46 protein-coding genes and 1 tRNA gene (2 of these 47 cut by a window edge) are annotated in these 57,671 nt (G+C 64.3%); 9 read left to right on the top strand and 38 right to left on the bottom strand.

What is annotated here, in order from left to right:
- From rpoB to WHZ77_RS13345, 9 genes are all read right to left on the bottom strand, one after another.
- Positions 1–1,347 carry the beginning of a DNA-directed RNA polymerase subunit beta gene (gene rpoB, locus WHZ77_RS13385; protein WP_375314081.1) on the bottom strand. Its footprint begins 2,778 nt before the window's first position, so 1,347 of the gene's 4,125 nt are visible here — the first part of the coding sequence; its start codon is at positions 1,345–1,347; its stop codon lies beyond the left edge, outside the window.
- A 480-nt stretch (positions 1,348–1,827) separates the two neighbouring features.
- Positions 1,828–2,199 carry a 50S ribosomal protein L7/L12 gene (rplL, locus tag WHZ77_RS13380; protein WP_211386663.1) on the bottom strand — a complete coding sequence of 124 codons (372 nt, stop codon included), beginning with the start codon at positions 2,197–2,199 and terminating at the stop codon, positions 1,828–1,830.
- A 54-nt stretch (positions 2,200–2,253) separates the two neighbouring features.
- Complete coding sequence (gene rplJ / locus WHZ77_RS13375; protein WP_375314080.1) at positions 2,254–2,772, bottom strand: 50S ribosomal protein L10; 519 nt, start codon at positions 2,770–2,772, stop codon at positions 2,254–2,256.
- Between the two features lie 580 nt (positions 2,773–3,352).
- Positions 3,353–4,306, bottom strand: a complete 954-nt coding sequence (locus WHZ77_RS13370) for a 2-hydroxyacid dehydrogenase (RefSeq protein ID WP_375314079.1) — start codon at positions 4,304–4,306, stop codon at positions 3,353–3,355.
- Between the two features lie 90 nt (positions 4,307–4,396).
- Positions 4,397–5,089, bottom strand: a complete 693-nt coding sequence (rplA, locus tag WHZ77_RS13365; RefSeq protein WP_375314078.1) for a 50S ribosomal protein L1 — start codon at positions 5,087–5,089, stop codon at positions 4,397–4,399.
- Positions 5,090–5,095: 6 nt separating this feature from the next.
- Positions 5,096–5,524, bottom strand: coding sequence for a 50S ribosomal protein L11 (rplK, locus tag WHZ77_RS13360; RefSeq protein ID WP_007602986.1), 429 nt, complete (start codon positions 5,522–5,524; stop codon positions 5,096–5,098).
- A 130-nt stretch (positions 5,525–5,654) separates the two neighbouring features.
- Positions 5,655–6,212, bottom strand: a complete 558-nt coding sequence (gene nusG, locus WHZ77_RS13355; RefSeq protein WP_015685389.1) for a transcription termination/antitermination protein NusG — start codon at positions 6,210–6,212, stop codon at positions 5,655–5,657.
- On the bottom strand, positions 6,212–6,403 hold the full coding sequence (gene secE, locus WHZ77_RS13350) for a preprotein translocase subunit SecE (RefSeq protein WP_007602984.1): 192 nt from the start codon (positions 6,401–6,403) through the stop codon (positions 6,212–6,214). Before secE ends, nusG begins: the two co-directional genes overlap by 1 nt.
- 341 nt (positions 6,404–6,744) lie before the next feature.
- Positions 6,745–6,820: transfer RNA gene (locus WHZ77_RS13345), tRNA-Trp, on the bottom strand.
- Between the two features lie 151 nt (positions 6,821–6,971).
- Here WHZ77_RS13345 and WHZ77_RS13340 point away from each other — a divergent pair.
- On the top strand, positions 6,972–8,195 hold the full coding sequence (locus WHZ77_RS13340) for a serine hydrolase domain-containing protein (protein ID WP_375314077.1): 1,224 nt from the start codon (positions 6,972–6,974) through the stop codon (positions 8,193–8,195).
- Positions 8,196–8,200: 5 nt separating this feature from the next.
- Here WHZ77_RS13340 and WHZ77_RS13335 read toward each other — a convergent pair whose 3' ends face one another.
- The 3 genes from WHZ77_RS13335 to WHZ77_RS13325 all read right to left on the bottom strand — a co-directional run bounded on the left by WHZ77_RS13335 (position 8,201) and on the right by WHZ77_RS13325 (position 11,827).
- A complete protein-coding gene (locus WHZ77_RS13335) occupies positions 8,201–10,168 on the bottom strand; it encodes an AI-2E family transporter (RefSeq protein WP_375314076.1) in 1,968 nt (655 codons plus the stop codon).
- Between the two features lie 123 nt (positions 10,169–10,291).
- Positions 10,292–11,059 (bottom strand): SDR family NAD(P)-dependent oxidoreductase, encoded by a 768-nt coding sequence (locus tag WHZ77_RS13330; RefSeq protein ID WP_151649639.1) that lies wholly within the window; start codon positions 11,057–11,059, stop codon positions 10,292–10,294.
- Positions 11,060–11,128: 69 nt separating this feature from the next.
- Complete coding sequence (locus WHZ77_RS13325; RefSeq protein ID WP_375314075.1) at positions 11,129–11,827, bottom strand: histidine phosphatase family protein; 699 nt, start codon at positions 11,825–11,827, stop codon at positions 11,129–11,131.
- Between the two features lie 133 nt (positions 11,828–11,960).
- Here WHZ77_RS13325 and WHZ77_RS13320 point away from each other — a divergent pair, with 133 nt between their 5' ends.
- Complete coding sequence (locus WHZ77_RS13320) at positions 11,961–12,746, top strand: SDR family NAD(P)-dependent oxidoreductase (protein ID WP_375314074.1); 786 nt, start codon at positions 11,961–11,963, stop codon at positions 12,744–12,746.
- An 821-nt stretch (positions 12,747–13,567) separates the two neighbouring features.
- Here the strand turns inward: WHZ77_RS13320 and WHZ77_RS13315 are convergent.
- Positions 13,568–14,566, bottom strand: a complete 999-nt coding sequence (locus tag WHZ77_RS13315; RefSeq protein WP_375314073.1) for a helix-turn-helix transcriptional regulator — start codon at positions 14,564–14,566, stop codon at positions 13,568–13,570.
- Positions 14,567–14,836: 270 nt separating this feature from the next.
- On the opposite strand from WHZ77_RS13315, the gene WHZ77_RS13310 reads away from it, so the two are divergent.
- The 3 genes from WHZ77_RS13310 (at position 14,837) to argE (ending at position 18,348) form a co-directional block, all read left to right on the top strand.
- Positions 14,837–16,270, top strand: a complete 1,434-nt coding sequence (locus WHZ77_RS13310; RefSeq protein WP_375314072.1) for a YadA family autotransporter adhesin — start codon at positions 14,837–14,839, stop codon at positions 16,268–16,270.
- Positions 16,271–16,424: 154 nt separating this feature from the next.
- Complete coding sequence (locus WHZ77_RS13305; RefSeq protein ID WP_375314071.1) at positions 16,425–17,042, top strand: hypothetical protein; 618 nt, start codon at positions 16,425–16,427, stop codon at positions 17,040–17,042.
- 133 nt (positions 17,043–17,175) lie between these two features.
- Positions 17,176–18,348 carry an acetylornithine deacetylase gene (argE, locus tag WHZ77_RS13300; RefSeq protein ID WP_375314070.1) on the top strand — a complete coding sequence of 391 codons (1,173 nt, stop codon included), beginning with the start codon at positions 17,176–17,178 and terminating at the stop codon, positions 18,346–18,348.
- 143 nt (positions 18,349–18,491) lie between these two features.
- Here the strand turns inward: argE and WHZ77_RS13295 are convergent, their stop codons facing one another.
- The 3 genes from WHZ77_RS13295 to WHZ77_RS13285 all read right to left on the bottom strand — a co-directional run bounded on the left by WHZ77_RS13295 (position 18,492) and on the right by WHZ77_RS13285 (position 21,289).
- Positions 18,492–18,827 (bottom strand): tetratricopeptide repeat protein, encoded by a 336-nt coding sequence (locus WHZ77_RS13295; protein WP_375314069.1) that lies wholly within the window; start codon positions 18,825–18,827, stop codon positions 18,492–18,494.
- Between the two features lie 20 nt (positions 18,828–18,847).
- Positions 18,848–19,906 (bottom strand): phosphotransferase family protein, encoded by a 1,059-nt coding sequence (locus WHZ77_RS13290; RefSeq protein ID WP_375314068.1) that lies wholly within the window; start codon positions 19,904–19,906, stop codon positions 18,848–18,850.
- Positions 19,907–20,053: 147 nt separating this feature from the next.
- Positions 20,054–21,289, bottom strand: coding sequence for an acyl-CoA dehydrogenase family protein (locus WHZ77_RS13285; protein WP_041748842.1), 1,236 nt, complete (start codon positions 21,287–21,289; stop codon positions 20,054–20,056).
- Positions 21,290–21,512: 223 nt separating this feature from the next.
- Here WHZ77_RS13285 and WHZ77_RS13280 point away from each other — a divergent pair, with 223 nt between their 5' ends.
- The gene (locus tag WHZ77_RS13280; RefSeq protein ID WP_375314067.1) at positions 21,513–22,175 is read left to right on the top strand and encodes a TetR/AcrR family transcriptional regulator; all 663 of its coding nucleotides are present in this window, start codon (positions 21,513–21,515) and stop codon (positions 22,173–22,175) included.
- 4 nt (positions 22,176–22,179) lie between these two features.
- Here the strand turns inward: WHZ77_RS13280 and WHZ77_RS13275 are convergent, their stop codons facing one another.
- The 8 genes from WHZ77_RS13275 to WHZ77_RS13240 all read right to left on the bottom strand — a co-directional run bounded on the left by WHZ77_RS13275 (position 22,180) and on the right by WHZ77_RS13240 (position 28,706).
- Positions 22,180–22,572, bottom strand: coding sequence for a RidA family protein (locus WHZ77_RS13275; RefSeq protein ID WP_375314066.1), 393 nt, complete (start codon positions 22,570–22,572; stop codon positions 22,180–22,182).
- Between the two features lie 98 nt (positions 22,573–22,670).
- The gene (locus WHZ77_RS13270; RefSeq protein ID WP_375314065.1) at positions 22,671–22,886 is read right to left on the bottom strand and encodes a hypothetical protein; all 216 of its coding nucleotides are present in this window, start codon (positions 22,884–22,886) and stop codon (positions 22,671–22,673) included.
- A gap of 156 nt (positions 22,887–23,042) precedes the next feature.
- On the bottom strand, positions 23,043–23,918 hold the full coding sequence (locus WHZ77_RS13265; RefSeq protein ID WP_375314064.1) for a 3-keto-5-aminohexanoate cleavage protein: 876 nt from the start codon (positions 23,916–23,918) through the stop codon (positions 23,043–23,045).
- Between the two features lie 4 nt (positions 23,919–23,922).
- A complete protein-coding gene (locus tag WHZ77_RS13260) occupies positions 23,923–25,152 on the bottom strand; it encodes a CaiB/BaiF CoA transferase family protein (RefSeq protein ID WP_375314063.1) in 1,230 nt (409 codons plus the stop codon).
- Between the two features lie 181 nt (positions 25,153–25,333).
- Positions 25,334–26,539 (bottom strand): MFS transporter, encoded by a 1,206-nt coding sequence (locus WHZ77_RS13255; RefSeq protein ID WP_375314062.1) that lies wholly within the window; start codon positions 26,537–26,539, stop codon positions 25,334–25,336.
- A 159-nt stretch (positions 26,540–26,698) separates the two neighbouring features.
- Positions 26,699–26,902, bottom strand: a complete 204-nt coding sequence (locus WHZ77_RS13250; protein WP_041748230.1) for a hypothetical protein — start codon at positions 26,900–26,902, stop codon at positions 26,699–26,701.
- 20 nt (positions 26,903–26,922) lie between these two features.
- A complete protein-coding gene (locus WHZ77_RS13245) occupies positions 26,923–28,257 on the bottom strand; it encodes a PQQ-dependent sugar dehydrogenase (RefSeq protein ID WP_375314061.1) in 1,335 nt (444 codons plus the stop codon).
- Positions 28,254–28,706: a DUF2231 domain-containing protein gene (locus WHZ77_RS13240; RefSeq protein ID WP_375314060.1), complete on the bottom strand. Its 453-nt coding sequence runs from the start codon at positions 28,704–28,706 to the stop codon at positions 28,254–28,256. Before WHZ77_RS13240 ends, WHZ77_RS13245 begins: the two co-directional genes overlap by 4 nt.
- A 439-nt stretch (positions 28,707–29,145) precedes the next feature.
- On the opposite strand from WHZ77_RS13240, the gene WHZ77_RS13235 reads away from it, so the two are divergent.
- Positions 29,146–31,467, top strand: a complete 2,322-nt coding sequence (locus tag WHZ77_RS13235) for a polysaccharide biosynthesis tyrosine autokinase (protein ID WP_375314059.1) — start codon at positions 29,146–29,148, stop codon at positions 31,465–31,467.
- Between the two features lie 61 nt (positions 31,468–31,528).
- Here WHZ77_RS13235 and WHZ77_RS13230 read toward each other — a convergent pair whose 3' ends face one another.
- The 9 genes from WHZ77_RS13230 to WHZ77_RS13190 form a co-directional block, all read right to left on the bottom strand.
- Positions 31,529–31,894, bottom strand: coding sequence for a helix-turn-helix domain-containing protein (locus WHZ77_RS13230; protein WP_375314058.1), 366 nt, complete (start codon positions 31,892–31,894; stop codon positions 31,529–31,531).
- Between the two features lie 211 nt (positions 31,895–32,105).
- On the bottom strand, positions 32,106–33,614 hold the full coding sequence (locus tag WHZ77_RS13225) for an undecaprenyl-phosphate glucose phosphotransferase (protein WP_375314057.1): 1,509 nt from the start codon (positions 33,612–33,614) through the stop codon (positions 32,106–32,108).
- Positions 33,615–33,721: 107 nt separating this feature from the next.
- Positions 33,722–34,762 (bottom strand): peptidylprolyl isomerase, encoded by a 1,041-nt coding sequence (locus WHZ77_RS13220; RefSeq protein WP_375314056.1) that lies wholly within the window; start codon positions 34,760–34,762, stop codon positions 33,722–33,724.
- Entirely contained in the window at positions 34,759–35,352 is a 594-nt protein-coding gene (locus tag WHZ77_RS13215; protein WP_375314055.1) for a hypothetical protein, read from the bottom strand. The genes WHZ77_RS13220 and WHZ77_RS13215 overlap by 4 nt, the downstream gene beginning before the upstream one ends.
- A 2-nt stretch (positions 35,353–35,354) precedes the next feature.
- Positions 35,355–37,154, bottom strand: coding sequence for a putative porin (locus WHZ77_RS13210; protein WP_375314054.1), 1,800 nt, complete (start codon positions 37,152–37,154; stop codon positions 35,355–35,357).
- 49 nt (positions 37,155–37,203) lie between these two features.
- Positions 37,204–37,926 (bottom strand): TonB family protein, encoded by a 723-nt coding sequence (locus tag WHZ77_RS13205; protein WP_375314053.1) that lies wholly within the window; start codon positions 37,924–37,926, stop codon positions 37,204–37,206.
- A gap of 6 nt (positions 37,927–37,932) precedes the next feature.
- Positions 37,933–38,337, bottom strand: coding sequence for a biopolymer transporter ExbD (locus tag WHZ77_RS13200; protein ID WP_211376088.1), 405 nt, complete (start codon positions 38,335–38,337; stop codon positions 37,933–37,935).
- A gap of 4 nt (positions 38,338–38,341) precedes the next feature.
- Positions 38,342–40,282 carry a DUF2341 domain-containing protein gene (locus WHZ77_RS13195; protein WP_375314052.1) on the bottom strand — a complete coding sequence of 647 codons (1,941 nt, stop codon included), beginning with the start codon at positions 40,280–40,282 and terminating at the stop codon, positions 38,342–38,344.
- The gene (locus WHZ77_RS13190) at positions 40,283–42,088 is read right to left on the bottom strand and encodes a ShlB/FhaC/HecB family hemolysin secretion/activation protein (protein WP_375314051.1); all 1,806 of its coding nucleotides are present in this window, start codon (positions 42,086–42,088) and stop codon (positions 40,283–40,285) included.
- Positions 42,089–42,396: 308 nt separating this feature from the next.
- On the opposite strand from WHZ77_RS13190, the gene WHZ77_RS13185 reads away from it, so the two are divergent.
- Both WHZ77_RS13185 and WHZ77_RS13180 read left to right on the top strand, forming a co-directional pair.
- A complete protein-coding gene (locus tag WHZ77_RS13185) occupies positions 42,397–43,056 on the top strand; it encodes an RNA polymerase sigma factor (protein WP_375314050.1) in 660 nt (219 codons plus the stop codon).
- Complete coding sequence (locus WHZ77_RS13180; protein WP_375314049.1) at positions 43,007–43,270, top strand: FecR/PupR family sigma factor regulator; 264 nt, start codon at positions 43,007–43,009, stop codon at positions 43,268–43,270. Before WHZ77_RS13185 ends, WHZ77_RS13180 begins: the two co-directional genes overlap by 50 nt.
- Before the next feature lie 49 nt (positions 43,271–43,319).
- Here the strand turns inward: WHZ77_RS13180 and WHZ77_RS13175 are convergent, their stop codons facing one another.
- The 5 genes from WHZ77_RS13175 to WHZ77_RS13155 all read right to left on the bottom strand — a co-directional run.
- Positions 43,320–44,174, bottom strand: coding sequence for a lytic transglycosylase domain-containing protein (locus WHZ77_RS13175; RefSeq protein WP_375314048.1), 855 nt, complete (start codon positions 44,172–44,174; stop codon positions 43,320–43,322).
- Positions 44,174–44,590 (bottom strand): hypothetical protein, encoded by a 417-nt coding sequence (locus tag WHZ77_RS13170; protein WP_375314047.1) that lies wholly within the window; start codon positions 44,588–44,590, stop codon positions 44,174–44,176. Before WHZ77_RS13170 ends, WHZ77_RS13175 begins: the two co-directional genes overlap by 1 nt.
- A 137-nt stretch (positions 44,591–44,727) precedes the next feature.
- Entirely contained in the window at positions 44,728–45,936 is a 1,209-nt protein-coding gene (locus WHZ77_RS13165; RefSeq protein WP_375314046.1) for a polysaccharide biosynthesis/export family protein, read from the bottom strand.
- Between the two features lie 312 nt (positions 45,937–46,248).
- Positions 46,249–46,473 (bottom strand): hypothetical protein, encoded by a 225-nt coding sequence (locus tag WHZ77_RS13160; protein ID WP_375314045.1) that lies wholly within the window; start codon positions 46,471–46,473, stop codon positions 46,249–46,251.
- A gap of 385 nt (positions 46,474–46,858) precedes the next feature.
- Positions 46,859–57,671, bottom strand: partial view of a filamentous haemagglutinin family protein gene (locus WHZ77_RS13155; RefSeq protein WP_375314044.1) — the 3' portion only. It continues 2,393 nt past the right edge of the window; only the last 10,813 of its 13,206 coding nucleotides appear in the window; its start codon lies beyond the right edge, outside the window; the stop codon is at positions 46,859–46,861.

Here is a 57,671-nt window from a genome sequence, read left to right as displayed (position 1 = left end):
GCCCTTGCCGTCGCGCAGATCCACCAGCGTCTTGATGACGGAGAGGATGTCTTCCTTGCGCAGCGTGCGCTGGGTGTCGGGCGCATCGAGGTCGAGGCGCATGTTCATCTTGACGCGGCCGACCGCGGAGAGGTCGTAACGTTCGGCGTCGAAGAACAGCGACTGGAACATCGCCTGCGCCGAATCCAGCGTCGGCGGCTCGCCCGGACGCATCACGCGGTAGATGTCGAACAGCGCGTCCTCACGCGTCATGTTCTTGTCGGCCGAGAGCGTGTTGCGGATGTAGGCGCCGACATTGACGTGGTCGATGTCGAGCAGCGGCAATTCCTTGTAGCCGTGCTCGTTGAGGGCCTTCATGGACTTGTCGGTGATCTCTTCACCGGCTTCGGCGTGGATCTCGCCGGTCTTGGGATTGACGAGGTCCTCGGCCAGATAGTTGCCGACGAGCTCCTCATCCGACAGGCGCAGCGCCTTCAGGCCCTTCTCCTGCATCTGACGCGCACCGCGCACGGTGAGCTTCTTGCCGGCCTCGAGCACGACCTTGCCGGTATCGGCGTCGATCAGATCGTTGATGGTCGAGTAGCCGCGGAAACGGTTGGCGTCGAACGGAACGCGCCAGCCTTCCTTGGTCCGCTTGTAGAGAATCTTCTTGTAGAACGTCGACAGGATCGCCTCGCCGTCGAGGCCGAGCGCGAACATCAGCGACGTCACCGGAATCTTGCGGCGACGATCGATACGCGCATAGACGATGTCCTTGGCGTCGAACTCGATGTCGAGCCAGGAACCGCGATACGGGATCACGCGGGCAGCGAACAGCAGCTTGCCCGAAGAATGGGTCTTGCCCTTGTCATGGTCGAAGAACACGCCGGGCGAACGGTGCATCTGCGAGACGATGACGCGCTCGGTGCCGTTGACGATGAAGGTGCCGTTCATCGTCATGAGCGGGATATCGCCCATGTAGACGTCCTGCTCCTTGATGTCCTTCACCGACTTCGCGCCGGTTTCCTCGTCGATATCGAACACGATGAGGCGCAGCGTCACCTTGAGGGGAGCCGCGAAGGTCATGCCGCGCTGGCGGCACTCGTCGACGTCGTATTTCGGCTGCTCGAACTCGTAACGGACGAATTCCAGCATCGAGGTGCCCGAGAAGTCGGAGATCGGGAACACGGAACGGAACACGGCCTGCAGGCCCTCGTCGAGACGCCCCCCCACGGGTTCATCGACCATCAGGAACTGGTCATAGGACGCCTTCTGAACCTCGATGAGGTTCGGCATCTCGGCGACTTCCTTGATGTGTCCGAAGAACTTGCGAACGCGTTTGCGACCGGTGAATGTCTGCTGCGCCATGGTGGCCTCTCATTTCGTCGCCCGCTCGGGGCGCGTCGTCCAGGACGCGGCTGCCACCGCTCCCCGGGTTGAATTTTTCGAACCCGTTTTGGGGACCAAAAATCCAGATTCAGGCCGTCATGTCCTGAATCTGTTCTTCAGACCTTCAAAACGCAAAACGACGCGCGGGGCGCATAGGCACGCCCGCCCGTCACAACGATCGTCTTCACGGACTGAAAAAGCCCGAAATAGCTTGCTCTCCCAACGGCTTACAGGGAAATCCCGGATCCCTGCCCACCGCGCTTTCGTGCTGCCGAACCGATATGGGGCGACAATAGTGGAGATTCGAGGGGGTAACCCTCAAATCCCCACACTTTTTCGTGTTCAGCCTGCGTCGGGACGTTCCGTCGCACGCCTTTTGCATCCGGCCCACCCTTTCGAGATGGACCAAGACCCCGGCTTCGCTGATGCTCGCCGGGATCTTTCGCCAGTAAGCTTTGCTTACTTGAGCTCGACCTTCGCGCCAGCCTTCTCGAGCTGGACCTTGATCTTCTCGGCTTCGTCCTTGTTCACGCCTTCCTTGACAGGCTTCGGCGCGCCCTCGACGAGGTCCTTTGCTTCCTTCAGGCCCAGGCCGGTGATGGCGCGGACTTCCTTGATGACTTCGATCTTCTTGTCGCCGGCGGCGGCCAGGACGACCGTGAACTCGGTCTTCTCTTCCGCCGGAGCGGCGGCAGCAGCGGCGGGACCGGCAACGGCCACTGCCGCAGCGGCGGACACGCCCCACTTTTCTTCGAGGAGCTTCGCGAGTTCGGCAGCTTCGAGCACGGTGAGGCTCGAGAGGTCGTCAACGATCTTCTGCAAGTCAGCCATTGTTCAGTTTCCTTGAATGTAAGTCTGGTTCGGGTTTGAGTTTTGCGAAGGGCGTCAGGCCGCTTCGCCCTTTGAGGCATGAGCCTGGATGACGCGCGCGAGCTTGCCCGCGGGCGCATTGGCGAGCTGAGCGAGCTTGGTCGCCGGGGCCACAAGCAGGCCGACGATCTTTGCACGCAGTTCGTCAAGCGACGGCAGCGAGGCAAGAGCCTTCACGCCATCGACATTCAGGACGGTCGTTCCCATCGAGCCGCCAATGATGACGAACTTCTCGTTCGTCTTGGCGAATTCGACGGCGACCTTTGGCGCCGCTACCGGATCGTTCGAAGTGGCGATCACGGTCGGTCCCTTCAGCATGGGACCGATGGCAACGACGTCAGTGCCTTCAAGAGCAATTTTGGCGAGACGGTTCTTCGAGACCTTCACCGAGGCGCCAGCCTGCTTCATCTGCATGCGCAGCTTCTGCATCTGGGCAACGGTCAGGCCGGAATATTGGGCAACGACCGCGACGCTCGTGGTCTTGAAGACCCCATTGAGCTGTTCGACCGCTTCCTTTTTTGCCGCTCGTTCCACAGCAAGCTCTTTCCGGTTGGCGGTCATCGCGAGAAGCGGGACCGCCGGGTTGCACCCATCGTCCCACCCAAAACCTGACCTCGGGGCAAAACCCTTCGGACACGCGCCGGGCGAGACGACAATTCAAAGCCTGCCCTCCGGGAGCCCGCTAGAGCCCACGGCGTGTCGAGGTCCGAACCAAACCCATTCCGCCACCACCTTCAGGTAGGAGGCAAAGTGAAATCCGGTCTTCACCCGTCTATGCAGGCCATACGATTAAGCCGTTGAGAAATCGAAATTTCTCGCGGGCGCCTGCAGTCTTGGACAGGACAAGGTCAGCCGGCGAACCGCCCGACCTCTGCCCGCATTCCACCAACCGACGGGTTTTCCTTCCTTTTCCGGCAAATCCTCGCGGACGTCCTGAAAAGGAATGATCTCCTGTCTTGTCGGGTTTTCGGAATGCGTGCACGAACGCGCCAGCCAAGGCCGGTACGTCCGGAAGCGGCTCTTTAACCGCTCTCGGCCCGCTTGCCAAGAGCAAAATTCACACCAGTTCCAATCCGTTGGCGGCGGGGCTTGACCCGCACCGATAAGGGCCAATTCAGGCCGATTTGACCGCGTAGGGTAGCGGCTTGCCCGCGAAGAACGCGGTCAGGTTCGCGAGCACGCAGTTCTGCATGGCGACGTGCGATTCGAGGGTGTGGCCGCCGATATGGGGGGCGAACACCACGTTGGGGAGCGCGGTCAGCGCGTCCGGGGCGTGCGGTTCCTGCTCGAACACGTCGAGACCGGCGCCAGCGATGGTCTTCTCGGTCAGGGCCGCGACCAGGGCCTTCTCGTCGATGACAGAGCCGCGGGAGATGTTGACGACATAGCCATCCGCCCCGAGTCGCCTCAGGATATCGGCATTGACGGCGTGCTGGGTGTCGGCCCCTGCCCGGACCGCTATCATCAGCACGCTGCACCAGTCGGCCAGCGCCTCCAGCGTCGGGAAATATTGATAGAGCAGATCGTACTTGCTGCGGCTGAAATAGCCGACCTCGCTCTCGAAGGCCGCGCAGCGCGCGGCAATCTTGCGGCCGATCTCGCCCATGCCGTAGACGCCGATGCGGCGGCCGGGCATGCCCGCCTGGGGCCGCATCATCGGCGATTGCTTCGAGGCCGCCCAATCGCCGCTGCGGACATATTGGTCGGCGACCAGGATCCGCCGCGTCGTCGCCAGCATCAGCGTCATCGCGATGTCGGCGACAGAGGCCGCATTGGCGCCGGGACTGTGCCCAACCGCGATATTGCGTGCGGCGGCCGCCTTCAGGTCTACACCGTCATAACCGGTGCCGTAGCAGATGATGGCGCCGAGCTTCGGAAACAGGTCCATCGCTTCGGCGCCGAGCGGCGAGCCGCCGGCGGTGAGCAACGCGCGAATGCCGCCAAGGTCTTCCGCCGGAAACACCTCCGGCGCCGGTTTGCCACCGGTGTCGAGCAGGTCGAACCGCTCGGCGAAACGCGCCATCATCGTCTTGGGAAAGCGCGAGTAGATCAGGACCTTGTCAGCCATTGTTCTTGTTTCCGGTGAGCGCCGTCGAAAATGGAAAGGGGCGGAATCGGTCGCCCGATTCCGCCCCTCGCCTCATGCAATTCTCGAACCTTAGCCCAGAATGGTGCCCGGCTCGACCTTCACGCCCGGGCCCATCGTCGAGGACACCGCAACGCGCTGGATGTAGGTGCCCTTGGAGCCGGCGGGCTTGGCCTTGGAGACCGCGTCCGCGAGCGCCTTGATGTTCTCGACCAGCTTCTCCTCGGAGAACGAGGCCTTGCCGACGCCGGCCTGCAGGATGCCGGCCTTCTCGACGCGGAACTCGACCGAGCCGCCCTTGGCACCCTTGACGGCGTTGGTGACGTCCATGGTCACGGTACCGATCTTCGGGTTCGGCATCAGGCCGCGCGGGCCGAGCACCTTACCGAGACGGCCGACCAGCGGCATCATGTCGGGGGTGGCGATGCAGCGGTCGAACTCGATCGTGCCGTTCTGCACCTTCTCGACCAGGTCCTCGGCACCGACGACGTCGGCACCCGCAGCCTTGGCCTCATCGGCCTTGGCGCCGCGGGCGAACACGCCGACGCGGAGCGTACGGCCGGTGCCGTTCGGCAGGGTCACGACACCGCGGACCATCTGGTCGGCGTGACGCGGATCGACGCCGAGATTGATCGCGACCTCGATGGTCTCGTCGAACTTCGCTTTCGCGCGTTCCTTGACCATCTTGATGGCGTCCGCGAGCGGGTAAAGCTTTTCGCGGTCAACACCTTCGCGGGCTTTGTTCAAACGCTTTCCGATTGCCATAGCCGCTTACCCCGCCACTTCCAGACCCATCGAACGGGCAGAGCCCTCGACCATCTTCATGGCCGATTCGATCGAGTCGCAATTCAGATCCTTCATCTTCTTCTCGGCGATCTCACGCACCTGCGCTTTGGTCACCGCGCCAGCCTTGTCGCGGCCCGGAGCTTTCGAACCGGACTGGATCTTGGCGGCCTGCTTGAGGAAGAAGGACATCGGGGGCGTCTTCATCTCGAACGTGAACGAACGATCGGCGTAGATCGTGATCACGACGGGAATCGGGGTGTTCTTCTCTTCCTTCTGGGTCTGGGCGTTGAACGCCTTGCAGAACTCCATGATGTTGAGACCGCGCTGACCAAGCGCGGGACCGATCGGGGGCGAGGGATTCGCCGCACCGGCCGGGACCTGAAGCTTCAGGTATCCGGTCACTTTCTTTGCCATGTATCACTCCTGTTGTGCCGGCAGGCCGGCGGTTTCAGGTTCGTGGTCTGGGTCGGATGCGGCTGGCAACCGCCCTCTCCCTCCCACGGCCTCTTCATTGCGCGAGACAGAAGCCTCACGCCTCAAACGATCAGACCTTCTCGACCTGACCGAATTCCAGCTCGACCGGCGTGGCGCGGCCGAAGATCGACACCGCGACCTTCACGCGCGAACGCGCCTCGTCGATTTCCTCGACCACTCCCGAGAACGAAGCGAACGGGCCATCGGCCACGCGCACGTTCTCGCCGATCTCGAACGACACCGACGCCTTCGGCCGCTCCACGCCCTCCTGCACCTGGTGCAGGATGCGCATGGCTTCCGATTCGGAAATCGGCATCGGCTTGTTTTCGGCGCCGAGGAAGCCCGTGACCTTCGGCGTGTTCTTGATCAGATGAAACGCCTCGTCGGTCAGCTTCATCTTCACCAGCACGTAGCCCGGGAAGAACTTGCGCTCGGCGTCGATCTTACGGCCGCGGCGCACTTCGGTGACCTTCTCGGTCGGAACCAGCACCAGCTCGAACAGCTCCTCGAGCCCGCGCTGCTTGGCCTGCTCGCGGATCGATTCGGCGACCTTCTTCTCGAAGTTCGAATAGGCGTGGACGATGTACCAGCGCTTGTCGGACGATTGGGTTGCAGCGGCTGTAGCCATCAGTGAATGCCCAAAAGGAAGGTGATGAGGACGCGGATGATCTGGTCGGCGGCGAAGAAGAAGATCGAGGCCACCGCGACCATGACGAACACCATGATGGTGGTGATCGTGGTCTCACGACGGGTCGGCCAGGTGACCTTGGCGGTCTCCGAGCGCACTTCCTGCAAGAACTTGAACGGGCTGACTGCCATCGTTTGATGTCCAACGTCCGTCGCCGGGCGCGAATGAATTTCAGGGATCCGAACAGCCGCCGTTGGCCCAGCCCTCTGTCTCGAAGGATGAGCCGGAAACCGGGCTCGATTGTTCGGGGATTTCAAAGCCGCGCCGGAGATCCGCGTCTAACGGGCCGGCTGCGAGTGCGGCGTAGATACTGCGGATGGGGCCAAAGGTCAAGGTGCGGGCGGGCCGGAATGCCCGTGGCCACCTGCCGCGGACCTGATCCCGATCAAGGGCTTACCCCGTCCCTGTCATCCATGGTCCGAGCCTTCGGCCCGGCGCCGTCCTGCCTGTCGATCCTGATTGTTGGATTAGCTGGCAGGAGTGGCAGGGCTCGAACCTGCGACCCCCGGTTTTGGAGACCGGTGCTCTACCAATTGAGCTACACTCCTACGGACCCTGCGTCGCCTTAGGATCAGGGCCGCTTTCAAGCACAGGGGGCGGCCGGATTGCAAGGGTGAAGCGCGCTGGCTTCGCTTGTTTGTGCCGCGCCTACTGGGCCACACTTCGTCCCTGATAATTAATGTGCCCCCGGGAGTGAACATGACCGCCACAGCCGCCCCTCGCGCCGCGATAGCGCCGAAAACCCCGCCTTTGCCTGAGACCAAGCCCGAGACGCTGGGCCTGTCACGCCCTCGTCTCCAGGCGATGTCGGATGCCTTCAAGCGCGAGATCGACAAGGGAACCGTCCCCGGCGTGACCGTGCTGGTGTCCCGGCGCGGCCAGGTCGGCTGGTTCGAGGCGCTCGGCAAGCAGAGCCCCACCGGGTCCGCGCCGATGGCGCTTGATTCGATCTTCCGCATCTTCTCGATGACCAAGCCGATCGTGTCGGTCGGCATCATGGCGCTGCTTGAGGACGGCCACCTGCTGCTCGGCGATCCCGTTGCAAAATTCATCCCGGAGTTCGCAGGCCAGAAGGTCGGTGTCGTCAGCGGCGGCAAGCTGGAGCTGCTTCCGCCGAAGCGGCCGATGACGGTGCAGGACCTGCTCCGCCACACCTCCGGCCTCACCTACGAGCACCAGGGCGACGGCCCCGTGCACAAGATCTACCAGGACTCGCGGGTGCGCAGCCGCAAGATCACCAATGCCGAGCACGCCGCGTTGGTGGCGAGCTTCCCGCTGGTCTGCCATCCCGGTGACGAGTTTAACTACAGCCGCTCCACCGATATCCTCGGCCGCATCATCGAGGTGGTCAGCGGCAAGTCGCTTGGCGCCTTCCTCACCGAGCGCATCCTCGCGCCCTTGCAGATGACCGAGACCGGATTCTCGACAAGTGAAGCCAACGCCAGCCGGCTCGCCGAGCCGTTCGCGGCCGATCCCTGGACCGGCGACAAGGTCGCGCTGTTCAGCGCACTGGAGCAGCCGATCATGGAGTCCGGCGGCGGTGGTCTGGTCTCAACCACAATGGACTATGCCCGCTTTGCGTTGATGCTGCGCAATGGCGGCATACTCGACGGCAACAGGATCATCGGCCGCAAGACGCTGGAGCTGATGGCGTCGGACCACCTCGGGCCGCACGTCGTGACAAATGGCACGCTGCTGTCGCCCGGCCATGGCTTTGGTCTCGGCTTCGCCGTGCGCCGCGACGCCGGCATCGCGCCCTTCCCCGGCAGCGTCGGCCAGTATTTCTGGAGCGGCATTGCGGGGACGTTCTTTTGGATCGATCCGAAGGAAGACCTGTTCACGGTGTTCATGAGCCAGGGCCCTGGCCAGCGTGACTTCACGCGGACCTTGGTGCGAAATCTGGTTTACGCGGCGGTTGAGTAGCCTTTTCAGGCACGCGCCAACACGGCAGGCTCCGCAACAGACGGCGCGGAGCCAACCTGGCCTTGTGCCATGGAGACGACGATTTGCGCCGCCTCGCGCAGCGAGGTGGCAAACAGATCGGCCTTCGCCGTCTCACGCAGCTCGTCGATGTTTGCGACGTCCTCCGCCCAGCATCCAACCATGATGGACGCATGCGGCAGCTTGCGGCGAAGCCGGCGCACCGCGTAGCGCAGATGCGCCGGGCTCGTGATGCCGACATAGCCCAGACAGACCAAGGCCACGCCTGACGTCTCGAGACGGAAGATGTTGGCGGTGGACAAGACCTCCGGTCCTTCGACACGGCTGCCGACGCCATGCGCGCGGCACAGCTGCGCGAGCATGATGGCACCGGCCTCGTCGAGCATGGTACGGCCGCCAATGCAGAGCACGGCATTTTCGCCGCGAAATGGCTCCGCAAGTTTGACTGCATCGAGCACGGGGATGTCCGGTTGGTCACTGGCCGGGGCGACGGTTTCGACGGCATCGACTGCCTCAGCATCCTCGGTGCGCTCACTCCCGACGGGACGGCCGTCATCCAGGTCGGAGAGATCGTCGACAAACTCAACCACGGTATCGCGGATGCGTACGAGCCGGATCTGGTCCAGGGCAGCGCGGTCGAGGTCCGATTGGGCCAGTTGCATGCCCTTGAGCGCGACTTCATCGTAATAGGCAGCGAGCGAGCGCTCCTTGAGAAACTGCTCGGCCTTCTCGGCGGCCTCGGTCGGATCTCCCGCCAGCATGCGCTGATAGAAAATCTCCGGAGGCGACAGTGCCGGGCGGTCGCCGAACATGACATCCAGGAAGGACAGCCGCTCGACGTGCCGGCCCAGCACGACCAGACACACAGTCAGCGGCGTTGCGAGCACGAGCCCGATCGGTCCCCACAGCGCTGTCCAGAACGTGGCCGAGACGACGACAGCCACGGGCGAAAGGCCGGTGGTGCGGCCGTACAACAGAGGTTCGACCACCTGCCCGACCAGCGGTTCGATGACGAAAAACAGCGCCGCGGTCCAGGCCAGCATCCACCAGCCGGGATCGACCGCCACGGCGAGCGCAAGCGGAAACGCCGCCGCTATGATGGAGCCGATATAGGGCACGAAGCGCAGCACGGCCGCGAGAATCCCCCACAGCGCCGCGCTGGGAATTCCGATCAGCCACAGGCCGGTGCCGATCATCACGCCGAAGCCGGTATTCAGCATGAGCTGGTTGAGGAAAAGCCGGCTGAGGCGCGCCGCGGCATCGTCGAGGGCCGCAGTGGTGCGTTGCAGATCGTGGGAGCCGGCCAGCCTGATCAAACGGTTTCGCAGATCCTCGCGCTGAATCAGGATGAAGATCACGAAGATGACGATGATTCCCGTCGTTGCCAGCGGCGATACCAGGGGCGCGATCAGCGAGCGCAGGCTCTCCAGCGCGCCGGGATCGGGCTGCAACACCTCAACCGGGACCGGCTTGACGCCGGGATGGGCCGGAGTGCCCGAGGTCAGCGGATTTGTGGGCGCGACAGACTTCGGCTTATCCAGTTCCTTGCCAAGATCCTGAAGCATCTCGGCCGCACGCTCGAGCGTGGAGCTGCCGCCTGCCACGCCGCGCACCGACTGGATCTTGGACAGGATCGTGGCCTGGTACTTCGGCAGATCGCCGGCCAGGCCATTGAGCTGAGCCGCGATCACGCTTCCCAGCGCGAAGATGATCACGAAGGCGAACAGCACGACGCCGACCACAGCCAGAGCTCGCGGGGCGTGAAGACGCTGCATCAGCCTGACTGGAGCTGCGAGGACGAAACTCAGCAGGATGGCGAGTGCGACGGGAACGAAGATTTCCCGTCCCAGATAGAGCGCCGCGACAATGATGATGGTCAGGATCGCCGCGCCCACCGTGACAACCATCGCGGCGACGTCGTCCGGAGATTGCGGCTTGATCACCGTGGGGATCATCTGTCTCGCTTCCGGCCCTCGCCTGCTGCGCCATTCAAAGATGAATGTGCAGCCTAACGAGCCGGAACCCGGTTGGTTCCTCGCCGCACCGGCTGGCCCAACCGCGTCCCCTGCGCGAACGCCTCAGCTGATCGTCGCGCCGCCGTCGATCACCATGGTCTGGCCGGTCATGAAGTCGCCGGCCTTCGAGCCGAGGAACACGGCGGCGCCCGCGATCTCGTCGGGGATGCCGATGCGGAGCAGCGGCGAGCGCGAGGTCGAGGCCTTCAGGTTCTCCGGATTGTCCCACAGCGCCTTGGCAAAATCGGTCTTGATCAGGCCCGGGGCGATGCAGTTCACGCGGATGTTGTCCTTGCCGTATTCGCAGGCGAGGTTGCGCGCGAGCTGCATGTCGGCGGCCTTCGAGATCGCGTAGGCGCCGAGGATGGTCGAACCCTTGAGGCCGCCGATCGATGAGACGATGATGATCGAGCCATCCTTGCGCTCGATCATCTGCGGCACCACCATCGAGATCAGCCAGTTGTTGGCGACGATGTTGTTGTCGAGAATCTTCCTGAACTGATCGTCGGAGATGCCGGCGAGCGGACCGTAATACGGGTTCGACGCCGCGTTGCAGACCAGCACGTCGATCTTGCCGAAGGCGCGGTTGCTCTCGTCAATGAGGTTCTGCAGATTTTCCTTCGACGAGATGTTGGCGGCGATCGCGACCGCGGTGCCTTTGCCGAACTTGTCGTTGATCCCCTTTGCCACCTGGTCGCAGACATCGGCCTTGCGCGAAGAGATCACCACCTTGGCGCCGTGCTCGGCCATACGCTCGGCGATCGCAAGCCCGATGCCGCGCGTCGATCCCGTGATGACGGCAACTTTGCCCTTCATGTCGAACAAGGTCATGTTTCTCTCCCAGAGTATGATTTGAATTGGCTGAAGCTTACGCCGCGGTCGCACGAGCGGGCAACGGGCTCAGGCGAGCTTCTTGACTTCCGGACCCGCGAGTTGATGCATCGCCGCGTGTGCGTCATCCGCGATCCAGGGCTGCTGGTTCACCATCGGCAATCGCCACACCATGCGTTCGGGGCTTGCAAAATGATCGAGCCGCGTGATCGAGCAATTGTCGATGTCGAACGACAGCGCCTTCTCCAACTGCCCCTCGAGCGCAAGTCCGAGCGCAGCCTTGATGGTGCCGCCATGCGCAACCGCGATGATGTCCTGCCCAGCCGCCTCGGCGTTGATCCGCTCGATGGTGCGGCGCGTGCGGTTGTAGAGGTCCATGAAGCTTTCGCCGCCAGGGGCAGGCTCGTTGATGTCGGCGAACCAGCTCGACCCCACGGGACGGCTGGCGATGAACTGCGCGCGGTTCATGCCTTGCCAACGGCCGAGGTTCTGCTCGGCGAGATCGGCTTCCCATGGCATCGACGCAGGCTTCGGATACCCGGCCGCCCAGATAGCCTCCGCGGTCTGGTGCGTGCGCATCAGATTGCTCGAATACCAGACCGCCTTGCGTGGCAGCACCTTGGCAACAGCATTGAACACATAGGTGTCGCTGGTGTCGCAGGCGAGATCGCTCTGTCCGTAGATGTTGCCGCCGTCGTTGCGCACCGGCGCGTGACGGACCCACCACCACCGTGTCGTGACCACATTCGGCTTGTCTGCGGCTGCCATCGAAACCCTTCCATCCCGTGTGATGTCGCTGTACGTCAGTAGCGAACCTGTCTCAAGACACTTTACCGTTTAAAATCTTGTTTGAAATTCCGTTGCGCGGCAAGCGTCGCGTACGAGCCAAAGGGAGAAACGCATGGGCCGCCTGCAAGGCAAATCCGTCATCATCACCGGCGCCGGCAGCGGCATCGGCCGCGCGGCTGCGCTGCTGTTCACCAAAGAAGGCGCCAAGCTGATCGCGGTAGATCGTACCGAGGCGGTGAAGGAGACCGTCGACGAGGTGAAGAAGGCCGGCGGCGTCGCCGAAGCCATGATCGCGGATGCCGGTTCCGAGCAGGACGTCATCGCCGTCATCGACAAGGCGGTGAAGACGCACGGCCGGCTCGACGTGATCTGGGCCAATGCCGGCGTCTCCGGCGGGCTGGTGCCGCTCGGCGAGCAAACCGTGGAGCAGTGGCAGGAGGTCCTGCGCGTCAATCTGATCGGACCGTTCCTCGCGGTGAAGCACGCGATGCCGCACATGGTGAAGCAGCAGTCCGGCGCGATCGTGCTGACCGCGTCCGTTGCGGGCCTCAAGGCCGGCGCGAGCGGTCATCCCTATGCGGCGAGCAAGGCCGGCGTGATCAGCCTGGTGCAGACCACCGCCTATTCCCTCTCCGGCACCGGCGTGCGCATCAACGCGGTGTGCCCGGGCCTGATCGAGACCGGCATGACCAAGCCGGTGTTCGACCGCGCCAAGGAGCGCGGCACCACCGACAAGATCGGCCAGCTCAACCCGCTGAAGCGCGCCGGCCAGCCGCACGAGCTCGCGGCAATGGGACTGTTTCTGGCGAGCGACGAGGCTTCGTATGTCAACGGCCAGGCGTTCCCGGTGGACGGCGGCCTGACGGCCTCGATGCCGTATACGGGCAAGCCGGTTTAACAAGCGCTCTCTGGTGTCCCGGACGCGGTGCGGCACAAAGTTACGCTCCGCAGAGCCGGGACCCAGCAGGCCGCACCACTCGCTGCAACATGGGCCCCGGCTCTGCAGCGCATCACACCGGACCGATGCTGCGCATCGCCGGGTGCGCTGCGCTGCGTCCGGGGCACAAGACTGCTTTTCATCGATGGACATAGCTGTTCATCCTCGCGGCGCATTTCGCCCGAGCTTTGCTTCGTCGCCTTGCCCTCAGGAAAAAGGGCGCAGGGAAGACCGGGTGCCGGCTGGCACCCGCGGTCCACTGTGCAAAGGTTGCGCTACAAGAGGCTGCACAGCGGCATACAGGTGAAGCCAAACATCCGGCCTTCCCTGCGCAGTGGTTTGACGGCTTATGTCGCGCTCTCCCCGGGGAGCGATGCACTATTGCCCCCGTCGCCTTGCGGCGGACGATGCGCATGTCCGGTTGGACAGCACGCACCACCGCAACGCTTGACGCCAGCCTGCGGGCGCCAGGACCACACGATTTTGCCGTACGCAGATCACACCGGTCGTGCGCGCGACGCCTTCGCTCACGGTTGCCCGCCCCGCGAAGCTTTTCGCGCCGATGTGATCCACGTCCACCGCCGCCCGGCCCGCGTTCGTGACGATCGCGATACGCCCCTCTTCCTTGGGCCGGAGTGAGGCGACACATACGCCGTTTCCGAATTTCTGTAAAGGCGAATATTTTTGTTCGCGCGGATTGACCGATGGCTTGGGTGTTTTGCCCGTCGGGCAACGCAAGATCTCGTAGCCCGGATTGCCCCGCGCTCGATTCGGGCTACGGCCTATTCCGGAGACATGGTTCCCGCCTGCTCCCGCAGCGATTTCGGCGTGATGTCGTAGGCGGCGCGAAAAGCCCGGTAGAAGCTCGAGACGTCGAGGAAGCCGCAGCGAAACGCAATGTCGGCGACTGGCAGATCGGCATAGATGGGATCTAGCAGATAGACGCGCGCCCGCCGCAGCCGCGCCGCCATCACGATCTGCGAAAAGCTCTCGCCGGCCTTCGCGAGCATGTGCTGAACGGTGCGGGACGGCATGCCGAGCCGCCGCGCCACGCGCTCGAGGCTGACCTCGGGATCCAGGGCCTGCTTGCTGATCGTCTGCCGGATGAAGGCGAGCCGGGCCCGGTAGACCGCGTCCTCGCCCTCCGGCCCCTGCACGCCGTCGGTTGCGCCGAGCCAGCGGCCCGTGAGCTTGATCAGGTGACGCGTTGCTTCTGCCGCGCCGCCCTCGTCCAGCCCCGACCCATTGGCGATCAGCAGCCGCGCATAGCCGGTCAGGAGCTGATAGTCGGCGCCGGTGCAATCGATCGGACGGCAGGCCAGGTCGACCGGGGACAGGCCCCACTCCCGGAAAATCGCGCTCGGCAATTTCAGGCTAATGCAATGGCCGTTGTTCAGAGCAATGGCTTTCGTGCTGGCGTCCAGCACGACCAGTCCCGCCTGCCCCGGTGCGATATCGATCTCGCGCCCGAGCTGGCGGCCGATATGAGTGGTCGCGCCGATGTTGAAGCTCAGATAGACATGGTCCTCGTCGTCGCGGTTGATGTGCTTCCTGGTCCGCTCGCCGACAAAGGACGAGCTGAACATCTCCCCCAGCGCGATGGTCTCGTTCATCAGGAATTTGTGCGTCCCGATGATGCGGGCGTCATCGTCGGCAAATCCCATGTCCATGCCGGTGACGATTTGCTCGAAGCACTCCGCCCACACGCGGGCCCGAACCGCGGGATCGGTAATGCCGTCGAGCACGGTCGTATCGAAAACCAGGCTCTGAAAGACTGACATCGCCCCGCCTCTTAAGTTGCAATCAAGAAAATAACACGGGAAGAAAACGACGCCTTCCGCAAAGACTTGCAATAGACGCAATGCGCTTGCGTGCCAAGCGGTAGAGGCCGCTCGGCAGGTCCCGTAAGGTGACCGCTGCAAATCGAAGCATTTCAGAGGCCTCGGCCTGGCGAGGCGAAAGATCGCGTCGCGATCGGCCGCCGGGATGGCGATGCCTCTTCGGCGGGCTGACGCGCGAGCAATATGATGTTGGACTGGGCGAGACTGCCATTGCAGCATTCAAAGGCGAATGCCAGGTCGCGCGCGCCGGGGCGCCCGCGGTCGGGACCGACGCGCAAGGCGCGCGTCGTCGCGGCCATTGCCCTGTCGGCGCTTTGTCTTCTGGTTGGCGGGCGCCACGCAGCGGCGCAATTCGTCTGCGGTCAGGCCGGGGGCGGCGACGGCGCCGGCGCGGATGCCAGCGGCGATGTCAACTTCGCATGCGGACAGAACGCCAGTGCTTTCGGTCCTTTCTCCACCAACACCGCAATCGGAAATGGCGCCAACGCGGCCGGCGGTTTTGCCCGCAATACGGCGACTGGCGCAGGCGCAAATGCCTCTGGCGGTTTCAGCGAGAACGTTGCGATAGGAAACAACTCGAATTCCAGCGGCATTGTCAGCAACAATGTCGCGATCGGCGTGAACGCCAACGCTAGCGGAGATTTCACTGGCAATACCGCGGTCGGTCCCAATTCGGTGGCAACTGGCGGAAGCTCCGCCGCATTCGGCGGCGGTGCCCAGGCGCTCGGCACGCTGAGCGCGGCCATCGGTTTCAACAATATCGCCAACGGCAACAATACGTCGGCCGTCGGCTCGATCAACGTCGTCACCGGCAACAACAGCGGCGCGTTCGGCACCGGGCAGATCGTCAACGGCAACGGCACGTTCGCCGTCGGCGATCCCAACACCGTCAACGGCAACGGCAGCTTCGTGGCGGGCGACAACAACACGGTGAACGGGCCGAACGTCGCGGGCAACGGCGACAACGTCCAGCTGGTCGGCTCAAACAACATCATCGCGGGCACGTCGAACGCGGCCGGCTCCTCCGTGTTCGGCAGCGGTAACGTCGTCAACGCCACCAACGCGATCGTCATGGGCAACAACAGCACGGTCTCGGGCGCCTCCGCCATCGCGATCGGCAACGGCGCGGCTGCGAATTTCGACAATTCGGTCGCGATCGGCAGCGGCGCTACCACCACACGCACCAACCAGGTCGCGGTCGGCACCGCCGGCAGCACCTACACGATGAGCGGAATCACCTCGGCCGCGAGCAGGGCCGCGCAGTCCGGACCGACCCAGCTCGTGACGTCGGACACGGCCGGCAACCTCGCGACGACGACGCTGGCGGGCCTCGGGCTCGCATCGACCGCGGACATCAACGGGATCAACGCCCAGCTGGCGACGCTGAGCAACCGCGTCGACAGCCTGACACGGGAGGCGCGCGGCGGCGTGGCGCTGGCGCTGGCGGCCTCCGGCCTGCAATTCGACCCGCGCCCCGGCAAGCTCTCGGTCTCAGGCGGATTCGGCAATTTCCAGGGACAGTCGGGCCTCGCGGTCGGTCTCGGCTATTCCTACTCGGACGCCATGCGTTTCAATGCCGCGTTCACCGCCGCGCAGCAGGGCGCCGTCGGCGTGCGGGCCGGCGCGTCATGGACGCTGAATTGAGGCAAGGCTGCGAATTGAGACAAGGCTGAGTTCTATATGTTGCTTTGCGGTTACAGCATCGTCACGATCCGGCGGCTAGTCTCGCATCCCTGTTGTCAGGTGGGGACATGATGATGCGCGTGCGGTTCGGCTCGCGTGTCAGGGGCAGACTCGAATGGTAAGGCGGGATTTGGCCGCGTGCATCGGCAAACGCCTTGGTTTCAAACGCCGTGGCTTCAAGCGACTTGGCTTCAAGCGCTTCGGCTTCGCTCTGGCCGTGGTCGCCGCCGTGTCGCTGTCCGCATCGCGCCAGACCCGGGCCGAGGACGACAAGGCCGCGGCCAGGCCGCCGCAACCGCAATTGCCCGTCAGCGCCGAGCAGGCGCTGTATCTGATCCGCTCGACGTTGCTGACGCTGAACGACGCCAACCGCACCGGAAACTATTCGGTGCTGCGCGATCTCGCGGCGCCCGAGTTTCAGGCCAAAAACACCGCGGCCGATCTCGCGCTGGGTTTCACCGACCTGCGCCGGCGCAACTTCGACCTGTTCTCGGTGGCGCTGGCCGCACCGCAGCTCTCGACGCCGCCTTATCTCGATCCCAACAAGATGCTGCGGCTGACGGGGTTCTTCCCCACCCGCCCGCTGCAGATCAATTTCGATCTGACGTTCCAGAATGTCGGCAACCAGTGGCGGCCGTTCGCCATTTCGGTCGCGACGCCGCAGGCGCCGGCGGAAACCGCTGTGGCACCCGCCCCCGCGCCGGCGAAAAAGAGCGCCGCCCAGAAGAATTGAGCGCATTCGAGCGTCGCGTGACCGGCCTTGCCTGAGCCCCCTGCCCGGCGGGTTTGCACCTCATGCCGTTCCGTTGGTATGGTTCGTGCACGCGGCAGAGCCGACCACCCCCTCCCATGACATGATGTTGAGAATGCCAGCCTCAAGACCCGACCGGATTCGCAAGCTGCTCGCCGACCTCGTCGGCTTCGACACCGTCAGCGACCGCACCAACCTGCCTTTAATCGCCCATATCGAAAGCTATCTCACCGCGCTCGGCGTCAAGAGCGAGCGCATCGTCGATGCGACCGGACAGAAGGCCTCGCTATGGGCCACGATCGGCCCCGAGGATCGCCCCGGCCTCGTCCTGTCAGGCCATACCGACGTCGTCCCGGTCGTGGGCCAGGACTGGAGCCATGATCCGTTCAAGCTGATCGAGCGCGACGGCAAGCTCTATGGCCGCGGCACCACCGACATGAAGGGCTTTGTCGCGGTGTGCCTCGCCATGGTGCCGGAGATGCTGGAGGCGAAGCTTTCAACGCCGATTCATCTCGCCATCTCCTATGACGAGGAGATCGGCTGCGTCGGCGTGCGGCCGATGCTGCGCGAGGTCGCGAAGAAACGGATAAAGCCGCTCGGCGCCTTCATCGGCGAGCCGACCGAGATGAAGGTCATCATCGGCCACAAGGGCAAACACGGCGTACGCGCGACATTCCATGGCCTCGCCCGCCACTCCTCGATCGCACCCGACGGCGTCAACGCGATCGAATACGCCGCCGAACTGATCGTCGAGATTCGCCGCCGCGCCGTGGCGCTCGCAGCTGTGCAATCAAACAACAGCCTCTACGACGTGCCGCACTCGACGTTGCTCACCAGCATCGTGCATGGCGGCGCCGCGCTGAACATCGTGCCCGACACCTGCACGGTGGATTTCGAATGCCGCGGCATCGGCATCACCGAGTCGCGCGAGGTGACGGACGCGATCGTGGCCTGGGCCAAGGCCGAGCTCGAGCCGGCGATGAAGGCGCGACATCCGGAGTGCGGCATCGATTTCGAGGAGATCCTCGACTACCCCGCACTCGACACCGACGCTGACGCTGCGATCGTCACGCTCGCCAAGAGCCTTGCGGGCCGCAACGACCACGCCAAGGTCGCCTTCGGCACCGAGGCGAGCCTGTTTGCCAGCATGGCCGATATTCCGTCGGTGGTGATCGGCCCGGGCTCGATCGCGCAGGCGCACACGCCGGATGAGTTCGTGGCGATGGCCGAGCTGGAGAAATGCGCAGGGTTTGTGGAGAGGCTGATCGCGCATTGTGCGGCATCGTAGCCGGCGCTGCCGTAGGGTGGGCAAAGCGAAGCGTGCCCACCACCTTTGCCACGATCGCGGAGAGATGGTGGGCACAGCGCTACGCGCTTTTGCCCACCCTACGAAATCTGCCATGCCCCGCGAAGCGCGGGGCGACGACGTGACTACGACTTGCCACCGTGAAGATGCAGAAACGAGGTGAGACCGCCGATGAAGGTCGAGTTCTCCGGCTCATAGTTCAACGCTCTGCGGTAGCACTCCTCGGCAAGAGTAAGCTCGCCCAGATCTTCGTAACAACAAGCAAGACCATACAACGCCGTTCCGTGCTCCCAGCCCGGATTCTGCGCTACGATCTCGGCGTAAAGGGTGGCGGCTTCCTTCAGGTGCCCCGCATTCATGGCACCGATTGCCCGTCGTTCTAGCTCCAGCAGTTCGAGAGCCGTGCGTGCCAAAATGTGTTCCTGGGTCGGAAACTTACATCGCAAAAACGGCGCGGCCACCAGCCGCGCCTTTGCAGTCCCTAAATCGCCCCCGCCTTCTGCGCGTAGTCCCACGACGCCTTCGACAGCGGCACGGTGCGCTTGGCTGATTCCAGCGCCTTGGCATTCGCAGCGGTGCCGTCGCGAACGCGGCCGGCGATTCCTTGCGTGATGCCGGCGAGGCGGAACAAATTGTAGGCGAAGTACCAGTTGAGATCCGGCACCGTCATCTTGGTGACGTTGCAATAGATCTGCGCGGCCTCTTCCACACTCGGGATGTTGAGCGCCTTGAGGTCGGCGCCCTCGAGGCCCGGCATGATCCACTGCATCAAGAGATAGGTGAAGTCGGCCATGGGATCGCCGAGCGTCGACAGCTCCCAGTCCAGCACGGCCAGCACGCGCGGTTCCGTCGGATGGAAAATCATGTTGTCGAGGCGATAGTCGCCGTGGACGATCGAGACGCGTGCCTGTTCCGGCACCGTCTTCGGCAGCCATTCGGCGACCTTCTCGAACTCCGGAATGTGCTGCGTCTCGGACGCGCGATACTGCTTGGTCCAGCGATCGATCTGGCGCGCGAAATAATTGCCGGGCTTGCCGAACTCGCCGAGGCCGATCGCGACGGGATCGTACATGTGCAGCTTCGCCAGCGTCTCGATCTTGCTGGTGAAGATCTTGCGGCGATCCTCCGGCGTCTGGCTCGGCAGCGTCGGATCCCAGAACACACGGCCCTCTTCCATCGACATGATGTAGAAGGCGGCGCCGATGACACCGTCGTCCTGGCACAGCGCATAGGCGCGCGCGACCGGGAAGCCCTGTTTTCCAAGAGCCGCGATGACGCGATATTCGCGATCGACCGCGTGCGCGGAGGGCAGCAGCTTGCCGAACGGCTTGCGGCGCATCACGTAGGAGCGCTTCGGCGTGTTCAGCCGGTAGGTCGGATTGGACTGGCCGCCCTTGAACTGGAGCACGACGAGCGGGCCCTCATAACCCTCGACGTTGTCGCGCATCCAGGCTTCCAGGCGCAGTTCGTCGAAGCGATGACGCTCCTCGACCGGCTTGGTGCCCGAGAATTCTTCGTCTTTCCTGACGCCGTCAGCCACGGTGACGCTCCCTCTTCAGTCCTGACCATTTCAGGTCGAGCATGATCCTAATCGGTAACCGCTGGCGCACTTGCGTCAAGCGGTCATTCCGAATGGGATCATGCCCTGCCGTTTCTTCAAGTCGGGAACGCCGTATGACTCTCCCGCTTAATGCTTGGGAGAGTTGGCATACTTCCGAACCTCGAGCCTGGCAATGGCGCGATTGTGCACCTCGTCCGGACCGTCGGCGAGCCGCAGCGTGCGGATGCCGGCGTAGTCCTTGGCAAGACCCGCTTCGTCCGAAACGCCCGCGCCACCAAAGGCCTGGATCGCCTCGTCGATGATCTTCAGCGCCATGTTGGGCGCTGCGACCTTGATCATGGCGATCTCGGCCTGCGCCGTCTTGTTGCCGACCTTGTCCATCATGTCGGCGGCCTTGAGGCAGAGCAGACGCGTCATCTCGATGTTGGTGCGGGCCTCGCCGATGCGCTGCTCCCACACACTGTGCTCGACGATCTTCTTGCCGAACGCGGTGCGCGACATCAGACGCTTCACCATCTTCTCCAGCGCTTCCTCGGCCTTGCCGATGGTGCGCATGCAGTGATGGATGCGGCCGGGACCGAGGCGGCCCTGCGCGATCTCGAAGCCGCGGCCCTCGCCGAGCAGGATGTTCTCCTTGGGCACGCGCACGTTCTCGAGCAGCACCTGGGCGTGGCCGTGCGGCGCGTCGTCGAAGCCGAACACCGGCAGCATCTTCTCGACCTTGATGCCGGGGGTGTCGAGCGGAACCAGGATCTGCGACTGCTGCTGGTGCTTGGCCGCCTTGAAATCGGTCTTGCCCATCAGGATCGCGATCTTGCAGCGCGGATCGCCGACGCCGGACGACCACCATTTGCGGCCGTTGATGACGTAATGGTCACCGTCGCGCACGATGCTGGTCTCGATGTTGGTCGCATCCGACGAGGCGACCGCGGGTTCCGTCATCAGGAACGCCGAGCGGATCTCGCCGTCCATCAGCGGACGCAGCCATTTGCGCTTCTGCTCCTTGGAGCCGTAGCGCATGAACACTTCCATGTTGCCGGTGTCGGGCGCCGAGCAGTTGAAAACTTCCGAGGCCCAGGAGATGTGGCCCATCTGCTCCGACAGCAGCGCGTATTCGAGATTGGTCAATCCCGCACCGCGGAATTCATCGTCCTCATGCTCGTTCGGCGGCATGAACATGTTCCAGAGACCTTCGGCCTTGGCCTTCTTCTTCAGGTCTTCCAGCACCGGAATGACCTTCCAGCGATCGCCGGCCTTGTCCTGCTCGTTATAGATCGGCACCGCAGGACGCACGTGCTTGGTCATGAAGGACTGCACGCGGTCGAGCCATTCCTTCTGCTTGGTGGACAGATCGAAATCCATGGGACGCTCCTCGGTCTCTCTTTGCAAAGCTGTTTTGACCGGACTGTCCTCCCGCCGCGCGCGGCCCGCAAGCGCCAATGCCTTGATGCGCGAGCCTTGCGGACGCTTCGGAACCGGCTCGCGCGTTGCGAACGAGTCTCGATTGCGGATTGACTTTCTCCGGCCTTCAAACGATAGTTTCATACAAGTGTTTGAATTGCAACTCCCCTCCCTGAGGGCATCCATGGCCAGCGATCATACGAGGTCTGCCATTCTCGCCGCCGCCGAACGGCTCTATGCCGATCGCGGCTTTGGCGACGTGACGCTGCGCGACATCGTCGCGGAGGCCAATGTCAACTTGGCTGCGGTGAACTATCATTTCGGCTCGAAGGACGAGCTGATCGCGGAACTATTTGTCACCCGCTCGATCGCGACCAACCGCGAGCGCCTGCGCGAGTTGAAGGCGGCGGAAGAGCAAGGCGGCGGCCGCGCGCCGATCGAGGTGATCCTTCGCGCGCTGGTCGGGCCGACCCTGCGCGGTTGTCTCGGACCGGAGAACCAGCGTTCGACGGCGGCGCGCTTCATGATCCGCGCCTCGATCGAATCCGTGCCGCCGATCCGCCGCATCAAGAACCGCGAGATCGACCATTTGCGGAAGTTCGCTGGCGCGATGCGCCGCGCCCTGCCCGACCGCAGCGACGTCGATATCTATTGGGGCCTGAACTTCGCGCTCGCCATGGCGCACCACACCATCCGCGAGAGCGAGCGGCTGACGAAGCTGTCCGAAGGCAAATGCGATCTCGACGACGTCGAGGACGTCATCGCGCGCGTCGTCAGCGTGGCGACGATGGCGCTGACGGCGGGAAAGGCCGAGACAAAGGCGCCGTCACGGCTCGCCGCACGTTAGCACCTCACACCATCGCGATGCAGTCGATCTCGACGTCGAAGGGGCCGAACCATTCCGGTGTGCAGACGAAGATCCGCGCCGGCGGATGATCCGGGAAGTAGCGGGCATAGACCGCGTTGAACGCGGCAAAGTGCTTTGTCGAGGTGCAATAGACGTTGCACTTCATGACGTTGTCCAGCGAGGCGCCGGCCGCCTGAAGGCACAGCTTCATCTGCTCCATGACGATCTCGCTCTGCCGCTCGATCGGCACCTCCGCGATCTCACCCGTCTCAGGGTCGAACGGCGGCAGGCCGGCGACGAAGATCATGTTGCCGGCGCGTGTCACCGGCGAGACCGGCGCATTGCGGCGATCGAGAAAGGACGAGATCGGTTCGACGCGGAGCGCTTCGCGTTTCATGGCAGCCACTTTCGGTTCAAGCGAGAATGCTAAACGGCTACATTATATTGCAGCCGGCATGCTTCGCTTTTGATCGAAGTGTGGTCGCGTGAGCGGGACTATGCCCGCTGCGGCATCTCCTCGGCCTCTTCCTTGGCGAGCAACAGCAGCATCTCGATGCCCATCTCGCCTTCCTGCGGCGAGCGGATGAACTTTATCTCATCGGCACTTCGCCGCAGCGCGGCAATGATGGCGACGGCCTGGTTGGCCGTTGCTGCCTCGGTCGCCAGAACTGCCTTTTGGTCCTTGGCCTGAAACCCGATCGTGTAGGACATTCGCTCTCTCCCGAACCCAGTGAAGAGATCGAATCTGACTCGCGCGCGAAGCGGAAGCCTGTATCTGTACGGACCGGGTTTATCTGGGGATTGCGCGCAAGCTTCACATAAGGCCGCGCCTGCGTCATGCTGACGTCACGATTTATTCGATGCCGATCAGCCGAGCCCCAGCATCGCCCGCGCATCGGCTGCCGTCGCGACGCTTGCGCCCAGGCTCTTCAGGATGCTCGCGGCATGCGCGACCAACTCGGCATTGGTCTTCGCCAGCACGCCCTTGGACATATAGAGATTGTCCTCCATACCCACGCGGACATGGCCACCAAGCAGCCAGGCTTGGGCCACCATCGGGAATTCGGCGCGGCCGATGCCGAAACCGGACCAGATCGCGCCCGGCGGCAGCAGGCTGCGGGCGTAGAACATCGTCTCCGGCGTGGCCGAGAAGCCGTATTTCACGCCGAGCACGAGCGAGAACAGGCCCGGGCCCTTCAGCGTGCCGTCGGCGAACAGGTCGCGCGCCAGATGGCAGTCGCCGGAATCGAACAGCTCGATTTCCGGCAGCACGCCGGCCGTCTTCATCCGCTCGGCCATGATCCGGACATTGCGCGGGGTGTTGATCACGACCTCGCCGCCGGAATTCATGGTGTTGAGATCGAGCGTGCAGATGTCGGGCTTGAGCAGCTCGATATGCTCGACGCGCTTTTCGGGTTGCAGCAGCGTGGTGCCGGGACCGGCGACGCGGGGATCCTCGACCGAGGGAACGAAGCGGCCGCCGGGGCCGGTCGTGAGATTGATGACGAGGCTCTTGTTGCGGGCGCGGATCAACTCGACCACCTCGCGGTAGAGGTCGATCGACATCGATGGCCGCCCGGTGACGGGATCGCGCACATGGACGTGGGCGATGGCGGCGCCGGCTTCGGCGGCTTCCAGCGCGGAGGTCGCGATCTGCTCGGGCGTGATGGGCAGATACGGCGACTGCTCGGGCTTGGTCAGGTTGCCCGTGATCGCGCAGGTGATGATGGTTTTGCCGGCCATGAAATCAGATGATCCCCTGCTTCTTCAGCTCTTCGATCTTGCCCGCATCATAGCCGAGCTTCCCGCCAAGCACCTCCTGGGTGTGCTCGCCGAGCAGCGGCGGGGCGCGGTAGTCCTTGATCGGGGTGCCCGAGAGCGTCAGCGCGTTGCGGATAAGGGAGAGATCGGCTTCGAACGGATGATCGACCTTCACCCGCATACCGCGCGACTGGACGTGCGGGTCGGAAAACACCTGCTCGAAATTGTTGATCGGGCCTGACGGCACGCCGGCCTCCTCCAGCTTCTCCAGCCAGTAAGCCACCGGCTGCTTCAGGAACAGGCCGGCGAAGATCGCCATGATCTCCTTGCCGTGCACCACGCGGTCGTTGTTCTTGATGAAGCGCTTGTCATTGGCGAGCTCAGGCTCGCCGAGCACGGCGCAGGTGCGCTGGAACTGGCCGTCATTGCCGACCACCAGCATCAGTTCGCCGTCGGTGCAGCGGAACACGCCGGCCGGCATGCCGCCGTTGCCCCAGGTGCCGCGGCGCGGCGGCATCTTGCCGTTGACGAGGAAGATCTGCAGCCAGTGCGACAGCGACGCGATGACTGTGTCGAACAGGCAGACGTCGATCTGCTGGCCCTGACCGTCATTGGCGTCGCGATGATAGAGCGCCGAGAGAATCCCGATCGAGGTGTTCATGCCCGTCATGTAGTCGACGATCGAGGGGCCGACCTTCATCGGGCCCTCGCCGGGCTCACCGTCGATGTGGCCGGTGACGCTCATCAGGCCGCCCATCGCCTGGAGAATGGCATCATAGCCGGCGCGCGGCGCGTAGGGGCCGGTCTGGCCGAAGCCGGTGACCGAGCAATAGATGATGCCGGGGTTGATCGCCTTGATGGTCTCGTAGTCGAGGCCGTAGCGCTTGAGATCGCCGACCTTGTAGTTCTCCATGAAGACGTCGGCGTCCTTGGCGAGTTCGCGGATGATCGCCTGCCCCTCGGGCTTGGCGATGTTGACGGTGACCGACTTCTTGTTGCGGTTGGCGCAAAGGTAGAACGAATTGTTGTTGTTGGCCTTGCCCTCGGGGTCGGTCAGGTAAGGCGGGCCGAAGGCGCGCGCGTCGTCGCCGGTGCCCGGCCGCTCGATCTTGATCACCTCCGCGCCGAGATCGCCCAGCATCTGGGCGGACAAGGGTCCGGCAAGCACGCGGGTAAGGTCAAGGATCTTGATGCCTGAGAGCGGCAAGGCCGACATGTCGATTTCCTCCGGGGAACTGGATCTTGGCGCGGCGGCTTTCGACCACGACCGCGCTCCCTGCGGATACACCATTTTCGCGCCGTGAGCACTGCATGCCGGGCATACGGCCATCCCCCGCCCCGCAACGGACGTCGCCCGCGGGCGGCGAATTCCGCGCTGCGAAGATTACCGGCTCGGCTCAGGTGACGGCCGCCGCAGCCACTTGCGGACGCCGGCGGCCGAGCAGGACCAGGATCAGTACCGTCGCACAGGAGAAGACGAAGGTGAGACCGAGCGCACCGCGGCTGCCGAACTGGGTGAGCAGGCCCGCCAGCAGCGGCGGCGAGATGGCGGATGCGAAATTAAGCGGCAGCGCGATCATCGACATCGCCTTGGCGAACTCGGCCTGGTCGTAGAACACGAGCGGGATCGTCGCCCGGGCCACCGCCATCGCGCCGCTGCCGGCGCCATAGAGCAGGATGAAGACCGCGACCGCCCAGGTCGCGCCCTCGCTCACCATCAGCAGCAGCATGGCCACGGGCAGCGCGGTGCCAGCGACGAGCCCGGTCGTGATGCCGTCCCATCGGCCGCCGCCGAGAAAGTCGAGGCCGCGGGCGCTGACCTGGATCACGCCCAGCATGGAGCCGAACGCAAGGGCCTGCGCGGGCGCGAGTCCCTCCGCCCTCAACAGCTCGATCAGCACGGCGCCGATGCCGAAATTGACGAAGGCATTGAGCGTGATGGCGCAGACGACGAGGCCGAAGGTGCTCCTCGGAATCGCGGGCGGCGGCGCAACCTTGGCAAGCTCACCAACATCATCAGCGGCTATCTTCCGCCGCGGCGCGAGGAAAGCATAGAGGGGAAGGTTGATGACGAGCATTACGGCTGCGTAGACGAGACACATCCCACGCCAGCCGAGCAGCCCAGTGAGCAGCGACGTGGTCGGCCAGAAGATGCTGCTGGAGAGCCCCGTCACGAGCATCAGCGCGCCGATGGCATTCTTGGCACCTCGCCCGGCGACTTCATTGAGCATGATATAGGCGCCGGTCGAGAGCGTCGCGCTGCCGCCGATGCCGAGAATGACCCAGCCGGCAAAATAGAGCATCGGCTCGTGGGCCAAGGACATGACGACGAAGCCCGGCACGGCAACGATCGTGCCCGCCATCATCACCTTGCGTGCGCCATGCCGCGCAAACGCCTTGGCGAGCCAGGGCGCACACAGCCCCATGGTCACGTAAAGCACCGAACTGCCGGCAAATACCGCCGGCAGGCTCAAGCTGAGATCGGCCGCAAGCTCGCGGCCGATGACGGCCGGAAGGCCGATCGTCCCCCATCCGATGAGCTGGGTGATTGCGAGCACCAGCAGGACGCCGAACATCCCACTGTCATATCTCAGAAACCGCATTCCAAACGTCGCCTGCCCGTCAGGCGCGGATCACGCCTGTGAGATCTGTCTTAGCCGTAGACCAGGGAGTCGAGGAATGTTGGTTCCGAATGGCATGGGGGCGCTGCCCGCAGGGCGAGCCTGCGGAATCAGCAGCAGTCAGCAGCCGTGGATCGCCCGCTAGCTGCCGAGCGCGTTTTCTCCCGCTTCACGGCCGGGCACGCTGACATGGACCTCATGGCCCTGGCGGAGCGCCAGCGATGCCGCGGCCACGGCCGATTCAAACGCCGATTCCTTGGTGGCGTATTTGCCGTTGACGTTGCCGTCGTGCAGCACGCCCCATTCATCCTGAACCGGTACGATCGCGTATTGAGCAAGGCCCATCGTCCAACTCCTCAGATTCTCTATCGCTGCGTGAGCTGCGGGTGCGCCGCGGTCACCCGCCACACCGTGTTGCCGCTGTCGTCTGCGACCAGCAGCGCGCCGCTCTTGTCGAGGGCAACGCCGACGGGGCGGCCGCGCGCCTGGTTGTCGCTGTTGAGGAAGCTGGTGACGACGTCCTGCGCCGGTCCGCTCGGCTTGCCGTCCGTGAACGGCACGTACACGACCTTGTAGCCGTTGAGCACCTGCCTGTTCCAGCTGCCGTGCTCGCCGACGAAGGCACCGCCACGATAGGCCGCCGGCAGGCTGGTGCCGGTGGAGAAGGCCATACCGAGCGGCGCGACATGCGAGCTCAGGGCATAGTCCGGTACGATGGCCTTGGCGACGAGATCAGGCCGCTCCGGCTTGACGCGGGGATCGACGTGCGGGCCGTAATAGCTGTAGGGCCAGCCGTAAAAGCCGCCGTCCTTCACCGACGTCATGTAATCGGGCACGAGATCGGGACCGAGTTCGTCGCGCTCATTCACCACCGTCCACAGCGCGCCGGTCTGCGGCTCGAAGCTCAGGCCGTTGGGATTGCGCAGCCCGCTTGCGAAGATCCGCCAACGGCCACTGGCGCGATCGACTTCGAGAATGTTGGCGCGATTGTGCTCCGCCTCCATGCCGTTCTCAGTGATGTTGCTGTTGGAGCCGACGCCGGCATAGAGCTTCGAACCGTCAGGGCTTGCGACCAGGCTCTTGGTCCAGTGATGGTCGATCGGCCCGCCCGGCAGCGGCGTCAGCACCGTGCCCGGTGCGGTGATCTTGGTATCGCCTTCCGTATAGGGATATCTGACGATCGCATCGGTGTTGGCGACGTAGAGGTCATTGCCGACGAGCGCGACGCCGAATGGCGAGTTGAGATGGTCGAGGAAGACGCTCTGACTGTCCGGAACACCGTCCCCGTTGCTGTCGCGCAGCAGCGTGATGCGGTTGCTCGGTCCGGTATCCCCGCCCGAGGTCGCCCAGGATTCGACAAAGCCCATCACGATTTCCTTGGGTCGCTTGATCGGGGCGCCCTTCGGCGCCTTCGACTCGACCACCAGCACGTCCCCATTGGGCAGCACATAGATCGAGCGCGGATGCTGCAAGCCGGTAGCAAACACCTTGACCTGCAAGCCCTCCGCAACCGTCGGCGTCTCGTCCTTCTTCCACCCGACGATGCGCGCAATGTGCATCGGCGGCAGCAGGTATTGCTGGATCTCGGGCAACTTCGGATTGGCGCCGATCTGGGCCTTGGGATCACCGCTGCCGTCATCGCAGCCGGCAAGACACAGAAGCGAGGAGCAAAGCAACGCGCGGGCAAATCGGGACGTCATCGCGTTACTCCTGCACCGTGCCGATAGACCAGCGCCCAGCCGAGCCAGCCGGTCACCGGCAGGATCAGGACCGTGATCACCGAGAGAATGAGCCCGGTCGGCCATACCGAGGTCCAGGCATCGCGCGTGTGGATCAGGGCATTGAAGATGGCCAGGATCAGCGCAACCGCGCTGCCCACGAGATGCGGCCATGCGGGCAATTGGGTCCGGACCAGACGGTTGCCGAGGAAGTCAGTCAGGCCCGCGATCGCGGCCAGCACGCCAAAGGTGACGCCGACGATCAAGATCCAGGCGGAGAAATTGGCCCACATGATCTCGGCAGTGACAGTGTAGGCGATGTCGGTCAGCAATGCACCGACGAAACAAGCGATGGGGATCGGCACCAGCATCGGATGGATCGGGTGGCCTGCGATTTGCGCGGTGGAATCCACGCGCACGGCTTCTTGCACGGTCTGCCTCGTGTGACGTTTTGCCCACCCATCGGGCCAACTCGTGTTGGCGGTGATGGTTCCTGGGAGATTCGGCGCCCTACCCGATACGGGGTTCCGCGGCTTTCGCCGCTCACCAGGCGCACGCGGCCGGCGCAGGCGGCGGCTATCGCGCTTATGTTAAACAATGATATCGCGCGCACCGGACTCGCGGAATTTAGCGGCTTTCGCTCCGCCCGGCCGCGCCGTCTGTTGCAAATGTGTATTATTTCTTCGTTACAGGTAACGCGAAGAGCGTGAAGGCCCCGGTCCGCCAGCGCGGTTGAGGCGCGCCTGTGCCGCGGTCACGCCGTTTGCTTGCAGCCGCCGGTCCGACCAGTTCACGCCGTCGCCGTCCGCGCGGCGGGACAGGTTGAGTCACATGTGCCGGCTGTGCCAGGCCCCGAGGATCTGATCGACGATGGACATGCTGGCTCGCAGAACACTTGTCGACCACGGGCGGGACGAAGCCTCGGGCTCGATGTCGGCCCTGATCGACCAGGTGACCGGCCTCGTCCGCCGGCAATACCGGGTGTTTCTCATCGTGCCCGCCGTGGCGCTCGCGATCGGCCTGCTCTATCTGCTGATCACACCGGCGCAATACACCGCCACCACCACGCTGCTGATCGACAGCACCACGCTGCGTGTGCTCCAGAACCAGCTCCAGCCGCAGGGCGACGTCCCGCTCGACACGCTTCAAGTGGGATCGCAGGTCGAGATCCTGGCCTCGCGCAAGCTTGGCCTCGCCGTCGTAAAGGACCTGCATCTCGCCGACGATCCCGAGTTTTCGGGAACGAACGGCTGGAACCCGTTCGCGTCCCCCGCCGCCGGCAGCGCGGAGGAGCGCGAGCAGCGGGCGCTCGACGAATTTCTCGCCCATCGCAGCATCGCGCGCGCCGACAAGACCTATGCGCTGAACATCTCCTACACGTCGAAGAGCGCCGCGACCGCGGCGAAGGTCGCCAACGCGATCGCCGAAGCCTATATCGACGACCAGCTCGGCGCCAAATACCAGACGGTGACCCGCGCCGGCGCGTGGCTGCAGGACCGCATCAACGAGCTGAAGTCGAAGGCGGCGGCGGCGGACCGCGCCGTGCTGGACTTCAAGGAAAAGAACAACATCGTCGATCTCGGCGGGGCCGGCGCATCGTCGACGGCCGGCGCCAGCACGTTCAGCCGGCTGATCGGCGAGCAACAGCTCTACGAGCTGAACAGCCAGCTTGCGACCGCGCGCGGCGCAACCAGCGAGGCCAAGGCGCGCCTTGACCGTATCGAGCAGGTCCAGAAAATGGACGTCAGCGAAGGCGCGGTCGCGGACACGCTGAAGAACGACGTCATCACGCGGCTGCGCAACCAGTATATCGACCTCTCCGCGCGCGAAGCCAACATCTCCGGCCGCTATGGCGCCGACCATACCGCGGCGGCCAATCTGCGCGACCAGATGGAAGAGATCCGCCGCAACATTCGCGCCGAGCTCGGGCGGATCGCCGGCAGCTACAGGAGCGATTACGAGATCGCAAGGACCCGCCAGGAGAGCATGGAGCGGTCGCTGGCCGCGCTGGTGTCGGAGGGACAGCTCACCAACCGCGACCGGCTCGGCCTTGCCGAGCTCGAGAGCTCGGCCAAGGTCTATCACACGCTGTTCGACAATTTCCTCCAGCGCTACATGGAGGCGATCCAGCAGCAATCGTTCCCGATCACCGACGCGCGGATCATCAGCCCGGCGGTCGCACCGGCGAAGAAAAGCAAGCCGGTGACGTCGCTGGTCCTCGCCATTTCGCTCTCGCTGGGGCTGATGGCCGGCATCGGCATCGCGGCGCTGCGCGAGGCCGTCGACGGCGTATTCCGCACGGCGCGGCAGGTCGAGCAGGAGCTCGGCGCGCGCTGCCTGTCCGTGATCCCGCTGGCCTCCGCGTCGGCCTCGCCGGTGCTGCCGCGATCCGCTGCCGTCATGGCGGCCGATCCCGGCGATCTCCCAGCCCTGCCCCCGCCGCAAGGTGCGCCGGAGCCCGCGACGTCGGACCAGCAACGCTATGCGTTCAGCGATTCCCTGAAGCGGCGCGCGGTCGACGATCCCATATCGGTGTTCACCGAGGCGTTTCGCGCCATCAAGGTGAGCGCATGGCTCCAGGCCAATGTCCGCGAGACCAAGGTGATCGGCATCACCTCGACCCTGCCCAGCGAAGGCAAGTCCACCGTCGCCGCCAACCTTGCGGCGCTGATGGCCGACGCCGGCCGGCGCGTGGTGCTGATCGATGCGGATCTGCGCAACCCGACGCTGGCGCGTTCGCTGACGCCGCGTCCGCAAACGGGATGGCTCGAGGTCCTGAGCGGCAAGCTCGACCTCGCAGAGGCCACCGGCCTTGAGCCGACGACGGGACTGGCGCTGCTGCCGCTGCTGCTGACCGAGGCCCCCGTCCATTCCGACGAGGTCTTGGCCTCGCAGGGATTCCGCGACCTGCTGGAGCGGCTGCGTCAGAGCTACGACTACATCATCGTCGACCTGCCGCCGCTGGCGCCGGTTGTCGACGTCCGCGCGATCGTCCCGGCGATCGATTCATTCGTCTTCGTGGTGGAATGGGGCGCGACCAGCGTCAAGACGGTGCGACGCCACCTGCTCGCGGAGACTGAGCTGCACGACCGCCTGCTCGGAATCGTCCTGAACAAGGCGAACTTGAGGATGCTCGAACGGTTCGAGCAGCCCGGCATCTATCAGAACGGATACTATATGAGGGGTGGTTAGAGCGTCTTCGAGCGAACTGGATACCGGTTCGCGCAAAGAAAACACGTCAGAACAGGAATCGTCAGCCGTTGTCGGGGCGCCGCATCCGCGAGCCCTGCCGCGCCCGCAGCTCCTCTTCGTATTTCAGCTTTTCGAGCAGCATGTCGGTGACGAGGCGGCGCAATTGCGCATTCTCGAGCTCCAGCCGTCTGATCGTCTCTTCGGAGTTCGCATCGGCGACCGACGCACGGGGCACGCTTTCGATCGCACGGCGCCCATGATCCACGGCCGGTGAAGATTTGAGCATCTTCTTCCAGCGATGGTAGGTCATGATGCTGACGCCGAGCGCCTTGGAGATCTCGCGCTGGGTCTTGCCTTTGGCCGCGAGTTCGTTGGCCTGCGCCAGCTTGGCCGAAATCTCGTCGGAGGCATGCCTCTTGCCAACCATAATGGGTCCCCTCGGCCCGAATTGCGCCAGCCCGGGCTTAGTAAGCGCGAATCGTGAACCTTTTCAATAGGCCCACGGAGTCTCCTGTAGCCATGATTGCCGGGACGGGCAACCGGCGGCCGCGCCGCGACCGGCAAGGTGACGACCCGGCGAACCGGCAAATGAATCAATGTAACTATTTCGGACCGCTCCGGGGCGCGTCGCGGTCACGTCAATAAGCGTTACGCGGCCGGATCAGCTCGAACGCCGTCCTGAACATGATATGGATATCGAGTATCAAACTCCAATTATCGATATACCATAAATCGAGCGTGACGCGCTGCTTCATCAGCTCGAGCTGCGGCGTGCCGCCCCGATAGCCGTGCACCTGGGCCCAGCCGGTAATGCCCGGCTTGACGTGATGGCGGAACGCGTAGTTCGCGATCATGGCGCCATATTCGTAGTCGTGGACCAGCGCGTGCGGGCGCGGCCCGACGATCGACATGTGGCCCTGGAGCACGTTGAGCAGCTGCGGCAGCTCGTCGATGCTGGTCTGGCGGAGCAGGCGCCCGACGCGGGTCACACGCGGATCCTGCTTGGTTGCCTGCACCACCGAGCCGCCGTCCTCCTGCACGCGCATGCTGCGCAGCTTGTAGATGACGAAGGGCTTGCCGTTGAAGCCGTTGCGGCGCTGCTGGAAGATCACCGGCCCTTTCGACTCCAGCTTGATCGCGAGCGCGGCAAGGATCAGCGGAGGCGTCAGGAGCGCCAGCGACGTCGCCGCGACGACGATGTCGAGCAGCCGCTTGGTCAGGCGATCGAACGCCGACAGCGGCGCCGGCTGCACCTCCACCATGTAGAGCCGCTGCGGCATCGAGGTCTGGTGACGCAGCACCGTCGACACCGCGCGATCCGGCAGCAGCCGCACCGGCAGCGGGATCACGCGCAACCGATCGAGCAAGGCTTCGATATCCTGCGGACCGGCCCAGGACACCGCCAGCACGATCTCTTCGGCGGAAACCTCCCTGATGCGCTTCATCAGCGCGTCATCGCGCTGCTCCGCCCCCGACGGGCCCTGCTTCGTAACCTCGTCCCGCGGCAAGGTGATGCGATCGACCTCGTGCAGGCCGAGCCTGGCGAGCAGTCCGGCCTTGGAAAACTGCGCCAGCTCACCTTGCGTCCCGATCACCACCGCGCGCCGACCGCGGATCGTGCCGGCGACGAGTGCCGAGCGAAGACCGCGTTTTCCGAGCCGGCGCGCCACGAGGAGGCCGGCGCCGCCGATCGCGAAGAAGCAGACCACTGAACCACGCGAGGCGTCCCCACCCGATTTGAACAGGAACAGCACGACGGCAAGCACGAGCGCGGCAAGGCACCAGCCGGCCCAGACCCGTCCGCCGTCGCGTTCGTCGTCAAGGAGCTGGTTCAGCCGGTAGAGGCCGAAGAAGTGCGCCACCAGCACATAGGCAAGGCTCGCGACCAGGCCGAGCCCGGCATAGAAGGAGGCATCCTCGGCGGTGCCGCCGAGCGCACGCTGATAGGCGATGCCGCCGATGGCGCCGGCCGCGACGATGATCGCGCAGTCGAGCGCCGCGAACAAAGGCTCGATCAGGCCGAACGGGATGGCCAGACGGACGCGCGATCGGCTCGCGAACGCCGATGTAGCTGTCGATTCACCCGCATTGGTCAGGTCGGTCATGTCGCCCCCGGGATCGATGTCGCGCCCCGATATCACGTTCATTGTACCATAATTATGATACTTTTACCGACGATTCACCATTGTCGCGCTGACGGATGACAGCGCCTCGGCAGCGTAATGTCCCTGACATAAATCTGCAATCTGCCAAACTAACGCGACGGCGCAGCCTCGGATTTGGCCTCGAGCAATCTGGACAGCGCGATCTCGTTGACCACCGGCGGGGTTTGCTTCAACAACTCGGCGACATAGGCGCGGCGGTTGGCCTCAATGCGCTCGGCCCGCATGCGCTGCACCAGAGCGTCCCTCACATCCGCCAGCGGCCGCGTATGCGACGCTTCGGTGTCGACGAGCTTCAGGATGTGCCAGCCGTCCTCGAGCCTGATCGGATCGCTGATGCCGGACTTCGGCAGGCCGGTGACCTGACCGCGGATTTCGGTGCGCATATCGGGCTCTGCGACCCAGCCGATCTCCCCTTCCCGCCCCGCGGTCGCCGCATCCTCGGACGATGCCTTCGCGATCGGGCCGAACTCCGCGCCGGGCTGCCTGATCTTGCGGACGATGTCGTCGAGCTTCCTGCGCGCGGTGTCCTCGGCCGCCTTGTCGGCGTCCTTGGCGAGGTTGACCACGATCTGCGCCAGGCGAAAGCGGCGCGGAACGAGGAACGCGCTGGCGTTCGCCTCGTAGACGCTTCTGATGTCGGCTTCGCCGGGATAGCTATCGCCGACCGCCGTGACCGATTGCAGATAGGTTTCGACGATCAGCGTGTCGCGGGCGCGCGCGATCTGCGTCACCACGGCGGGCTGCTGGTCCCACTTCTTCGCCGCGGCTTCCTTTAGCACCAGCCGGTTGGCGAGGATCGCGCGCACGGTCTGGCTCAGCAGCGCCGGATCGCGCGCCATCGCCGCCTGCTGGCGTGCATCGAGCAGCTGGATGGTGGCGCGCACCTCCTCTGCCGTGACATCGCTATCGCCGACGCGCGCGATGATTTCGCCGCCCTTCACGGCCGCACTGTCCTGCACTGCGGGCGCCGGCTGCGCCGCCGCGGGAGCGGCCGGCGCAGGTGTCGCGCGCGGGGCCGCTGGCTGCGGCGAATTACGCGTCTGCGCAAAGAGCGGTGAAGCGGCAGCGGCGCTCAGCGCGCCGACGAGCAGCGCGAGCTTGAGGACATTCCCGGTCATGAATTGGTTCATGGCTTGGCCTTCTGTTCGATGATCTGATCGCGAAAGTCCTGGGCGGCGTTCTGGTGCTCGACCCGTTTGAACCCGATCACGGGATCGTGGTGGATCACCTTCTCCAGCGGATCCATCTTCTCGTATTGCTTGACCGCGTCGTCGGCGATCCTGACGAGCTTCACGTTCCTGGCCTCGCACGCCTTGGCGCTGGCCTTCCAGGTCGTCGCCTCGCCCTCGAACTTGGCTCGTTCGGCATCCTTGGTGCGCGCGACGCCCGCCGCCTCGCCATAGGCGCTCTTCCACTTCTCCAGCGAGTCGTCGCGCTCTGCGATGCGCTCGTTGAAATCCTTCACGGCCTGGCGATAGGCCTGCTCGGCTTCCTTGACCTGGGCGCGATAGGCCTCGTTCTGCTTGCGCAGGCGGTCGCGCTCCTGCTCGGCCGCGGTCAGCTTGGCCTGAACCGCGGCGCGCTGGTCTTCGGCGGTGCGCGCCTGCGCGGTGGCGCTGCGCAGCGCCTCGCGCAGCCGATCGCTTTCCTGGTCGGCATGGGCAGCGGTGGGGATCATCAGCGCCAATGCGGCAACGGACGACAGGCGGAGCAACCGCATGATCAGAACCTCGCGTTGAGATCGAGCTGAACGATATCGACGGCATACGGCAGGCCGGCGATGCTGTTGGCGCTCATCCAGCGCACCGAGGCCCAGATGTTCTCGCCGAGGCCGACATTGCCGCCGATGAAGTAGCCCTTGAGGTTGGTGCCGCCGAGACCGAAATCGGAATCGACGAAGGCGTCGACCATCGCGTCGGATTCGAGATATTTGTAGCCGACATGCGCGTTCCAATCCCAGAGATGCTTGATCTCCTTGTTGCCGACGGTCATGCGCGCCATCCAGCCCTGGTTGCCGCCGTTATATGGGCCTTGGCTGCCGTCCGTCGTCGACGCGAAGTTGTTTGGCCACACGGCAACGGCGGCGACAGCCGAACGATTGAACGCGGTGTTCCAGACGTATTCGGCGTCGAGGATGATGTGAATCGGGTTGAACTGCGTGAGGTCGAGCTGCGCGCTCGCGACCACCGGCCGGAAATCGCTGGCCAGACCGTAGTACTGGAATTGAGGCGTGGTGCTGGACACGAACGTTATGTTGCGTAGGGCCATATAGGTATTGCCCTTCTGCGCGAACGACGGTCGCAACAGGTCGGTATCGCAAATGTCGTTTGCATTGATGACCGCACATTCGCTGGACAGCCTGCCCTTGACATTGGTGAAGTCGTAATAGGCAAAGGCCAGGGTCAAATTGGTCTCGGGATCCAGCCGTGCGCCGAAGCCGGCCTGCGCACCGAACAGCCATTTGTCGCGGCTCGGCATCTTGGTCGGCCCGGCGATATCAACAGTATTGAGACTGGCGTTCAGGTCGGTGTTGAAGATCGGGAAGGCGCCACCGACGAAGAAGGGCGTAAACCCCTCGGCAATCTCCTGCTTGGCCTGGATTGCAAAGCCGTCGAAACCGAGATCCTTGTACCAGACGAGATCCGTCGGCGACCAGAATGGGTTGTCGAACCTGCCGACGGAGCCGATGAAGTCCTGCACCGGCTGATACTTGATGAAGGCGCGGTCGAGCCAGAGCGAATATTTCGAGAAATTGCCGCCATTACCGCCGAACGTCTGGTTGGTCGAGATCGGCGAGCTGCTCTCACCTGTCGCAATCCTCAGGCCCGCAGTGAAACCCTCGGTGAGATCGACGTCGGCACCCAGCCGAGCCCGGAAGCGGAAACGATTCCGATCCTGTGTCGTGTTGTAGGTCGGTGGGAAGTAGGCGTTGCTAATGTCATTTGTGTCGAACGGAGAACCGGTGTTGATAGCGTTGAAATTCTCCAAATAACCGATACTCCCCGGCGGGAAATGGTCACCCTCATACCGCGCGCGGATATCGCCGTAGAACTTGATCCGCTGCGCCCATTCCGGATAAAGGCCGGGCGACGCCCAGCCTTCCTTGTGCGCGCGGTCCATCACCTCGGCCCTGATCTCTTCGCGGAGCTGCTTCCGGACGATCTCGGGCACATATGTGACGCGCTTGGTGCCGGGCGGTGAAGTCGCGTCGGCGGCGCTGGTGGCCTTCTTCTCGGCGCCTTCCGCCTTGGCGGCGGCATCGCGCGTGGCCTGGCGGGCGACATAGGCTTCGTCGTCGGCCTGCTTGACCAGCACGGCCGCCTGCTCCTCGCTGAGCGTTCCCTGCTTCACGAGGAGATTGATCAGGTTGACCGTCGCATTCGACGATGGCGGCGCGTCGCGCGACACCGTCGGACGCTTGCCCTGCGGCATGCCGTCGTCCTGCGCCGCGGCGGGGGCCGCACACGCGATCAGCATCAACGCCGTCGCAGTCAGCTCTCGCGTCTTCATTTCACGCCACATGACGTCACCTCTTCTCTCAACTCACTTACGGTCGTTCCCATCATCGCGCTCAGCCTGAACTCCGGGCCGAGAAGCGGGTAATGATCGGCATCGGCATGTCCCTGGGGGGCGGCTCGCGCACGCGCATACCGCCCACCACCTGATCCCGAATCTCTGCATCGAGCGCGCTATCCCCCGTCGATGGCGAAAGCTGCACGCGCGTAACCTTGCCTGAACTGTCGAGCCACACTCTGACTTCGGTTCGCATCACGGCGTAGCGGGTCTTTTCGTTCGCCTGCCAACGCGCTTCGATCTGCGACTGCAAGATGCTCGCGTACCAGCCGAAGCGGCTGTTGCCGCCGCCTCCACCACCGCCACGACCCTTGCCCTGCGCGAGGCCGCCACTGCCCGGCCCGTTGCCGAGACCGAGATCCGGCGGTCCCGGCGTCGGATCGGGTCCGGCGTCGGGCGGCGCGTCCTTGGGTATGTCGACCTGCTTCTCCTCGACGACATCCTTGACCGGCGTCTGCTCCATCACCTTCTGCTCGGGCTGCTGTTCCGGCTGCTGCTCGGGCGGAGGCGGCGGTGGTGGCGGAGGCGGCGGCGGTGGAAGCACCATCGTCACCTGAAGCTCGTTCACCTTGCGCGGCGGATCCTTGTCGCCACTCATCACCATGACGACGAGGCCCGTCGTCAGCCCGATCACGACCAGCGCCGAGACGCCGAGCAGCAGATAGCGCCGCCATGCCGGCCCGCCGTCCTCGTCGTTGCTGTCGTCGTCCCACGCCATCATCCCGTCTCATCGCGCCGACGGCTTGGTCGCCATGCCGACCTGGGTGAAGTTGAGGCGGCCGAGCAGATCGAGCACGTCGACGACGTTCTGGTACGAGGTCTGGCTGTCGCCGCGCACGACGATCGGAAATTCCGGCGTCAGCGCGCGCTGCTGCACCAGGCGCTGCTCGAGTTCGGGCAGTGTCACGGGAATCGTGTCGAGGAACAGCTTGCCGTCACTGGCAACCGTGATCGCCTTGGTGGTCTGCTGCGCCAGCGACGGCGCCGCGCTCGCCTTCGGAAGGTTCACCTTCATGCCCTGCACGGTCGCCGTGGTCATGATGATGAAGATCACCAGCAGCACGTAGGCGAGATCGAGCATCGGCGTGATGTTGATGTCGTCGTACGGCTTGCTTTCGGACTGAACTTGCATCGGTCTACTCCGCCGCCTGCTTCACCGGCTCTTCCGGAAGCTCGTAGGATTCCGCGATCCGTGTGATGAACTCGTCGACGAAGACCTGCATCTCGCTGCTGACGTCCTTGATGCGGATCGTCAGGTAGTTGTAGGCAAACAGCGAGGGGATCGCGACGCCGAGGCCCGCGACGGTGGCGACCAGCGCCGCGGCGATGCCGGGCGCAATCGCGTTGACGTTGACGTCGCCGCTGGCCGCGATCGCCGCGAAGGTGATCATGACGCCGACGACGGTGCCGAGCAGGCCGAGGAACGGGCCTCCGGAGATCGCGATGGTCAGCATCACCATCAGGCGGTTGAGGCGCTGGCTCTCCCGCACGAAGCCGCTGTCGAGCACGGCGCGGATCGACTGGATCGCCTGCGGCGACAGCCGGCGGTAGCCGCCACCTGCGAAGCGCCGCCGGATCTCCTGCGCACCGGCGGCGAACAGGCGGTAGAGCGGCGAGGCATGGACGGCCTTGCGCTGCTTCTTGCCGAGTTCGCCACCGAAGCCTGGATCGTTCTCCTGGCTGTCGAGTTGAAGCAGGCCGCCTATGTCGGTCGAGGTCTCGCGGAAATGCTTGAGGAAGATCGTGTTGCCGGCCGAGACCCGGTTCAGATACGAGATGCGGTCGACCATCACATACCAGCTGATCAGCGCCATGATGCCAAGCAGGCCGATCACGACCCAACCGTCGAGCGTCACCGAGCGCAGGATCACGCCGAAATATCCGCCGCTGAACCAGCCCGCGTTTTCCTCGTCGACGCTGAACGCCATCAGCTTGGCCTGGTCGGGTCCCTGCCCGATCGCGCCGAGCTTGATGAAGCCGGCCGAGCGCGCGACCTTGGCAATCTGAAACTCGTCGATATCGCCGGCAAAGCCCGCGACAACACTCGCGGGCACGGCTGCGGCCGGAGCCGCTTGAGCCGCATCGGCGGCAGGCGCGGCCGTATCCGCTGCCGGAGCCGCCGCTGATGCGGCACGGCCGAGCTGCGCCGCGCCGGTCATGGTGGGCAGGCCTACGGCCAGCGTCGCAGCCTGATTGCCGTCAACGTAAAGAATGATCTGCGCGCCCTTCGCCGTAAAGGCGATCTGGTGCCAGGTCCCGGCCGCGATCGCCGCGCCGCCGGCGCTGCGCTGCGTGCTGCCGCCATTCGTGACCTCCACGAAGGCCACGCCGTTGTCCAATCCGACCGTTACCCCGTTCGCGCCTTCGGTGCGCGAGAACAGCACGGCCCCGGCTTGCGGCGCGGTCATCTTGACCCAGAGCGACCAGCTCAGCTCGCCGTTCTCGGCGACCACCAGCGAGGGCGAGCCCGGAAGCGTGAGCGCGGTCTGCCCGTCAAGGCGCGCGCCCTGGCCGATGATGGCCCCATCCGCACCCGGCACCGCGTTCTGCGCGGTGTTCGCCCACGCCGTGACGTCCTGGGCCGGCGTCGCGCGATCGTTGAAGTGATAGACCAGCAGCGTATCGGGATCGTAAGTGCCCTTGGCATCGACCGCGGCCGGCGCCTTCTGGTTTCCGTAGTAGAGCCAGATGTCGTTCTTGGCGCCCGGCTTCAGATCGGGAACGCCGACCCAGACCAGCGCCTCGCCGAGCAGCGAGTCGTATTTCTCGACATGATGCTTGAGCGGCGTCTTGTCGTCACCGGCGACGAAGCGAAGATCGCCGCCATCCTCCTTGGCCGCGCCGAAGCGGAAATTGCCGACATGGAGGCGGACCAGGATCGGCGTCGCGCCGATCGCATCGCTGATGCCGGCGCCAGACGGGCCGGTGTCGATGGTGATCTTCTTGCGCAGCGTCCACTGGTCGTTCCACCACGCCGAGGCCGGGCTCGGCCATAGCGTTGCCAGGAACACCAGAGCAAGCAGCACCGGCGCGCTCAGGCGAAATCCGGGTCGTGATCCAAAGCGAAGGAGCGACATCTAGAATTCTCCCCAGACCCGAAAGCTGAAACGTGGGTGGTTGGCGACGGTGGTCTGCTGGCTGGTCAGCGGCACACCGACGAATACGATGCTGTTGAGGTAGCGAAGCGTCTTCATGCGCATGCCGACGCCGTAGCTCGCGAGGTCGAAATGCGACTGCTGATCGGTCAGCGGCTCGTGAATCCTGGCATTTCCGCCGTCGACGAAAGCGAAGAAGCGCATCTCGTCGAACGCGTTGTACTTGATCGCGTCACCGGTCGGATTGGGCAGCTTCTGCTCGAGATACTGCGCCAGGTTCGGCGTGCGCAGCTCCAGCGTGCCGGCGACGCCGTAGTCGCCAAGTACTTCGGATTCGAGATAGCCGCGCACCGTGTCCTGGCCGCCGAGGCTGAATTGCTCGCTGGAGATCAGCGGCTGGTCCGCGGCCTGCCCCTGCAGTTTCGCGTAGAGCTGGAAACCGCCGGCAAAGTCCTGGGTGTGCGAGATGTCGGCATGCAGCGAGATGAAGTTCGCCGTCGCCTTGTAGCGTTTGGCGTCGAACTCGTCGCGGCTGGAGCCGATGCCACGCAGGCCCGCGGTGATCGTGGCGTTGAGCTGGGTCAGCCGCCCCTCGCCCTGCCAGCTCGCGCCGTAAGTCCCGACCAGCGGCACATAGGTCACGGGCGAGCTGAAGGCGTCGGAGCCGAGTTGCAGCGTCTGCTTGAAGTCCTTGTAGTCGACCCCGAGCGACAGCGTCTGGAACAAGTCGCCTCTCGACGGCAGCGTCAGCACCGCGCGGCCGCCGACGACCTGGCCGGGCCCGACGACGTTGGAGCCGCCGACGGTCGCGACCGAACTGTCCGACGTCAGGCCGTAGACGAGGACGCTGAGCCAGTCGATCTCGGTCCGGGCCAGATACGAACCCGACACGACCATCGCGTCCTTCGGATTCATCGGCGCGAACTGGTAGGTCCAGGTCATGGAATGACCGAGCTGCCACAGATCCTCGTAACGCATCGAGATGCTGGTGCGCAGCGCCGTGGTGCTCGGACTCTGCTTGTTGTTCAGTTCGACGCTGCCGTGGAGCGGAAGGGTGTCCTCGACATTGAGATCAACGTCGACCGTTCCGGGCGCAACGCCGGCCCGCAGCGCCGGCGTGACGCGACGGTCCGGCCACCTGTTCAGCGCGACGATGTCCTTCGTCACGTCCTGGAAATTCGGCAGCGCGCCTTCCTTCAGCGATGGCGCGCCGCTCTTGACGTTGTCGAGATCGAAATAGCGCGAGCCCTTGACCCGCAGCCGACCGACCTTGTTCTCGGTGACCTTGAGCACGACGAAGCCACGCTGCGCATCCTGCTGCGGCACAGCGACGCTGACCGTCTGAAGCCCCTTGTCGTGATAGGCCTTCTCGACCGCGGCGCGCGCCTTCTCGACATCCTGCGCGCTCTTGCCCGGGCCGAGGAACGGATAGACGGCGGACTCGACCTCGATCTGCGGCAGATTGTCCGCACCTTCGACACGATATTCGTCGATATCGAAACGCGGTTCCGGCGCCGCCGGCTTGGCCGCATCCGGCGCACTCTTCTCCGCGGCACCTTTGCCCGGCTTCGCGCTTGCGGGCGCAGCAGACGCCGGCCTTGCACCCGGCTTGACGGTCTCGGCCTCAGGCTTCGCAAGGGCCGGCTTGGTGCAGATCGCGCAGATGATCAGGCCGCAGATAGCGAGGCGCGAAGCGCAGCCAGCGTCAGCCCCGCGGCTCCGCAACTTGCGCAGCAGCAGCGGCGCAGGGCGACGCGCGCCGTTATGATACAGACCACGCGAATTCACCTCGGCCTCGATATCGTTCTCTCATTGCGGCCAGCTCGCGCCCAGCCGCAGCACTCTTCGGACAGCCCGAACCAACCGAAACGCGATGATCTGCCGGGCCTTATCCGATAGACGCTGCGCGCGCAGCTGCAGCGAAAACTTTTTTCGCAGCGCGCGATGACCACCTCGTCATCGATGTGATGATTCCGCGCAACATAACGCGACTAACGCAAGACGCCTGTTATTCACTAACAGTTCGTCACATTACCGTTGTGCGGCCTTACTACCGTCCCGCCGTCAAATGGGGACTGAGTGAAGTGGGGCGTAGCATGACCATCGACAGCATCAGCAGCTTGCGGACTCTTCTGCTGGCCGAATATGTCGACTTCGATCGGAGGCTGACGCGCCGCCTCGGCTCGCCGGACCTCGCCTCCGAGGCGCTCAACGAAACCTATCTGCGCCTCGAAGGCATGCGCGAGCTCGGGCCGGTGCGCAGCCCGAAAGCCTATCTATTCCGCATCGCGCTGAACATCGCCGCCGACCGTCGCCGCGCCGAGAAGCGCCGCCTCACCTCCGACGAGGTCGATGTGCTGCTCGAGCTCCCCGACGACCAGCCGGACGCTGCCCGCGTGATCGAGGATCGCTCCGAAGTCAATCTCCTGAGGCACGCGATCGCCGAATTACCCGAGCGCCGCCGGCGCGTCCTGACGCTCTCGCGCATCGACGGCATGCCGAACCGCGAGATCGCGGCCCTGCTCGGCGTCACCGTCCGCACCGTCGAAACCGACCTCAAGCAAGCGGTCGAACATTGCGCCGATCGTCTCAAACGTCCCGGCCGCGGCAAATTCGGTTTTCAGCGTCCCGCGTCGTCTTACGTACAGAGATATGTCGACCGGGAGCATCCGCTCGCGGTCGGCGTGTGCGGGAAAGCGCTGGATCGTGACGAAGCGAAGCCATCAGGTCGATCACTTAGATCCCTTAATCCGTGAAGCCCTGTCATGGATCACGCGCCTCAAGTCGGGCGAGGCGACGCTGGCCGATGCCGAGCAACTGATGGACTGGCGCGGGCGCAGCTCCGCGCATGAAAATGCCTTCCGCGATGCCGTGAAATGCTGGCGCGCCATCGGCCAGGCGCTTGCGTCCGGCCGACCGGCGCCGGCAAGCCGGCGGCGGCGCGCGCCCAAGAGCAAAGCGCGCGCGTGACGCGCAGTACCTGGCTTGCAGGCTTCGGCTTCTCGCTTGTCAGCCTCGATCAGCGCAGATCCGACGGCGCCTTGCGCTCGGCGACGCCGCGGAGCCGCGTATTGAGAGCGGCGAAATTGATCGCGCCGCCCGCCTTCAGGACGCGGCCGCGCGCGGATCCGCCGCCACCGGCGGGTCTTCCAAACGTCGCCTGAGGTACCGGGCCGGTGACGGCAACTCCGCTCGCCGCCAGATGCGCGCGAACGCGCGTGCAGTATTCGACCGACAGGTAGGAAAAGCGCGTCTCACCATGCCCGGCGCGATATTTCATCGTCGCAGTACAGAGATCACCGTTGGCGCGGCGCCAGGCGCCGGCAAGATAGCGCACGCCGTAATGCACATTGACTGCGGGCGAGGCAAGCTCCGCCGGCGTGCCGGCAAAACCCATCATCCGTGCGGTCGACAGCATCACCTGCATCAATCCGACCTCACCATCCATGCCGACGACGCTGGGATTGTAGCGGCTCTCGACCGCCATCACCGCATCGACCAGCGCGGGCGGCAGCCCGAAGGCGAGCGATTCTCGTTCGACGAGCTGGCGATATTCGGCACGGCCGGCGCGCCAGTCGCGGCCGAAGATCGCGCTGGTGCGATAAGTATAGTTGGCCAGCAGCGGATTGGCGGGAGGAAAATCGGCAGCCGTGAGCGGCCGCGGCGCGAAGCGCTCGAGCGCCAGGGGTTGCACTCCGCCATCGTCCGTATCGTCTGCAGACGCGGCGACACTCTCCGTCCTGGCGTTGCTGCCGTCCTCATCCTCCTGCGCCCGCCCCTCGCCGCTCACGACGAGCAGCAGGCATAAAGCTGCGGCCGGCCACGACCATAGCGCAGCACGGATGCCCTTTGCCTGTGAGATGGAAGCAGACATCAGCGATGCGGCGGAACGTTGAAGACCGACGACGGCCGGAAGGGAACGGCAGACCGGCCGTAATTGGAGCCGTATTGCTGGCGGACAGCCGCCTCGTTCACGTTGCCGACGCGCACATCGGAGGAACGCGCATCGACCGGCGGCAGGTTGAGCGACGGATTGACCTTGTCCACCTCGCGCCGGAGCTTCTGGTTCAAGCAGCCGAACGCGCCGTCGTTCCCGATCTGCACATCGACGCAGCGCTCGAAACTGCCTGTCGGTTTGCCGCCGATGATCGTGCCCTGCCGCTCCGCCGGCAGCGGATTGATCGGACCGGGACCGGGAGACTGGGCCGCGGCAGGCCCGGCGATCGCGATGAGCGCGATGGCCAGCGCCCGCCTGCCAACACTGCCGAACCCATGCCAAGCGCGGCTCATGACCAGTTCCTCCGCTCGCCGGCGCGCCCCGTTAACATAATGCGATACAGCCGCTCTCGACCCCCGCGATGAGTAACATCTGCGGACAAGGCGTCAAGCCGCGATGCGCTCGTCTCCATCATCGCAGCTCGCCCGCCTCACGGCCCGCTGGGGCTGATCGTGGTCGTCGTGGTCGTCGATCCCGGGAAACGAATGTTGTTGACGAGGCTCACGCCGCTCTGGGCGGTGACGAGCGTGGTGTTGATGAAGTTCAGGACCTTGGTGACGTCGACCTGGGGCGCGTTGGAGGCGTAGAGCACGTCGAACGGGCGCATCGACATCTTGGTGGCGATGAAATAGCCGGCCGGATCCTGGAAGTTGACGTTGAAGACGATCGGCACCGAAGCGCCGTCGAATTTCGAGCAGTCGACGCCGAGCCGCAGCGCCACCTCGCGCGGCTCGCGGCGGTAGAGGAAGACCGAGGCGGGATCGGCCTGGAGATCGAGCAGACCGCGGGCCTTGGCGACCGCCTGCGTCAGATTGATACGCCAGGCGTCGAAGTTGAACTCCCCCTGCTGGCCGGTGGCGCCGAACGCGATGAACTTCATCGGCTCACGGTAGAGATAGATGCGGTCACCGGGTTGCACGAAGACGTTGCTGTTGGGGAAATAGACGAGATTGCCGAACGGCACCGTGGCGCGCTTGCCGGCGCGCTCAAGCACCACCCAGGTCTCCCAGCCGGCGCCGCTGATGCCGCCTGCCCGCGTGATCGCGTCGGTGATGCGGTCCTGCGCGCCGGCCGCCGGCATCGGAAAGCGCACCGGCGTGCGGACCTCGCCGAACACGCTGACCATCGAGGAGCGCTGCTGGCTGGACGTGACCACGACCTGCGGATCGATCGCGCGCTTCTTGATCTGCGCCAGGATGTCGTCCTGGACCTGCACGTTGGTGCGGCCCGCGGCGCGGATCCGGCCGGCATAGGGCACCGTGATGTTGCCGTCGTTGTCGACGGCCTGGTCGGGCAGATTCACGAAATTGCCGGGACGCACGCCGGCTTCGAGTGGTACGTAGAGGCCGCCGGCGGAAGCTTCGAAGATGGTGACGCTGATGATGTCGCCGATGCCGAACTTGATGCTCGAGGGCGGACGCGTGTCGGTCAGGAATCCCGGCAGTCCATTGGGCTCGAATTTCTCGAGCATCTCGACCACCTCGGGATTGAGCTTGACGACGGCGAACGGCAGCGTGGTGGTGTTCTCGTTCCTGACGTCGAGGCTTGCCGGCCCCGCCATCGGAATGAAACCGCAGCCGCCGAGAACGGCCGAAATGATCAGGCAGCATGCGATCGACAGAAGCTTTCCAAACCGCATGACGTTCGTTTCACACCAAGCTGACGCACACAGGGACAGGCTTGCCGCACGCCTCGTGGGCGGCGACGCGCCTCCCGCGCCACCGGCGCGGCGATGTGCGGTTCCTGCTCAGTAGACGCTACGCGCACCGCGATTGCGAAAACAGACGCGGCTACTTTTTGGCCGCGCGCTCTGCGGAAACGCCGTCAATCGCTCGCACGGATCGTTTCAGCCGGACGCATCGACACGCCCGCTGCGTCGGGCGTATCGATCGTTCGAATGAATGCCTGGAGAGGCCCTACCTGCCGCTGAAGGAGCGGCAGCCGGAACGCGTCAGTTGGAGGACAGCAGTTCGCGCAGCCGCGCGATCTCGATCTGGGTCTCCGAGACCATGCGCATCAGCAGCCCATTCTCGTGCTCGAGGTCCCTGATGCGGCGAAGCCGGCTGCTCTCGTCCTGCTTGAGGCCGAGATCATAGACGTTGGCCGTCTCGTTGGAATTGGACGTCGTCAGCGCGGACTCGGGGCAGACCGGTTCGATCAGATTTGTCGCGCGCATTTCACCCCCTAAAACACAAATTCAAACAGGCAGGCTTGCCAAACTCGTGCGGACAGCAGCCCACTGCCCTCTTCCACGAAGCCTGTTGCCGTCCTTGTAGGTCTGTTTCTTATCGTTGCTGTGACCGATCTTGAACAAAGCGTCAGATTTCAGGATGGAAAGCGGCCGTCCGGTGGCAGATGTCCTTTTGCCTGCCCAAATCCAAATCGATTCAAGTCTCTCGCCGTGCCGTCAGACTGTCATATATGACGCGATATCGCGTCGCTCGAGCGATGCGTCTCGACCGGTGCACGAGCGGCGTCGTGATGACACGCGCAAATTGACGCCGTGCGCGCGACGGATTGCCACGCAGCAACCCGATGCATCGTCAGAGACGCATACGGCGTCACTGCTTGCAGTCGCTGGACGATGTCGTGTCGCACTGCTTCTTGTCCTCCGGCTGCTCGCTCTGGCCCTGACCATCGCCGCCGCCGTAACCAATCACTTCGACGATGAAGATCGAGGCCGGCTTGCTGGAGCCGCCCGCGGTCGGCGTTTCAGCCGACTTCGCCGCGGCGCCTGCCGTGTTCGAACCCGCGGTCAGTGCACCGATGTTGGGAACAGAAATGGTTGGAACGCCGGTCGTCGAGCCCTGAACCGAGGAGTTGCCGTAGTTGGCGACCACGGGCGCGACGAACACCGCATCGCCCGAGGACTGCACGCCAGCCGTGCCGAAGTCGATCGTTCCCCGCGGTGCGAGAAGATAGAGATTGGACGCGACCGCCACGTTCGAAGCCTTGAGCGTGCCGATGCCCGCACCGGTCACGAAGCCGCCGAGATCGATCGATTGATAATCGTCTTGATCGTACAGCACCTGCAGCGCCGGCGCCGACAGCGTCGTCTTGGAACCGCGCCCGGCGTCGAGATTGCCGTTGGAGCTCCACATCAGGATGTCGCCGCCCTGGGTCGTGAGCACACGGCTCGAATTCACCAGCACGTTTGCGTCGGTGAAGGTGTTGATCGCGCCACCGCCCAGCGTGAGGATGCCGATGTCGCGCAGCTTCAGCGCCTTGTTGGGCTCGGCGGCGAGCGAGCCGACGATCAGGCTGCCGCCCGGACCGAAGATCGAGATATCGCCGCCGAGCCTGGTCTGAACTGTGGAATGCAGCAGATTCATGTCGCCGGTCTTGACGAGCTGGCTGGCACCGTTCGCGCCGCCGCCGAGCGCGTTCTCGGTGTAGCCCAGGCTCGCCGGGAACATCGTCTCGATCATGCGATAGCCGCGCTGGGAGTCCGAGCCCGTGCCGGCCGACTGGCTGATGCCGACCTGCTTGAGCTCGGCGAAGAACACCTGGTCGACGAAGACATGCTGGAGATCGGCCGGCAGAGCCTGGAACACCGCGAACACGCTGGCATCGTCACCACTGACTGATTTTCCGACCCGGGTCAGGAAGGCGCGCAGCTCGGGAATATAGTTGTGCGGCACCCCGCCCGCATTGGCCGGATCGATATAGCCGTCGATCACCGCCTTGTAGTCGACGCCGAACTTGGTGCCGAACATCGTGATGATGTCCGCACCCTGCTTGGTCCCTGCGGCCGCAACCAGCGCGGCGTTGCGCCGCGGATTGCTCGCCGGGCCGAGCAGCGACTGGTTGTAGATGCCGATCGAGCCGCCTCCTGCTCCCGTGTCGCCCGGAATGAAGAGGTTTCCGACCGCCGTCGGAGAGGAATTGCCGACCGATACGATGCCTTCCTGAACGAGGGCCTCGGTCGAATTGTTGTGCGCCGCCGGAAGGAACGGACCGATGTCGCCGCCAGCCTGCACCACGAGGAAACCGGGGCCGGCCACCTGGATGCCGCCGCCATTGTTGTACCCGGTATAGGTGATGTTGCGGCCGGCCACGATCGAACTCACGTCGGCAGCGTGAATGTTCTGCACGACGACGTTGAGGTCGAAGATGTCGCGCCCCGCATAGAAGCTGGCTGGGCGGTTGATTTCGATGTGCTGATAGACTGCTTCAGTCTTCGGAGAATTGATGTTCCGCTGGCCGTAATTTCCCGTTGCCGTGATGTCACCGGTCGCGGCGTAGATTCGCGCCTTCGTATCGAGCCCGTCGGCGTCATCGCTCCCATGCGCCAGGATGGCGCGGCTCGACGATGCGTCATTGCCGCTATTGGGCCGATACGGATCGAAGGCGGCATCGATCAACGATGGTCCGGTCGAAATATAGGGACGCGAGATCGGTTGCGGCCCCGACGTGTTCGCTGGATAGCCGAAGGTGAGATCGACGCTGCCCTGTGCGAGCAGGTCGAACGTGCCGTGCTCGGACGGGCTCAACACGATCCCCGGCACCTTGATTCCCGTACCCGTGATGAGATCACCGATGCCGGTCGTGACCAGGTCACCCTGGAGAGCGAGTGCCTCGAAACTCGCTGGGTAGGTCGCTGCTCCAGCCCTGTCGAATGTGTTGTTTGTCCAAATCGTGGCCGGCGCGATGGTGATGGTGAGATCGCCCGACTGCGCGACCACACGCACCTTGCTGTCTGGGCCATAGGTGTCCATGTAGAGAGGCTGGTCCGGATTGGTCGCTGTCTCGAGTGGGTTTGACCTGCTTGGCTGCTGAGCGTGCAGCGCAGCCGGATTGACAACACCGGCTATCGTAACGGCGCCGGCGGCGCTCATCGTGATCTGCCCGGTATCGACAGCGAGCTGAGGAACGTCCGGAAGCCTGAGAGTGCTGCTCCCATACTTGTAGACGTACCCGTTCTGGCCGATGTTACCGCCCGCGACGATGCTGGCGTGGCCGGATCCCTCGTAGAACGAACCGCCGAGGATGTCGCCGCCAGCACGCACGATCATGTTGCCGCTGCCATAGAGGTGCGTCACGGGTGTGCTGCTTGCCGACAGGCCGCCGGTGACGCGGCCGGTGGTCGGGGCCGACACCGACACATCGAGCATGTTGTGACCAGCGAGCACACTTATATTGCCACCCGCGCTGAGGAAGCCCTGCTGGAAGCTGCCGTACTGGATCCACCACGCCGTTTGCGAGGCGATCTGCGTCGAGGGCGCGAAGACACCGGCACCGTATGCCGAATTGTTGGCATCGGGTGTCACGCCGGAATTGGAGAGCAGCCAGGCCTGATAGTACTGCGGCACTTTCTTGGAGACCGTGGTGTCGTTCTCTTCCTTCACGACCACCTTGGTGTTGCCCACGACATCGCGCTGCGCGTCGATGACGACGTCCCCGCCCTTTTCGGGGAAGGCTGCCGCAGTTGGCGGACCGTAATAGAGCTCGGACGCAACGGCGGCGGCCGCGTTGCCGTAGGCCATGAGGCGGGGCTCGAAGAAGCCATTTGGATCGGTGACTGCGAGGTTCGAGCCGTAAGGATTGGCGTAGGTTTCAGTGTTGACGCCGGCCGCGTAGATCACGCCGGGCGCGGCGGTGTCCTTCAGGACCACATCCCGCGCGGCCGCGACGGTGATGCTACCGGTGCCTGTCCGGATCATGGTCGGAATGTTGACCGTGACGGACCCTCCCACCAGCTTCTGGTCGTAGCTCGCGTGCTTGTCGACGATCACGTCGCCCTTGTCGCTCGCAAGCGAAACCCGGGCAGTCGGATTGGCACTCGAGACATCGGCGCCTGCGGCCAGGATGTAGGACCATGACGACGGCGCCGTCACCGTCTTGATGTTGGCCTGGCTGCAATCGGTTGTACAAACCAGCAATTTATGCGGGAACAGGTCGGCGCTCGCGAGGTCCTGCGATGTCGGGCTGATGCCATTGCCGACATCACCGGCCTTGTAAGGCGCGATCAGAAGCGTGTTGCTGGCGTAGTCGTTCAAATAGACCGCGCCGAAATCGATCGAGCGGAGACCGCTGTTCGAAGCGAAATAGCTGTTGACCTTGCCGGCATAGCTCGCGTCGAGATAATCCGCGAACTGGAAGAACCCGTCGGAAATCGAAGCGTTGACGTTGATGTTTCCGGCGGCACGCAGCGAAAGCACGCCGGCATCGAGCCCGCCCCAGGGGGTCGCGAGACGGTAGGTGAAGTTCACGTAGCTCGACGCAGGATCGAAATAGGTCACCCCGTCGGCTGTCGCCAGGTTGCCGGCGGTGCCGGCCGCCAGATTCCAGTTGCTGCTGACGGTGATGTCGCCCTTCGAATTCACGAGGTCGACGCCCGGCTGCACATGCACGACGTCGGCGCCGAGGCTGCTGACCAACGGAGCCAGACGCGTGAACAGGTTGGTGAAGCCGTAATTTTGCCCGTTGTAGCTCCACGTCCCCTTGGTGATCTCGGAGATCGTCTCGCCGAAGAAGACCTTGCCGGTACCGGCCCCGCCGGTGAAGGACGCAACGCCAGTCTTGCCCTGCTGGCTTGGATCGAAGGCAAACACGCCGCTCGACGTCGCCGGAATGTAGTCGTTGGTAGATGGCACAAACTGCGGAGTGCCATTAACCAGGGTCGTTGTGCCGGCCTGGCCCGTTACCTGTACAAATTTCACGGAGGCGTTCTGCCCGATACTGACCGAGGTCAACGATGCCCCGTCATAGCCGGTGGCACCAGGCGCAAGCGACATCGACGCCGAGACGACCTTGAGGGTCGAGACTGGACGGCCGAACTGCATCTTTGCCGGCGCGTCCAGGTTGCCGATCGTTATGCTTGGAACTCTGGTCAGATAACCGCTGCCGGGATCAATGATCGTGACGGTGGCGACTTGTCCGTCAGCACTAAAGGACACGACACCCGTAGCACGTCTCCCGCCGGAACCGGGGTCCGGGAATGTGACGGGAATGTTGCTCTGGCCGAAGTACTGCTCGAGCCCTGGTGTGCTCGGGTCCAATTGGAAAACATCTACCCCCGCGGCGAAACTGATGGTTGCGATCGTGCCACCCGCAGTGTTCTTCACGGCAACCGGCGCCGGCACAGTCGCAAGTGCCGTGCCGCCCTCGATTTTCTCAATGCGCCATCCGCTCACGTTGGTCCACGTCCCCTCCGTGGCCGGAACGAGATTTCCGTGCTCATCCACTCCCTTGTACCAGCCAGCCGTATCGATGGTGCCGGACCAGCCGAGGCCCTTCGATCCGTCGATACCATTGCTGCTGGCGATCGTGTCGAACGCAACGAACCCGTTCACCGCGACCGAGCGAGCGCCGACGATGCTGGTCCGTGAGCGATCATTGACGTTGTTGGTGGCGTCAAGCACGGGCAGCTCGTCATACGTCTTGTCGCCATCGGCGTAGAAGCTCGCGCCGTGCGTACCGGCCGTGTTGGCGACATTGCTGATCGCCGCGATCTTGACGTCGTTGTTGCCGTCCAGCGGCGCGCGGAAGGTCACGGTGCCACCGCTCAGGCCACCCTTGGTGCCGCCGGAGACATTGATCTGCGTGCCCTGTTGCAGCCAGATTTTCGACTTGGCGTCCCAACTGATGCCAATGGTGACGTCGCCGCCGCGCTCGTCGGCGTGCGTGGTCGAGGCATCGATCACGCCACTGCTCGCCAGGAATACCGAATTGGCGCCGTAGAGGGAGACCTTTCCGCCGGCCTGCCCGGTGCCGTCGGCGGTCTTGCCGCCGTAGCCGGTCGCATCAATCAGGCCGCGGATCTTGACCTGCCCGAACTGCTTGCTCGCGTCGCCGCCGTCCCAGGCCGTGTCGTCGGCGGTCAGCGTGATGGCGTTGGCCTTGAGGGTGTGGCCCTGCAGAAGCTCGAGATTGCCGGTGCGGGTGTGGATATCGATCAAGCCGGAGATGCCGCCGACGAGCAGCGTGTCCGCCAGCGCGGTCAGATCGGCTGCGTCCTTGGTGTCGAGCTTGAAGCGGCCGCCAAGGCCCGCACCGCCGGCGCCGCGCAGGATGCCGGCGATCGTCGCGCCGCCGCGGAGCGTGTTGACGTCGATCTCGCCGCCGTAACCGAGACCACCCGCAGGCTGCGCCACGTCGATGACGCTGCCCGCATCCACCAGTACCTGGCCCGCGCCTGGGACCACCGGTAGGAACGACGTGCCGATATCGGCATTGAGCACGATCTTGCCGCCGGGCGCGTAGGTGTCGACGTCGACCAGCGTCTTCTTGTAGCCGCCGGCCGCGAGATAGGCGCCGGACTTCAGCTCGAGATTGCCGGCGATCGCATTGAGCGTGATGGTGCCGCCCTGCGCCTGAACCGTGCTCGCGATCGTGATGTTCGACGCCGTGATCTGGAGGCTGCCGCCGACCTCGGTGCTGTCGGCGGGCCGGTCGGCGACGCCGGTGCGCGCAACGGTGTCCTGAATGGTCACGTTGCCGGCGTAACCGGTGATGGCGAAGCTTTGCGATTTGGCACCGGTCGCACCGGCAACCAATAGGCTCGGCGTGGTGACGGTGAGATCGACCTTGTCGGTGTTGCTGACGCCGAGCGTCAGCATGCCCGGGCCCTTGACCAGCACGCGGTCGGTGGCGGTGAGACCGACATTGGAATAGCCGGCAATGGTCATGTAGGTGGCGGGAGCAACGCCGTTCACGACGCCGCTGCCGAGATCGATTTCCTTCGCGGCAAATTGCAGGCTGTTGCCGTTCGCGGCCGTGTTGCCGCTGAAGGCCGGGCCGGCGGTCTTCGTCAGCGTCAGGGTGCCGCTCGCGCTGATCCTGGCGTCCTGCGCGGCGCCGCCGTCGAGGCCGAGTATGATGCCGTTGGCATCGAGCGTGAGGTTGCGCGTGCCGGAATTGAAGTCACCATAGACCGTGATCGGACCCGCGAATGCGCGCAAGGCGAGCGTCTGCACGTCGGCGAACTGGGCGCTGTTGGCGGGCAGCACCAGGCTCTTGCCGGCGACCGCGCTGGCGGTGCCGATGCCGATGGTCGGCGCGACCAAATTGACAAGACTGGCATGGAAATCCGTCGTGTTGACGACGATGGCATTGTTGGATGCGGTCGCTTGCAGAGTCAGCGTGTTCGTCGTGATCCTCGCGCCGTCGTCGATCGTGAGCTTTCCGCTGTTGCTGGTATCGCCGCCCTGCAATGTCAGGCTTCCGCTCACCTGTCCCGTCGGCAGATTGGTCGAAATGTCCTTGACGTCCTTCGCAACTACATCCTTGAAGCGAATGGTGAGTCCCGAAGCGGAGACGCCGGTCTTGCTCGGTCCTGTCAGTTGCAGGCTCGGGTCATTGCTCGCGACGAACATGGCACCGCGGCCCGGCTGTTGCGGGCCGCCATTGGCGTAGTAGGTGAGCGCCTGCTCACTGCTGTCGTTGGAGACCACGAAAGAGGAGGATCCGAGGCCGCCGCCGGACCACAGCGCCGGCAATTTCGTCAGATCTGCGTTGATGATCTCCGATCCGGACAGCGTCCCGCCCAAGGCTGCGGCGAGACTTTCGGCCGTGACGGTTCGCCCGTCCGAGATCACTATGTAGTGGCGGCCGAGTCCGGCATGAACCGTTCCCGACGTTTCGATGACGCTACCGGACTTGACGGTCACCGTCCCGGTACCATCCACCGGGATGTAGACCGGCAGGTTCACCTCCACGGAGCCGGATCCAACCGTGATCGTTTGCTTGATTTCCTGCCACGTCCCGGTCTGCTGGGAGACCAGAAGGATCTCAGGCGCGCTGAAGGTCTCGCCACGCGTGTCGACGACGACATTGGTCGCCGTCGGCGTGATCAACGTGCCGGTCGCCACGTCGCTGCGGCTGCCGCCGATCAGGATGCTCTCGAAGCCGGTGAGCTGGGCGACGTCGACGCCGACATAGCCGGTCGGAACGTCGTTGTTGACGTATTCGGCATGGCCGACCACCGCGAGCTTGGGCGCGCTGATGTCGAGCTCGCCGCCGCGCCCGGTATTGCCGCTGCTGTCCCGGCCCGGCTGCGTCAGCGCCATGCCGTTCAGCACGATGGTCTGCAGCGCGGAGACCGAAAGCCGGCCCGCATCCATCGGCAGCCGCGGCGCGACGGTGTTCTGCTTGGTCGCGAGCTGCGTGTAATAGCTGTTCGCGCCGGTGAAGCTGTATTCGCTGTATTGCTGCCAGACCGCGCTGGTCTGCACCGCGAACACGGTCTTGCCCGACGACTTCTTTCCGGGCACCGTCGACTGCGTGTAGTTGCCTGTCACCAGCACCGTGCCATCGGGCAATTTGGTGCCCGATGTCACATGTTTGGTGTTGTTGTCGCTGGCATAGACCGTGACGCGCATCGCGCCGGGCAGCGTCGCGTAGTGCGCGGGATAGAGCGTGTAGGTTCCCGCAGGAATGCCGTTGCCGCCGTCGATCGTGATCTGCTGGCCCGCGAGAGGAACGCTGTCGCCCGCGGTGATGGTCGCGCCATTGTCGGCGCTGCGGGCGGTGGCAAAATGGATGTCGTAGGCCGCGATCGCATCGCTTCGCGTCGGCACCAGCGCGTAGACGTTCTGAGCCGCCAGTACATCGCGCGATCCGCCCTTGCCCTGGATGAACTCCATAGCCTGAAGGTCGCCGCCGCCGCGCAGGTCGATCGTCGAGCCGTCCGAACGCATCACAGTGGAGCCGGCAAGGATCAGGCCCTTCGATGGCGGCGCCGAGAGCGGCTTCAGGCTGGCGTTGTAATACCAGTCGGTGCCATCTGATGTCGCACCGTAGGGAACGGTGGTGTCGGCCAGCGACACCGAGGTGAGGCTTCCCGGCGCCAGCACCACCGACTGGGTGATGACGGGCGAGACCGAGGTGTCGGTGCTGCCGAGCGTAATGGTGCCGAGTGGCGCGAACAGATTGCCCGCCTGCTCGATCGTCTTGGCATGAACCGTGATGCCTCCGCCGGCCGAGAGCGGAATGCTCGTGTTGCTGCCCGCGGGCGCAGTGAACTTGACGTTGCCGGGCGTTTCGATTCCGAACGTGACGGCCGTCACCGGATAGATACGCTGGGCGGAGAACAGCAGATCGCCGGCCGTGACGAGGTTGCCAGTGAAGCTCGATTGCTCGGCCGTTGGCGTCTTGTCGTTGGTCCGATCGTTCTTCAGTCCATCGATCACCTTGAGCGTACCGAGGCGGATGTCGCCGCTCGCGATCAGATTGACCTGACTGAACCCCGAGAAATCGAGTCCTCTGATAGGATCGCCGGCCTTCGTCGGCTTCGGCGCGCCCTGAAGATCGATCGTTTTCGCATTGACCGTCAGCGTGCTGGTGCCAGCGGCCGGCGCGCTGCCGTTGCCCGCCAACAAGACGTAAGTCGCCGAGATGCGCGCATCGACCGGACCGGACGTCGGTGCGTTGATGACGCCAGCCGCGATCTCGAGGCGGTTCGCTACGTTCCAGTTGAGCGGACCTGAAATCGAGAGCGTTACCCATGACGGCGGGACATTCTCGGCGTAGAAACTGCCCGGCAGATCGGCGAAGAGGCGTGCCGCCCCTCCCTCCGCGCTCCCGGCATATAGATAGACGTTGTCGAATGCCGCGAGCTGATCGGCAGAAACGACAAGCGCCCCCGGTGCTGCTCCCGAGTGGTAAACTGCGAGTGCCCCGGCGACTTCCGACATATCTTGGCGCAGTAGCATCGCTCCGCCGCCGAGCAGGACCGTGCCGTTGTTGGCACGCGAATCCGACTTCACGCTGCCGTCGGCTGTGACGTATCGGCCGCCCATCGCGGCGAAATTGCCACCCCAAGCGAATCCGCCGACATCGACGTTCACCGTTCCGGCATCGCTCCACGACCATTGGGACGATATCGCGCCGCGCGCGTTGGCTATCTGGATATCGCCGGCTGCACCGGAGACATCGACCAAAGCGCCAGCATCCGCCACGAGATAGTTCTTCCCAGGCGCGCTATAGGCGAAATAAAACTGGTCCTTGGTAGAATCTTTCGGATCACTGTACGTGGTGACTTTGGTGCTCGTTCCGCCTTCGACCGTGAACGTGCCGCCGGAGATATAAGTGCCGCTTGTTGCCGGCCCATTCACTGTCCCGAACAGCGAATTGGCAACGAAGGTTCCCGACAGATCGATCTTCGCGTCGGACGAGAGATGCGTCGCCCTCGAATTGATGAAGACAGAGCCGCCATGGTCGATGATCGTGCCGAGTAGTTCGACGGACGTCGCCGGGACGCTCCAATCCGGGGTGCTTGGTTTCGCAAGGCTTGGATCAGTTGATGTGGCCCCGCGACGGTCGTCGGTGACCGCAGCCATGATGATTTTAGCCTTGGGATCGGTGACGATCCTCGAGCCGGTATCCAGCTTGATGCTATTGGCCCTCAGAGTGAGATCGACGGCCTTGCGCTGGTTGTCCGGCAGCAGCGCAACTTGCGGCTTGGCCTGCTGACCGAGCTTGGTGCCGGTCGGTGTTGTGGTGTAGTCCGCCAGGCTCACGAAGTTTCGCTGCTGCAGCGTCAGGCTGGTCCCGGCCGAGACGACAATGTTTGCGTCCGCGCCCGACCAGTCATCCTTCACAGACTCGATCGTGTAGGAGCCGAATCCGCCGGCCGTCAGCAGCGCCTCGGGCAAAGTGCCGGTGGCGCCACCGATCCGGATCGAGTTGACTCCCGCGATCCTGAGGCTGCCGTTGCTCTCGAAACCATAGCCGCGCAATGCGCCGCCGAGTTGGAGCGTGGCAATCGAGCTGTCAGCTGGGGTAGGCTTCACCTGACCAGTGGAACTTGGAGCCACCCATGCCGCGCCTTGGTAGATCGCGACAGAAATGTTGCCCGCCTTGCCGGCCATCACACCGGTAGCGACGGTCCTAGCTTTGCCTTGTGACGAGATATAACCCCCGCTCGACACATCGAGAACACTGCTCGCGGCAAGTACTATGCTTCCTGTCGTGTCTCGAACTCCGGTCCCTTCGATGGTGCTGCTCTTGTCGGTCGCGATGGAAATGCTGCCGCCGTTGATGAAGGCGGGGCCATCCGCATCGACACCGGCCACGCGCCCGATATCATTGACAAATCGCCCACTGACATCAAGCGAGCCCTCGACAAAGACACTCGCGGCAATCGACTTGCCCGATGGTTCGACGGGCGCCTTGAACCACGGCGTGGTGTCGAGTGAAGCCCGGTCGGTGACGAGGCTGACGTTTCCACCCGCCGCCGAGACATTGCCGGCAATATCGATTGCGCCGGCTGTCACGTTGAGGCTGCCGCCTGCCGCCAGACTGAGCGTGCTGCCGCTCGACAGCACGAAATCGTTCGACGTCACCGACAGCGAACTCAGGCCATAGCTCGACAGAACATCATCGGACAGATTCGTCGTATAAGTACTCTGCGTCGTGTAATTCGCAGATGCC

The organism is Bradyrhizobium sp. A5, from assembly GCF_042076515.1.
Classification (GTDB): domain Bacteria; phylum Pseudomonadota; class Alphaproteobacteria; order Rhizobiales; family Xanthobacteraceae; genus Bradyrhizobium; species Bradyrhizobium cosmicum.
This window is presented reverse-complemented; position numbering and strand designations above follow the sequence as displayed.

Coding starts and splice junctions, on each gene's coding strand:
- WHZ77_RS13305 (WP_375314071.1), top strand. CDS start 16,425: ATGGTAAGGCGGGATTTGGCCGCGTGCATCGGCAAACGCCTTGGTTTC.
- WHZ77_RS13230 (WP_375314058.1), bottom strand. CDS start 31,894: ATGGTTGGCAAGAGGCATGCCTCCGACGAGATTTCGGCCAAGCTGGCG.
- WHZ77_RS13330 (WP_151649639.1), bottom strand. CDS start 11,059: ATGACCTTGTTCGACATGAAGGGCAAAGTTGCCGTCATCACGGGATCG.
- WHZ77_RS13270 (WP_375314065.1), bottom strand. CDS start 22,886: ATGTCCTACACGATCGGGTTTCAGGCCAAGGACCAAAAGGCAGTTCTG.
- WHZ77_RS13255 (WP_375314062.1), bottom strand. CDS start 26,539: ATGCGGTTTCTGAGATATGACAGTGGGATGTTCGGCGTCCTGCTGGTG.
- secE (WP_007602984.1), bottom strand. CDS start 6,403: ATGGCAGTCAGCCCGTTCAAGTTCTTGCAGGAAGTGCGCTCGGAGACC.
- WHZ77_RS13265 (WP_375314064.1), bottom strand. CDS start 23,918: ATGGCCGGCAAAACCATCATCACCTGCGCGATCACGGGCAACCTGACC.
- WHZ77_RS13320 (WP_375314074.1), top strand. CDS start 11,961: ATGGGCCGCCTGCAAGGCAAATCCGTCATCATCACCGGCGCCGGCAGC.
- WHZ77_RS13170 (WP_375314047.1), bottom strand. CDS start 44,590: ATGAGCCGCGCTTGGCATGGGTTCGGCAGTGTTGGCAGGCGGGCGCTG.
- rplA (WP_375314078.1), bottom strand. CDS start 5,089: ATGGCAATCGGAAAGCGTTTGAACAAAGCCCGCGAAGGTGTTGACCGC.
- WHZ77_RS13220 (WP_375314056.1), bottom strand. CDS start 34,762: ATGAACCAATTCATGACCGGGAATGTCCTCAAGCTCGCGCTGCTCGTC.
- WHZ77_RS13210 (WP_375314054.1), bottom strand. CDS start 37,154: ATGTGGCGTGAAATGAAGACGCGAGAGCTGACTGCGACGGCGTTGATG.
- WHZ77_RS13245 (WP_375314061.1), bottom strand. CDS start 28,257: ATGACGTCCCGATTTGCCCGCGCGTTGCTTTGCTCCTCGCTTCTGTGT.
- WHZ77_RS13335 (WP_375314076.1), bottom strand. CDS start 10,168: ATGATCCCCACGGTGATCAAGCCGCAATCTCCGGACGACGTCGCCGCG.
- rplK (WP_007602986.1), bottom strand. CDS start 5,524: ATGGCAAAGAAAGTGACCGGATACCTGAAGCTTCAGGTCCCGGCCGGT.
- WHZ77_RS13250 (WP_041748230.1), bottom strand. CDS start 26,902: ATGGGCCTTGCTCAATACGCGATCGTACCGGTTCAGGATGAATGGGGC.
- WHZ77_RS13235 (WP_375314059.1), top strand. CDS start 29,146: ATGGACATGCTGGCTCGCAGAACACTTGTCGACCACGGGCGGGACGAA.
- WHZ77_RS13325 (WP_375314075.1), bottom strand. CDS start 11,827: ATGGCAGCCGCAGACAAGCCGAATGTGGTCACGACACGGTGGTGGTGG.
- WHZ77_RS13280 (WP_375314067.1), top strand. CDS start 21,513: ATGGCCAGCGATCATACGAGGTCTGCCATTCTCGCCGCCGCCGAACGG.
- WHZ77_RS13185 (WP_375314050.1), top strand. CDS start 42,397: ATGACCATCGACAGCATCAGCAGCTTGCGGACTCTTCTGCTGGCCGAA.
- WHZ77_RS13340 (WP_375314077.1), top strand. CDS start 6,972: ATGACCGCCACAGCCGCCCCTCGCGCCGCGATAGCGCCGAAAACCCCG.
- WHZ77_RS13215 (WP_375314055.1), bottom strand. CDS start 35,352: ATGCGGTTGCTCCGCCTGTCGTCCGTTGCCGCATTGGCGCTGATGATC.
- WHZ77_RS13200 (WP_211376088.1), bottom strand. CDS start 38,337: ATGCAAGTTCAGTCCGAAAGCAAGCCGTACGACGACATCAACATCACG.
- WHZ77_RS13285 (WP_041748842.1), bottom strand. CDS start 21,289: ATGGATTTCGATCTGTCCACCAAGCAGAAGGAATGGCTCGACCGCGTG.
- WHZ77_RS13370 (WP_375314079.1), bottom strand. CDS start 4,306: ATGGCTGACAAGGTCCTGATCTACTCGCGCTTTCCCAAGACGATGATG.
- WHZ77_RS13195 (WP_375314052.1), bottom strand. CDS start 40,282: ATGTCGCTCCTTCGCTTTGGATCACGACCCGGATTTCGCCTGAGCGCG.
- WHZ77_RS13205 (WP_375314053.1), bottom strand. CDS start 37,926: ATGATGGCGTGGGACGACGACAGCAACGACGAGGACGGCGGGCCGGCA.
- argE (WP_375314070.1), top strand. CDS start 17,176: ATGCCAGCCTCAAGACCCGACCGGATTCGCAAGCTGCTCGCCGACCTC.
- WHZ77_RS13160 (WP_375314045.1), bottom strand. CDS start 46,473: ATGCGCGCGACAAATCTGATCGAACCGGTCTGCCCCGAGTCCGCGCTG.
- WHZ77_RS13260 (WP_375314063.1), bottom strand. CDS start 25,152: ATGTCGGCCTTGCCGCTCTCAGGCATCAAGATCCTTGACCTTACCCGC.
- nusG (WP_015685389.1), bottom strand. CDS start 6,212: ATGGCTACAGCCGCTGCAACCCAATCGTCCGACAAGCGCTGGTACATC.
- WHZ77_RS13315 (WP_375314073.1), bottom strand. CDS start 14,566: ATGTCAGTCTTTCAGAGCCTGGTTTTCGATACGACCGTGCTCGACGGC.
- WHZ77_RS13165 (WP_375314046.1), bottom strand. CDS start 45,936: ATGCGGTTTGGAAAGCTTCTGTCGATCGCATGCTGCCTGATCATTTCG.
- rplL (WP_211386663.1), bottom strand. CDS start 2,199: ATGGCTGACTTGCAGAAGATCGTTGACGACCTCTCGAGCCTCACCGTG.
- WHZ77_RS13275 (WP_375314066.1), bottom strand. CDS start 22,572: ATGAAACGCGAAGCGCTCCGCGTCGAACCGATCTCGTCCTTTCTCGAT.
- WHZ77_RS13175 (WP_375314048.1), bottom strand. CDS start 44,174: ATGTCTGCTTCCATCTCACAGGCAAAGGGCATCCGTGCTGCGCTATGG.
- WHZ77_RS13225 (WP_375314057.1), bottom strand. CDS start 33,614: ATGAACGTGATATCGGGGCGCGACATCGATCCCGGGGGCGACATGACC.